We start from the raw sequence: 57671 nt of genomic DNA, 5'->3' as shown, positions 1-57671 counted from the left end.
ATCAGAAATAATAATAGCTAACGGAAGCTCTTCCGTATCTGTAGGAGTCATTAGAGTTCCATCGATAAGAGATGTAATAGCTACGGGTTTAGAAATAAACTCATGTTCTTGGGCATTGAATGTAAACGTTACAAATAATGTTAAGCTAATAAAAAGTCCTTTCATGTTTTGATATAATCTCATCCTCAAAAATACATAAAGAATTATACGAAAGAATAACGAGCAGCTGTAAAAAATATTGGTTTCAATGTATAAAGTTGAAATACTTTGTTTTGTATTTCATCGATGAAATGCATGTTTTTATCTTTAAATGTTAAAATTTAATGTATTTCATCGATTAATAGTGTATTTAAACTATAAAATTAAAATACTGTTCTATATTTGAAGTGTACTAAAATTTAGTTTTTAGTTCAATGGATTAATTAATTAATATTTGCTTATGTGCTGACTTAGTGACCCTAAATCTACCACATAATAAAAACGCAAATTAGGAAAACCGAGATTGAGGGATCTCGGTTTTTTCTTTTTAGAAGTTTTTGATTTCACGGAACGTCAGATTGATCCGTTCGCCAGTAACTTTCTTTGTTTTAGCAATCTGATGAAGCCAATGATGTTGCATGGTATCTTTCATAATAAGAAGACTGCCGTGCGCTAAAGGTAGCTTATAGCGTTCAGCTTTTAATTCCCTATGTTTAAAATGGAAGTTTCTAGTTGCTCCAAAACTAATAGAGGCGATGACTGGGTTTTGACCCAATTCCTTTTCATTATCAGCATGCCAGCCATTACTATCATTTCCATCTCTGTATAAATTTAACAATACGGTCGTAAAAAAATGTTTCGCTTCATCTTCGACATCCGATTTGATTTTTAATAATGTAGGTGTCAACGGTTTGGGATACATGGTTATGTTAGAGTAGGAGTAGCTTAGTTGGTTTTCGGCATGTAGTGCTGTCAATCTTGGTTGTTTATATGTCTTTCCAAATACTTTAATGTCATCTTGTTGCCATTCGGTTTCAGAGCGTAATTTTTCAAAATAAAAATCAGCTTGATCAGTATTATAGAAATTTGGAATATAAATGAGTTCAGCATCAGGAAGCCGTAAAATTGTTTTTTCATTTGAAAATAAGTCCATCACTTTATTTTTATCTAAATTAGCTTATATCATATGAAACTCAAAATAGCTGTCATATCACTTGTATTGTTCTTTTTTTTGATGCATCAAAATCAAAAAATCGATTTGCCAAAGGGCTTTGTTTATGCTAAAACCATGATGCCAGACCTTGATGTTGAATTACGATATTATTCATCCCATAACTTCGTAGGAGATACCATTGATGGTTATAAGGCAAACAAATTAATCCTTACAGAGGAAACAGTTAATGCTCTTAAGAAAGTCCAGCACGATTTACAGCAACAAAATCTTTGTCTTAAAGTGTACGACGGTTATAGGCCTCAAAGGGCTGTCAATCATTTTATGCGTTGGGCAAAGGATTTAAATGACACGATTAATAAGCAAGAGTTTTATCCTGACGTTGAAAAGCGTTATTTGTTTAGGGAAGAATATATAGCAACACGTTCTGGTCATAGCCGAGGCAGTACTTTAGACTTAACCATTATAGATGGTATTACCAATGAGCCTTTAGATATGGGAAGTCCTTATGATTTTTTCGGAAAGGAATCTTGGGTAAATCATCCTGATCTAACCGATGAGCAAAAAGCTAACCGACAATTATTACAAGGCGTCATGCTGAAACATAATTTCAGGAATTATGCAAAGGAATGGTGGCATTTTACGTTGCGATGGGAACCTTTTCCAAGTACTTATTTTGATTTTGAAATCGAGTGATTCAAAATTATAAATACGACCAAGCCCAATATATTAAAACAAATTGTAGAGGAATTCTAAGTATTAAAATCCATTTTGGGATACCAGCACTTGCTTTATCACCACTCAACATATAGAAGTGAACCAGTAAGAAAACGACGAGCATAGCTATGATACCATAAATAGCCAAAGATCGTAATGCAGGTAAGCATATAGTAATTCCCAAAACAATTTCGGCAATACCACTTAAATAAACCAAAAGCTTGTGATTAGGTAGATATCGAGGCATGATACGCATGTACATTTTAGGCTTTATAAAATGCATTATGCCAGCAGTAATGTACATTACAGCCATAACGTAAAGATGCCAAGGGTTATTCATCTTTATAAACGTTATAAGTCATACCAACGCCATAATTATTTAGATCAGAACGAAGTAAACTGGACTCGATGCCATTTCCTTTTTTAAACTGAACCCATTGGTTTCCATTTATAAAAACCCGCTTTATAAAGGTTCTGTGATCATCAATTTCATTGGTAAATGGCAGTAAGGGTCTGAAATTTGTTGGTATTTTCACGACACCATCCTTGGTTTTTATTTCCTTGTATTTTTTATTTGGAAGAAGTTTACCAGACTTATCTGTATAGCCTAACACTTGAAGTGACACAAAAAAACCATTATCGGGAATTATTAAGTCATATTCGGAAACATCAAGTTGAAACTCGTCACCATTTTTTTCAGTAGCCCTAAACACGATATTCTCATAGGTCAAAGGATAAGAAGGAGTGCCTTTTTCATTAGCGTAGAATTTCACTTTGAATAAGGTTGAAAAAGAACGCTTATCGGCATTGCTGCGTTTGCGTTTATTCCAATCTCTAGATTCTAATGTAATTGGAAACAGGATCGAGGAGATTTTCTTTAGCTTATCATCTTCATTTGGAAAAAACACAGCGATCTCACTCTCGATTGTAGGAAGCCAACACTTGTAATAATCATCATCGAGATAGGCTTTCATGGTTTCTTCCTTGAACTTTCTATTGAGATTCGCTCTAATCACCACTTCATCCAGAGCATCGGTTTCAGTATCCAAATAGATAGTTTCCTTTAAGTTTATTGCAGCAATGGTTTTGTCTTTAAATCCCAAAGCCGAAATGTAAAGTGAGTCAACATCAGGATAGAGTTTTTTAGTAAAATAGAAATACCCTTCATCATCGGCAAAAATCCCTTGTCCGTCACCAAAAGAAATAGTCGCGTAAGACACTGGATAGTTGGTTTCGCTACTGATGACTTTCGTTTGTGAAAAACCAGTAGCAAATACAATACATGCAAAAAGGCTATATAGTTTATTTAACCGAATCAATCCAATTGTCTATTTTATTTTCTAATAAGGCTAACGGAATGCATCCCGATTCTAAGACTTGGTTGTGAAATTGGGCAATATCAAATTTGTCTCCTAATGCTTGCTCTGCTTTTTTACGCAAGTCCATAATTTTCAACTGGCCGATTTTATAAGATAGTGCTTGTCCAGGATTTGCCATATAACGCTCAATTTCTGAAATTATACTAGCTTCACTTTCAGCTTCGTTTTGAAGTGAATATTTGATTGCTTGCTCGCGAGTCCATCCTTTAGTGTGAATTCCTGTGTCAACTACCAAGCGTATGGCACGATGCATTTCCATACCGAGCATTCCAAAATACTGGTAAGGATCTTCATATAAACCTAGTTCTTTTCCGAGTGACTCACAGTATAAAGCCCAACCTTCACCATAAGCACTATACCAAAGGACTCTTCTAAAATTTGGAAGCTCCTTGTTTTCTTGTTGCAATGAAATTTGGAAATGATGACCAGGAATAGCCTCATGTAAGAACAATGCTTCATCAGAGAAGGTATTGTATTTTGTAGCATCAGGAATTGGAACGTAAAATATTCCAGGTCTTGAACCATCTAAAGAACCTTGGTTGTATTCAGCACTGGCTGAGGCTTCCCTAAATGCTTCCGTTCGTCTAACCTCAAATTTGGTGAAAGGTCTTAAGTCGAACAGTTTGTCAATTTGAGGTTTAATTCTATCATGTATTTTGTTGAATTGTCTTATAACTTCTTCAGGAGCTTCGTAAGGCATCAATTCTTTGTTGTTTCGAACGTGATCAAAAAATGAAATCAAACTACCTTCATAACCTACTTGTGTTTTTACTTTTTCCATTTCAGATAAAATACGGGAAACCTCTTTTAATCCTAGTTCATGTATTTCGTCTGCGGTCATATTTGTGGTTGTGTATTCCTTGATTTGGTGTTGATAATAATCATTCCCATTTGGTGTATTTGATATGCCACTTGTCGTACGTCCAGCATCATAATAGGTGGAGCTCATAAACTCATGGAGCCTCGTATAAGCAGGAATGATTTCATTTAAAATTTTTCCCTTATATCGTTTTGTGATTTCTGTTTTATCAGCTTCAGAAAAAGAACTTGGAATTCCAACAATAGGTTGATAAAACAAATGTTCTTCAAGATTGGAGTTGGTTAAGGACTTTAACTGTGGTAGTACTTTTTCGATCAATGCTTTTGGAAGTACGTGTCCCGTTTTTATACCTTCTTTCATTTTTTCTTCAGCAGAAGCCATCCAAGCCATATAGCCATCTAAACGTTTAAGCCAATTCTCATAATCTTCAACTGTATCAAATGGTTGTGCACCAGAACCACTTGCTAATTGTCCAACACTTAATTGTAAGGTCCACATTTGATCTATAGGAGTTAAGTCTTCGTTATAATTATAACTTTCCAAATTGATGTCACATTCCCAATTCAGAATTTCTTTACTCAATTTTTGGCTTGCAGAAAGATCTTCATCCTTAAACGTATTGACTTCAGACTTATAATGCTCATAAAAGTTTTTTACTTTATTTTGATAGTCGTCAGATAAGTAATTAGGGAATTGATCATTGAATCGATTATCTCCAGAGATTGTTGCATTGATAGGATCTAATCTTAGTCCATCTTCATAATAATTTTCCAAAAGGGTTTCAAAAGCTTCGTTTTCCTGAATCACGATATTGGCATCATTCTCTTCTTTATCTTTTTTACAAGAGGTAAAACAAATGATTATAAAACTTAAGACAATTAGTTTTTTCATGTTTGGGTATTGGTTTTCAAATTTAGATTCTAAAGGTACTAATCTAACGGTAAAATAAAGCATAAAAAAACTGCTATCGTTAAATAGCAGTTAAAGTTGAGGTTGGTTTGATTTAGTCTTATTCCTTGTCTAGGTTTTTGGTCAAATTGAATCCGATAAAAAGGCCTAGACCTGCCATTAGAAAAATTGACGCTGGAAAGACGGCCTCTTTGTGTAACGTTGTTAAACTGTCTAACAATGATGCTAAAAATGTGCCAATACCTATTCCCATAAGCAATAGTGCTAAATTTAAAATCAAGACTTTCCAGATTGGTGCCGTTTGTTGTTTTCCTTTGATGAAAATTGAAGCATCAGCTCCTTTTTCGATGAGCGCTAAACGTTCTTTGTTTCGTGTTGAAAAGTAAAGATAAAATACACCGAAGATGGTTCCGAAGATAATTCCGACAATGATTACTTCCATAATGTTGTTTTTTAATTGATTAAATTTAAATGTTTGAGCTTATGACGACAGGTTTCAATTCTTGGTTACATGTTTTATCAAAATAATTTAAAAAACTTATTGTAACCATACGCTTAAGATTGTCGTCTTAACATTAAAATGACCACTAACGACCAAATAATCATCAATCAAGTTATTAATGGTGACACCAATGCTTTTGCGGTATTGGTAGATCGTTATAAGGATTTGGTGTTTACTTTGGCAATGCGTATGTTGAAAAATAGGGAAGAAGCTGAGGAAGTGGCACAAGACACATTCGTTAAAAGCTTTCAGAAATTAGATCGCTTTAAGGGTGATTCAAAGTTTTCAACTTGGTTGTATCGTGTGGCTTACAATACTTGTCTGGATCGAATAAAGAAAAACAAAAAGCATCTCAATGATGTTGAGATCAATGAATTCACGGCTCACCAAGTAAGAGCTTTAGACAACATTCTTGACAGTATTGAAGAAAAGGAAAAATCTGAAATTATAATAGCATGTATCAACAATTTACCAAGTGAGGAAAGCTTTTTATTAACCTTATATTACTTTGATGAGCTGTCGTTGGATGAAATATCGACTATTGTCGGTATCAATTCCAACGCTATTAAAGTGAAGTTATTTAGAACACGGAAAAAATTGGCAAAGTTGCTTAAATTGCAATTGGAACCTGAAATAATCGAACATTATGAAAGAGAACGCAGATAAATATTTAGACGAATTGTCTCGAAAAGTGGCAGGAAAAAAGGCTATTGAAAGTCCGTCAATGGATTTTACCAATAATGTCATGTCTCAAATAAAGGTGTATAGTCATTCAAAGTATACAACTTACAAACCATTGATATCAAAATCTATGTGGTTTTTAATTCTTCTGGTGTCAATGGCATCTTTTGTTTATGTGTATTTTAACAATACAATTTCAGAGTCTTCGTGGTTAGAAAACTTAGGGTTTACTTTTGATATGAATTTTAAATTATCGAATTGGATTCCAAATTTAGAGATGTCACAAACCACTTTTAATGTTATTGTATTGTTTGCGATTATGTTTTGTATACAATTACCAATTTTGAAACATCAATTGAATAAACGCTTCCATTAAAATCAATCCTTAAAGTACCAAAACGGAATATTACAAGCCAAATATTTAGCTGTATCTCCATCTTTGATTCGTTTTTTTAAGACTTTCAGTAAATGCTTGCCTTCGTCAAGGTTTTTAATGTTCACAAATGTTTCAAAACCTAAGTTTTCATGATTGCTTTCTGAGAGAATAAATTCAGAGTCATAATCTGTTGAGTCAATTCTTATAGAAAAGACCTCATTTAAGGTTTTTAAATAAGTTTTACGCTTTTTTGTAATGGTTGACCAGTTATTTTCATTGATCAAAATAATGTCACTTCTTAAACCTCTTTTGTCCTTATCGGGTTTTAAATCTGGATTGAAACTGAACACGTAGTCTTCTACATCATCTGTAAATTCCATAAAGATATTGAGATATGGTGTGGTAACTGCTTTTGAGGAAATAGCAAATTCATCTATTAGTCCGTTATCTTCTTTAATCAGGTCAAGATAATTACTCCTGCTGGCTGAGATTTCTGAAGAATAATCGGCTTTTTCAAAGTAATTTGAAGGTTTGTATTTCATTGAGGTCAAAATCAGAATTACAAAATAAACAGGTAGTAAAACGAAGCTTAGTCGCTTTCCGAATTTATTATCTAAAAAATTATAGACCAAAGGACGATATAAAAAGGAAAGTGTTATGAAACTGAACACCCAATAGATTGGAAAATAAATTTTAGACAACCATTTTTTTCGTTTAAGCCAACCTTGAGTAATAAAATCGATAAAGGTGAAAATCATTCCCAAAATAATGAAAAGAATCAACCCAACTCCAATAACCGTTCTTAGCGTTTCAGGCAAACTGTCATTATCAATTATGAGAGTAGCAATAATAACAATCGTAATAATCGTAAAGGTAATTGCCAAAACATAAAAAATGAGCAAGAATGAGATAGCAAAAATCACACTGCAATAGTTTTCAAGCCTAGCCACATATTTGTCAAAAGAACCCACCCTTTTTTTGAGATACTTTGTGAACTTCTCACTATAATTTAAGGCTTCATAGTCAATTTCACCTGAGACATATCGCAAACCCAGAGCTCCTATCCATAAACCACGAAGCACAACATGAAGCAATAAATTAAATATTAAAATCGCGCAGGATATAACTGCAATCATCAAAATGATTGTAGATGCTAGCTGTTGTTTGTTTTGAGCAGCTTCAGCAGCTTCACTTATTGGTCCGAAAGCTGTAAATAAGCCAAAAATTGCAAAACCGGAAATAATCAACTCCAATTGCCAGCTCTCTTCCTGAAGGCGTTTCAGAAGTTTTTTAAACGCTGGACTGTTGTAATCTGAACTCATTTTGGTTGGGTTTGAGATTAAAGATACAGACTTTTATGAAAAAAATATTGGAATTTTGAAACCCTGGACCTTTTTTTTCGTTTTTAATACTGAATACTAACTAAGATTGAATGTCAATAATCAACTATGATTTAATTTCCAAGTGTAAGGTGCAAGATGAACGCGCCATGATGCAGATTTATGATTTGTATTGCCAAGGGATGTATACGGTAGCTTGTCGTTATTTATCTGAAGAAGATGCTAAGGACGCGATGCAAGATGGATTTCTGAAGGCATTTTCAAATATAGATCGTTACAATTTTGAATTTTCTTTCGGAGCCTGGCTCAAGCGAATCATCATAAATACTTGCTTAGATAGGCTTAAGAAAAAACAAATTGATTTTAAACCTTTGGATGTTGAATCAATTTCAAAGGTTGATGAAACCTCTTGGGAATTTAATTCAGAAATAAAAAAGGAAGCTATTCTTAAGGCTATTGAGCAGTTAAAACCCAAATACAATATTGTGGTGAAACTTTATTTAATTGAAGGTTATGACCATTCCGAAATATCGGAAATCTTAAATATTCCCATTAAAACCTCAAGAACACATTTGAGACGTGGAAAGCAAACATTACAAGAACTTTTAAAAGCATTATACAATGAAGCAAGATATTAGAGAATTATTTAAAACAGAGGATGAACACAAACCGCTTCCAGAATTCCATAGAGATGAGTTTTTACAAAAACTTAAAAAGCAAAATAGAAGTGCACAAAAGCCATCACTACCACTCATGAAGTTTGCAGCTATTTTACTGATTACTTTATCCATCGGGTTTTTAATAACAAAAGTACTGTCTCCATCTGTAAGCGAGCCAACAATTAAAGATCAAATGGCAACGCTGGAAAGTCAATATCTCAAGGATATAGATAATGAATGGCAAAAATTTGTAGCCATTGCCGAAGATGACGCGTTGGTAGAACGATTTAGAAAAAAATTGGAAAGTTTAGATCAAGATTACAAAGAGATCTCAAAACAGTACAAACTCGAATCGAATAACATTTTGATTATTGAAGAGCTTGTCAATAATCTAAAAACACGATTAAGTATTCTCAAGGATATTCAATCACAAATCAAATTAATTCATCAAAAAAACGAACAACATGAAAACACCATTTAAACTATTGGTTTTGATGTTCATCACATCAGTAATTGCCAATGCCCAACATCAAAACATTTTCAGTAAGACATTAGATGTCGATACAAATGCCATTTTTAAAATGGATTTGCGAAACACATCTGTGCAAATTGAGGAGTCTTTTGATCAAAAGATCCATATTGAATACAACATTGCATTTAAAAAACACAATAAGAAGGAAATCGACAAAATCATTTCGGGAATACAAGTCGATGTATTCAAAAAAGATGGTGCTTATACATTAAAAGTCGATAGCGAAGATAAAATGTCAAGTCAAGTATATCACCTTGAAAGTAGTTTCGGAGTTACCTTAGAAAACATCGATGTGTTATTTGATAGTAAGACATCTAAACCAAAAAAGTCGAAAGAGGAATTGATTAAAAAGTTAGAAGAAGAATTGTCTTTTGATAATGGTGAAAACAATAGATTTTTTGAGTCATTATTGAAGTACAAAGAGGATGGTACAACTGAAAAGGTAAACTTGGAAAGCCTTAAGTCTTATAAACTAAATTTTGTAGTTAAAATACCTAAATCTTTAGAATTGAAATTAAACCTAAGACATTCTCAGGTCGAATTCGGATTTTTGGCAACCAACAAAATTGCTTGTGAGTCTGATCATAGTACTATAAGAAGTCACGGATTTCAAAATGACGATTCATGGTTTAAGATAGAACGCGGTTCGTTTAAAGTCAATCAAATTTTAGGTGGTAGATTTGCTTTTAAAGATCTTGATAAGGTGGTAATTGGAACATTAAACGATGCGGTCATTAATTCTGAATTCTCTAAATTCCATATTATTGAAATCGGTAAAAACAATATAATAAATGATTTTAATAGTGAATATTGGTTGTATAATTTCTCAGAGCAAATGGGACGTTTTACCGTTAATGCGGAATACTCTAAAGTCAATGCTTTCTATCCAGAAGACCACTCTAATTTTTTATTGAAAACTTTTGGATATGCAACTGTTCATTATACTGGTAAAGCCAGGATAGAAACACCACCTAGTAAAAAAAAGGAATCTTCAAACATGTTGGTTCTCGGTAATGACTCCGATTCCGTTTCAAATCAAGTCCAAATTAATATTACCAATGGAATTGTAAGGTTAGGAAAGGATTCTATCGAAGCGAAAAGCTGAATAAAAAAAGCGTTATACTTATTAGTGTAACGCTTTTTTTTTATTTGGAACTAATTTTTTCGATGCACTATTAGTACATGCTTTTAACCTTTTTCAATTTGTCTTTCCAAACTTGCAATTCGTCTTTGTGCTTTTTCACGTTTTTGATAACTTCTTTAACCAATGGATTTGATTCGTCAACATTGGTAAAAAACTGCATATTGTTTTCCAATTGGTTGATTTCACCCTTGATATCCTTGATTTTCTTTCGGATAAAGTTTTGCTCATTGTCTAACAGACTTGTATCCTCAGGTTTGGCTAAGGTTTCCAGTTTGTTTTCAAACTTGATCATTTCCAATTTAGCCTTATCCATGTCCAATTTATTGAACAGTTCATCAATGGCAGTATGAAATTTCTTTTCTATGAAGCGTTTGTTTCTCGGAACAGACCCTAAAGCTTTCCAAGAATTGATTTGATCCTTTATGGTTTCAATATCTTCTTTAGGCTTGCCTGATAAACTCAGGGCCTTAACACCATCCAAAAGTTCTGATTTCTTTTGAAACGCTTCCATTTCTTCTTCATTTGCAGCATTACGTTCGGCATGAAGTCTGTCAAAATAATGGTTGCAGGCTTTTTTGAATTGCTTCCAGATCTTGTCACTATCTTTTCGTGGTACATGTCCAATGGTTTTCCAATCAGATTGTATTTTCTTCATTAATGGCGTCGTAGCTTCAAAATCTTCACTGTCTTTGTTGTCTTCAGCAATTTTAATGAGCTCTTGTTTTTTCTTAAGGTTATCGTACTGTGACTTCTTAAGATTTTTGTAGTAAGCATTTTTGTTTCTGTTAAAAGCTCTTACTGTCGTTTTGAATTTAGTCCATGTGGCTTCATTTGCTTTCAACGGAACTTTTCCAGCATTAAAGAAATCCTGTCGTAAACTTTCAACTTCCTTGATCTGCTTTTGCCAACCTTGATGATTTTTCGGCTGGTCTTGGGCTATGGCGTCAATCTTTCCAATAATCTCCTCTTTCTTTTCTAAATTGACCTCATAAGCCTTATCTAAATCTGCATAATAGGCTTGTCGTTTGTCGTGAATGGCTTTTGTTGCAGTGCTAAAACGCTCCCAGATTTCTTCTCTGTGTTCTTTGGCAACTGGACCTAATTCCTCTTTCCAAAGTTTGTGGAGTACTTGTAGTTCTCTAAATGCTCTATTGACATTGTCATCTTTAGCGAGTTCTTCAGCTTGTTCAATAATCTTAGTTTTTTTCTCAAGATTATGCTTGAAATCCATGTCTCTCAAATCACGATTCAAATGAAGGAAATCATAAAAAATCTCTACATGGTGATGGTACGAATTCCAGGCATTGTTGTACTTGTCTCTTGGTATCGGACCAGCATTTCTCCACTGTTCCTGTAGCTCTTTAAAGTGATTGTAGGTCGTGTTGATATTTTCCTCAACATTGATAAGACCCTTGATTTCTTCAATGATAGCAAGTCTTTTTTCAAGATTTTCCTTTAGGCTTGCTTCTCTGTTCTTGTAATAAGAGTTCAGATTGTTTCTATAGGTTTTATAAAGATCGTTGAATTGTTTTCTGGTAGGAGTTGAGAAATGAAAATCAATTTCATTGCCACCATCATTGATAAATTCTTCCTTTTTTTCCTCGAGAAGTTCGTCAAATTTCGATTTGAATTCAGATTTGATATCTGAAACTTGAGATCTGATATTTTGAACTTTATGCTGATTTAATAAGGCATCAAACTCCTTGACCAATGCATCCATACTCATGGCATGGTAATCTTTGCTTTCTAGAGTGTGACGTTCAACATTTGATTCGTCTTCGGCATCTTCAGCGTTGGCTTCATCAATTTCATCAACATGAGCATCTTTCTTTTCCTCAGCTTCAGTAGTGTTTTCTTCAGTGATATCTTCTTTAACCTCATCACTTGTGTTATCAATTTCTTCTGTTTTAGTTTCAGAAGAGGTTACTTCAGTATCAGTTGAATTTTCATTTTCAACAGTGGTTTCGGTAACTTCTGAAGTTGCATTATCTGCGTCTTGGTTATTTTCCGTAGCTGAAACATTTTCAGTTTCCATCTCTTTTTTTCCATCTGCATTTTGCAGGTTATCAAGCTCTGACATTTTTCAATGTGTTAAGGTTAAAGGGCTAAGATAGGAATAGGCGTGCTAATAACAAAAAAGTTAACCAATTTAGACTTTGTTGAAGGTTGATTTCCAGATTTCCCAAGCTTTTTCAGCTTGAAACTCTAGCATTTTAAGTCCGTTGCAAGTTTGTGCACCTTGATGTTTTCCCAATCTCAAAAATTTGGTTTCTTCAGGATTGTAAATCAAATCGTACAATAAGTGCTTTTCTGTAATTCCGTCGTAAGGAATGTTCAGACAAACATTTACTTCAGGATAAGTTCCTAAGGGTGTACAATTAATAATGATTTTATAAGACTCAATGATGTCGACCGTAAGTTCGTCGTAAGTAAATTTGATTTTTTCACCCTTGGTTCGGGATACATAGTCACATTTGATATTGCGCTTTTTCAGTGTGTAAGCGACCGCTTTTGAAGCACCACCTGTACCCAAAATCAAAGCTTTTTTATGCTGTTTTTTTAGAAAGGGTTGAATGGATTTTTTAAAACCATAACAATCGGTATTATAACCTTTAAGCCGTCCTTTTTTATTGAAAGTAATCGTATTTACAGCCCCTATTTTTTTTGCCTTTTTATCAAGCTTGTCTAAATATGGAATGATGTCCTCTTTATAAGGAATGGTAACGTTAAGTCCAGAAATATCAGGATTCTCTTTTAAGAGTTTAGGGAACTCTGAAATGGCGTCAATGTCAAAGTTTTCATAAGTAAAAGGCAACTGTTCGGCTTCAAACTTTTTTGAAAAATAGCCTCTTGAAAATGAATAAGAGATGTTTCTTCCTATTAAACCTAATCTATGCATGTGATTTGTTCGTGCGTTGACCATACCATTCCAAAGCCAACACGATTAAAATTCCAAGAATTATAAAGCCAATGGCAGTGTATGTTTCTGAATTAAACTCAGGAAAGTAGCGTTCGTAATTTTGAATGATTTTTTCACCTCTTGAATCAATCAAGAACGATCCATCCTCCTGTGTTTTGAAAATTGTTTTTTTCCAAGGCCAAACAACACCTAGCGATCCAATAATAAAACCTATGATAGAAGCTGTTGTTATGCTTTTAAAATGTTTCAGTACATAGCTTAAAATATGTGAAAATGTGACCAATCCTGTTACAGAACCAAGAGTAAATACACTAAGTACTTTCAGGAGTCGCATCCTGATAGGGTTATCGACGAAACTAAAGTCACCACTAAAAATATCTGAAATGGTATCGTAAAGTGCATTCACCGAATCGACAAGAAGCAATACGTAATTGCCAAGGAGAATCAGAATAAAAGAACCTGAAAATCCGGGAAGTGTCATTCCTGAAACGCTAATCATACCACAAAAGAAGACAAAGAGGAGATGGTCGTTTTCCTTTGCTGGATCTAAAAAACTGATGCTTATACCTAAAAGTATTCCTATGATTAAGGCCGAAATACTTTTGTAAGACCAATCGTGAAAATCCTTGTTGATATAATAGATGGAACCGATAATCATTCCGAAGAACATACTCCAGACATAGAGTTCATAATGTTGTAAAAAATAATCTAGAATTTTGGAAACGCTAAAGTAACTCACAATCATTCCGAAGAACAAGAGTCCTAAAAACTTACCATTGATGTAGCGATAAAAGCTGTTGAAGCGTCCATTAAAAAGTAACATGAAGGCTTTTTTGTTGACCTTCTGTAAGGAATAAATAAACTCTTCATAAAAGCCAGCCACGAAAGCGACAACACCACCAGAAACACCAGGAACTTTATTGGCTGCTCCCATTCCCAGTCCTTTAACAACCAGAAAAATACGATCTTTAAGACTTCTGGTTGTTGGCATTAGACTTCATTTTTTTTAGATCCCAAACTTTCGAGAATTAGGATAGTGGCAAATCCAACGACCATAAAAATCAGGGCAAGCATGAGTTTTGGATCTTCAGGATAAACATTAGGTAATATGCTTTTGTCCAAAACACTCACTTCAATGCCTTTCGAATTGATTCGGGTTTTAAGTACTTCCTTCCATGGCCATATTTTGTTCAAGGAGCCTATCATGAAACCCGTAAGAATGGCTAAGGTTAGATGTTTGTGGTGCTTGAACATCCAGTTGAGTGCTTTTGAAAACACTTTCAGGCCGATTATAGCACCAATTCCGAGCAGTAATAAGTTCAGGCAAGCGTCTTTTAAAAGCTCAAGATTACCGGTTGAAACAGCTTCAATTAAATTGTTTATCGTATTGATAGCAGTTTCATAAGCGCCTAGAATGAGTAATATAAAAGCTCCGGAAACACCTGGAAGGATCATTGCGATGATAGCAATAAAACCGCAAAACAAAAGATAAATTGAACTATCAGGAGAAGCAAAGGGCTCTGCTAATGTGATATAATAAGATAATATGGAAGTTACTACAATAGCTGCAATAATTTTAACAGACCATGTTTTAACTTGCTTTCCAATGTAGAGGATACTTGCCAATACCAATCCGAAAAAAAAGGACCACAACAAGATGGGTTCGTTGTGCAATAGCCATTTGATTACTTTTGCTAAAGACAAAATACTAATGGCAATTCCAGAGAATAAGGCTAATAAAAAGCTACCGTTAATTGAGTTCCAAGCGGTTATAAAACCTTCGCGTTTCCACACCTTGAAAACATTGAGACTTAAATTATCGATGCTTGAAATCAATTCTTCATAAATACCTGAAATAAAGGCAATGGTTCCACCGGAAACACCAGGAACAACATCAGCTGCACCCATTGCAATACCTTTAAGGGTAAGAATTAAGTAATCGGAAAATCGTCTCAGCATTTTTTGTTGTTAAGAACAGCAAAGGTAAGAAATAGCAATGACTCTTTTAGGTCCAAAAGATAACTGGCTCAAGTTTAATAATAAGTTAAACAAAGGCTTCGAGAATTTACTTTCTGTTATTGGAAATAAATTCCTGGACGGAAGGTTTTTGTAGTACGCTAGGGAAGAGCTCTTCTAAAATAAAATCAAACTCGCTATCTAGTAGTAAGGCATTTTTTAAATGGTACTGACCTTTTCTCGTTTCGTGTAGCATATAATGTAATCCTGCCAATCGAAATTCAATTTCAGCGGTTTCTGGGTAAAATTCTGCTGCCTGAATAAGGTTTAAGGCAGAAGCTTCATATTCTCCTAAAGCAATCAAGATATCTGCCCTTGATAACCATGTTTGAAGTTCGTAATTGCCTAGATCCAAAGTCTTTTTGTAACCGCGTTCTGCTTCTTCCAGAAAATTCAATCGATGGTTGATTTGCGCATATAGTTTCCAATAGATCACATTTTCTCCATCAATATTGATTGCCTTATTGATGTAGAAAAGCGCTTTTTGGTAATTGCGTTGCTTATTGTAAAATTTGGTTATGGCAATCCACCCTTTATCCAATAAAGGATCCTCATGAACGGTTTTATAAAAATACTGAACCGCCAAATCGTTATTTCCTATTTTCTCGTAGCAATGCCCAATGCGAAGTAGGGCAAAAGACGTCGGCTCATCTAAGGCTAAAGTGATTTTGTAGTTTTCAATAGCTTCGGCATAGAGTTTTTTCTTTTCAAGTACCTTTCCCTTTTCAAGATAAGCACCTACAAAACTATCATCGGAAATAATAGCGAATTCAAATGCCGATAAGGCTTTGTCGTAAGCCTTCAATGTAAAATATTGACGTCCTAATTGATGCCAAGCGACTTCACAATACGGATTTCTGTCAAGGTATTTGTTTAGGAAATCAATAGCTTCCTCATTTTGGTCTAAGAAATCATAACAATAAATAACATTGTACAAAGCCGAATAATCTTCCATATCGATCATAAGGCATTTGGTAAAATATTCCCTGGCATCATCAAATTGGTCCAAGAACAAATATTCCATGCCAATCAATGCATATAAATCACTTAAGCTCTCTTCGTCTTGATTAAGACTTAAAGCCGATTTTAGGACATCAATTGCCTTTTCATGCAAATCTTGTTTTGAAAAAACGCTTGCCTTCTGAATGTAAATTTCATCATTGGTAGGTTCTACAATATGAAGTTCATCGAGTAGCTCGTCAGCTTGTTTGAACTTATTTTCAATGATATATATTTCCGTTAGAAATAATTTAAGGTTAACAGAAGATGGGTGTTGTTCGAGGCCGAGTTTTATGGCTTTTTTAGCGAGGGCTATTTTGCCATTTTCAAGATAATGATGAATGATGTTTTCAAATTCATTTGAATCGAAGAATAAAACATTATTGGTTTTAAGCATGGATTCAAATCTTGTAAGCGAAATATTGTTGTTGTCGTCAGGTTGACTGAACTCCATAGGCAAATTAGGATTAATCGATATTTAAAATTACTGTTATCCCATTAAAAACGCGATAATAGCTGTCAATGTTTTCAACAAATTAATTAACAGTTAGAGTTTGTCTTGAAATAATTTGTTTTTTAATTCTGGTAATCAGTCATGTATGTTTGGTAAGTTATAAGGCTTTAGAGTTGGAAATAGAATCCAAAACCTCTTTGATTATAGCACAACCTTTGATGATTTCTTCATTTGAAATGGTCAAAGGAGGTGTTATTCGGATGGCTTTTGGTTCAAAAAGTAGCCAAAAAAGAATCAAACCTTTGTCTTTACACTTTAAGATAACCTCATTGGTTATATCTGCTGAATCAGTGATAGCAGCCAGCATCAATCCACGTCCTCGTATATCTTTGATCAACGGATGTTTTAGGTGTTTTCTGAAAAGTTGTTCCTTTTCAATCGTTTTTGGCATCAAGTCAGACTCTGTGATTTCTTTAACGGTTGCTAAAGCCGCAGCAGCAATAACTGGATGACCACCAAAGGTTGTGATATGACCTAATTTTGGATTGTCTTGTAATAAATCCATGTGCGCTTTCGATGCAGTGAAAGCTCCTATTGGCATGCCGCCTCCAAGTCCTTTACCAGTGACCAAAATATCAGGAACACAATCGTAATGCTCAAAGCCGAATAGTTTGCCTGTTCGACCAAAACCAGGTTGAATTTCATCTAATATCAACAGAGCACCAACCTCATTACAACGCTTCCTAACAGAACTTAAATAGCCATTCTTAGGTTCAATGAATCCGGCACCACCTTGAATGGTTTCCAAAATAACTGCAGCGGTGTTTTCAGTGATTTGAGATATGTCTTCAATGTTATTAAAGTCAATAAATCGAACATCTGGAATGAGCGGTCTAAAAACTGATTTACGAGCTTCATATCCCATCACACTTAATGAACCCATAGTGTTTCCGTGGTAAGCGTGATGTGCCGCAACAATTTCACTTCTACCAGTAACACGACGAGCTAATTTTAGGGCACCTTCAATGGCTTCCGTCCCAGAGTTTGTGAGATAGGTCGTTTCTAGCGGTTTAGGTAAGTGCTGCGATAAAAGCTTTGACAGACCCACTGCTGTTTTTTGAATGTATTCTCCATACACCATAACATGCAAATATTTATCAATTTGCTCTTTTATGGAATTGACAACTTTTGGATGTTTATGACCTAAGCTACATGCGGAAACGCCTGCTACAAAATCTAGATATGCCTTGTTTTTTGTATCGTAAATATAAGATCCTTCAGCATGTGAAACTTCCATGGCCAAAGGGTGAGGTGACGTTTGTGCTTGATATTTAAAAAAATCGTCTCGCATTACCACATCAATTTTCCTTATTAGATTTGTTCACTAAAGGTTTTGGAAGTAGTTGCTGTTTTGAAACGGAGTCACGTTTAACTTTTTTATCCTTTACAGATTTTGGAAGGTTTCGAGACGCCTTATTAATGTCATCACTATCTTTTTCTGCAGCAGAATCCATGCGTTCGAACATTTTTTCATCAAAGAATTCTTCTTCGGGAACAAACTCATCAAGGCCCTTTATTATGGGAAGCTCCAGAGGAGGATCGTCTGAAAATAAATCGTCAATACTTTTGGGGCGTTCTTCTTCACGCCAATTAAAACCTCTAAATTTTCTAGCGTTTTCAGGGAACTGCGATTCTGGATAAATTTCGCCATCAACTTGATTGATTAAGGTCACGATTTTATAACCTTCTTCAAATTTCATATTGATCTTTCCCGATTTGGATTTATTGATACCTATAAGTGAATCTTTGTCGTCTCTAGAATAGAAAATAATTTCAGCATTCTTGATTATGTCTACATTGTAAAGCTCGTTGTTTTCAAACAAACCTATCAATCGCTGACCTTTAATTTGGTTAAACCCGCCATCAATGGTGTCCTTGCTTATCAAAAAGGCATTATTAAAAACTTTTAAAGAGTCTAGTTCTTCTTTTTCAACATTAGAAATCAGGTGAATGGAATCACCTGTCATTTGATTGCCTAAGTTCCACATTACTGGATTTCTTTTTTGTGCAAACGCATCGGTTGAGGAAAATCGAGCTAAGTTGATTAATTGTGTAAGTCCGGTTTTGTGATCTGCATGAATTGAATCTGCTTTTCCGCTCATATCACTTTTATACATTTTGGCATTGTAAAAGGCTCTTGTAATACGATGTTCAGGTTTTCCTGTCACCATAAGAGTATCTGCATGTATGTATATGGAATCGGTTTCCTGAACGGTTATTGCCAGAGCGCGTTTTGTAATGAAAACCGAATCTTTATCTCTGAAAACTTCAGCATAATGACCTTTGATAATACTATTATTAATGGTATCAGTCACTACAATATTATTCGTTGCTGAGGCAAAATTTCGATTTCTGTCAAAGTATAAACTATCTCCTATGACTTCTCTATTATTGTAGTTGATTTTGGAATTTTTAATAAAATGTCCAATGTCATTTTTAGTATCATAAAATCCTCGTTCGCAATATATTTTACTTGAATCACCAACAATTGTTGAAGGACCATACATATAGGAATGACCTGTTTCAGAATAGAAATCCAATTGATTGGTATTAAGTGTATAATCTGGATTCACTAATAAAACATCTTTTAGGAACCGATATTTTTTGTTATTCATGTAATAGCGACCAACTTGACTGGTTATGGTCCCTGAGGAATCACGAACGACTTTTCCTTTCGTTTCGTAATAGGCTTGTTGTTTTGTGCGATCAAAATAAAGCGTATCTGTTGTTAAAACTGATTGAGGTTCAGTGAGCACAACATCACCTGCAGCAAATGCTAACTTTGTGATACCACTATATTCTACATAGTTTGAAGTCATATTAACCGAATCACCTTGTTTCATGACGACATCACTGAAGGCTTCGATAAAATCCTCATTTTGATAATAGATGGCTTTGTCACACCACATGTCTATGCCATCATGAATGACATGAATCTGGGCTTGGTCGCTTCTAACAAATGTGGTTATATTTTCACCTTTGAGGGAATCTTTAACCGCAAATCCAAAATATTCAATATTGATTTTTTTGGGTTGTTGTGAATAGGAAAGAGTTGTTGTAAAACAACAGATAAGAATTAATATATACCTGAATGCTAGATTCAAAATGTTAAGATTTGCTTCAAAAATAACTATTATACCTACGGAAACGTATGCCTTAACAGATTTTTAATAGATACTATCTGTTGATGGTCTGTGTTCTGTCTGGACCAACGGAAACAATTGTAATAGGAATTTCCAATTCAGCCTCAAGGAATGCGATATACTCGTTGAGTTCCTTAGGGAATTCGGAAGCACTTCTCATTTTAGTGAGGTCTTCTTTCCAGCCTTTAAACTCAGTGTAAATTGGAGTGACGTTTTCTTCCTCAATATTAAATGGCAAATGTGAAATGGTTTCTCCTTTATATTTGTAAGCGGTACATACTTTTAGGGTTTCAAAACCAGAGAGCACATCACCTTTCATCATACTAAGTTGAGTCACGCCATTAACTTGACAAGCATATTTCAATGCAACTAAATCTAACCAGCCGCATCGTCTTGGTCGTCCAGTTACAGCACCAAATTCATGTCCGATTTTAGCCATTTTTTCACCTGTTTTGTCAAAGAGTTCCGTTGGGAACGGACCAGAACCTACACGCGTGGTATAAGCTTTGAAAATCCCAAAAACTTCTCCAATTTTATTTGGAGCTACACCTAAACCTGTACAAGCACCGGAAGCAGTTGTATTAGAAGAGGTCACAAAAGGATAAGTTCCAAAGTCGATGTCAAGTAACGAGCCTTGAGCACCTTCGGCTAGGATGCTCTTACCATTTTTTAGGGCAGTATTTAAATACTCTTCGCTATCAATAAACTCAAGTTCTTTCAAACGTTCTACAGCTGCAAAAAACTCGTCTTCCATTTCCTTAAGGTTGTATTGAATGTCTACATTATAGAACCCAATCATAGCCTCGTGTTTGTTTGCTAAAGCTCTGTATTTTTCTTTCCAGTTGTCCATTTCCAAATCACCAACTCGAATGCCATTACGACCTGTTTTATCCATATAGGTAGGACCAATACCTTTTAAGGTGGAACCTATTTTAGCTTTTCCTTTGGCAGTTTCAGAAGCGGCATCCAATAAACGATGTGTTGGTAAGATCACGTGTGCTTTTCTTGAAATAATGAGCTTGGTTGTGTAATCTAGGTCAAATTTATCTAAACCCTCCAACTCTTGCACAAAGACAACAGGATCAATAACCACACCGTTGCCAATTACGTTCATGGACTTTTCATGAAAAATTCCTGAAGGAATGGTTCTCAAAACATGTTTAATGCCATCAAACTCTAAAGTGTGCCCAGCATTTGGTCCACCTTGAAATCTTGCAATGATGTTGTATTTTGAGGTAAGGACATCAACAATTTTCCCTTTGCCTTCGTCTCCCCATTGAAGTCCGAGTAGTAAATCTACTGCCATATTTGTATTAGTTAGTTGGTTTGTTTTTAGTTCCGTAAAAATAGAGTGAGTGGTTGGTAATCGAGATGTCAAAAACTTCTTCTATCGTTTTTTTGATGGATTGTATTCTTGGGTCGCAAAATTCAATTACTTCTCCAGTATCGGTTAGAATAACATGATCATGTTGCTTGTCGAAGTATGACTTTTCGTAATGTGCTTGATTTTGACCAAATTGATGTTTTCTAACCAAATTGCATTCCAGAAGAATTTCAATGGTGTTATAAAGTGTAGCACGACTCACACGATAGTTTTTGTTTTTCATTTTGATGTAAAGAGATTCAATATCAAAATGTTCTTCACTATCATAGATTTCTTGTAATATAGCGTAACGCTCAGGTGTTTTTCTATGACCTTTATCTTCTAGAAATTGTGTAAAAACATTTTTAACAATTTCCTGATTACTCTGTTCCGTATTTGTACTCATAATTCGTGGTGCAAATTTACACAATTTTTAAACTCTTGACACCTTCTCAATTCCATTAATTTTTTTGAGATTTTCCATGAGCTTTTGAAGCATGTTATTGTTGGTTACAACCACGTTGATTTTGCCTGAGAAGATGCCACCATCGGTATCAAAACTAATGCTTTTCATGTTGACATGCATATTTGAGGAAATCTCTTTAGTGATGTTGTTAACCAATCCTAAGTTATCAATTCCTGATAAGGTGATTTGAGCTGCAAATTCTTGCTGAGAGGAATCAATCCACTTCGCCTGTATGATGCGATAAGCATAATTGGATTGCAAACTTAAGGCGTTTGGACAATTCTTCTTATGAACTTTGATGCCATCATTAATGGTTAGAAAACCAAAAACTGGGTCACCAGGAATAGGATTGCAACAAGTAGACAATTTGTAATCTAGCTTTTCTTCTTCCTTTCCAAATACAAGCATATCATATTTGGAAGTGATTTCCTCTTTATCTAAATCTGGAGCAACGGTCGGTTTCCTAATTTTGTTCTTTATATAGGTCATGAACATATTGCTACGGGATGACGCATAATCCTTAAGCATTTTATTGTCTATGGTTCCTATTCCTACACGATAAAATAAATCTAAACTGGTTTTTAGTTTGAAATGATTGACCATCTCGTTAACCGATTTTTCATCTAGAGATATTTTGAGTTGCTTTAGTTTTCGCCTTAAAATTTCCTTGCCATCTTCAGCAATCGATTTTTTCTCATCTTTAAGAGAAGATTTTATCTTGCTTCTGGCTCTAGCCGTAGTGGCATAATCCAACCAGTTGCTATTAGGTTTGGCATTTTCAGAAGTGAGTATTTCTACTTGATCACCACTGCTGAGTTCATAGTTTAAAGGAACCAATTTGCCATTTACTTTTGCACCACGAGTTTTCATGCCAACTTCAGTATGAACACTAAATGCAAAATCTAAAGGTGTGGCCCCTTTTGGGAGCGATTTTAGATCGCCATTAGGTGTAAAGACATAGATCTCCTTTGAATATAGATTCAGCTTGAACTGTTCTACAAAATCAACGGCATTGGTTTCATTGCTTTCCAAGGCTTCTTGAAGTTTATCAATCCAAGTATCTAAGGCGTCTTCAGCATTTCCTTGTTTATATTTGTAATGCGCTGCATATCCTTTTTCGGCAATTTCATTCATGCGTTCACTGCGTATTTGCACTTCCACCCAACGACCTTTTGGTCCCATAACCGTAATGTGTAAAGCTTCGTATCCTGTAGATTTAGGCGAAGAAATCCAGTCACGTAAACGTATTGGGTTAGGTGTGAAATGATCGGTGACTATGGAATAAATTTTCCATGCCAAGAATTTTTCATTGTCTAAGTCGGATTTGTAGATGATTCGAACCGCGAATTTGTCATACACTTCATCAAAGGAAACGCCTTGTTTGACCATTTTCCGGCGAATGGAATAAATGGATTTTGGTCGTCCTTTGATTTCATAATTTAAGCCTTCCTTATCTAAGGAATCTACTATAACCTTTGAAAACTCCTTAATGTAATTGTCTTGCTCTTCCTTACTTTCCTTGATTTTTTCAAGAATGTCATTATACACTTCAGGTTCGGTGTATTTTAATCCTAAATCCTCGAGTTCGGTTTTAATGTTGTAAAGTCCGATACGATGTGCTAAAGGCGCATAAATGTATAAAGTTTCTGAAGCGATTTTTTCTTGTTTGTCAGTCCGCATCGAATCCATGGTTTGCATATTGTGGAGTCGGTCGGCAATTTTAATGATGATGACCCGAACATCATCATTCAAGGTCAGCAGCATTTTACGGAAGTTTTCCGCTTGTGTTGAGACATCTGTATCCTTGTTGAGAGACGAGATTTTGGTAAGTCCATCCACAATTCGAGCAATGGTTTCGCCAAACATTTGTTCAATATCAGCCAAGGTGTAATCTGGATTGTCTTCAACGACATCGTGAAGTAGGGCTGCGGCAATACTAATAGCATCCAGTCCTATTTCGCTGGCAACAATTCGTGCAACAGCAATGGGATGGAAAATATATGCTTCGCCAGATTTGCGACGTTGGTCTTTGTGTGCGTCAACAGCAACTTCAAAAGCCTGACGGATTAACTTTTTGTCATCATCAGTAAGGGTCTGGTAACTTACTTTTAGGAGCTGCTTATACGCTTTTGCAATCTCGGCATTCTCTTTTTCGATATCTACTTCAGCCATAAAACTAAAGTAGCAATTAGAAATGTAATAAGCAATGTGTTTTGGTAATAAGTTATTTGACTTTTAGATTTCGAACACGTTGTAACAATGTAGGATGCGAATAATGCATCCAAACAAAAGCTGGATGAGGTGTTAGGTTGCTCAAGCTGTTTTTTGATAATTTTTTAAGTGAAGTTATCAGTGGTTCAGCCTTAAACGTATTTTTTGCATAATCATCAGCTTGGTATTCGAATTTTCTGGATATGTAATTCATTAGCAGTCCAGTGATCTCCGAAATAGGAGAGTAAAGCAGTCCAAAAGCAATCAATCCTACATGAAAACTAGGGATTTCAACACCAATGGCATTTGAAAGTAATGGATTTGAAATAAAAACCGATAAAATAAAAAGCATCAATCCTGTAATCAAAATAGAGGAAAAAAGATTAAAAATGATATGCTTGCGTTTGTAATGACCAACTTCATGGGCTAGCACTGCTACAATTTCCTCATCTTCCAAGCTATCAATTAAAGTGTCATATAAAGTAATGCGTTTTTCACTTCCAAAACCTGAAAAATAGGCATTGGCTTTTGTGCTTCGCTTTGAGCCATCAATAACAAAAATATTTTTTAGACTAAATCCGACCGACTTGGCATAGTCAGAAATTTTATTGCGAAGGGCACCATCTTCAAGTGGTGTTTGTTTGTTGAAAAGAGGAACGATCAATTTCGCATAAAACATGTTCATGAAAATGGTAAAAACCGTAACGATTCCCCAAGCATAAAGCCAGAACTGTTCTTTGGTCTGCAGGTAAAACCAAATAACCAAAGCTAAGATGCCACCACCTATGATGGCCATCATGAAAAGACCTTTGATTTTATCAAGGATATATGTTTTTAAAGTGGTTTTGTTGAACCCGAATTTTTCCTCAATTACGAAGGTTTTATAGATAGAAAAAGGAAGTGAGATGATATCGCTACCCAACATAATAATTCCAAAGAACAGGAGTGCAATAACAATTGGATGATTTGAATAATCCCTAGCGACATTATCGACAAATTCAAAACCATCAAACCACAGAAACCCTAAGGTCAGGATAAGTGAAAACGTTGAGCTAAAAATGCTGAATTTATAGTTGGTCTTTTTGTAAGCTTGCGATTTTTTGTATTCGACTTCATCATAAACATCACTTAATTCTTCTGGAATAGGATCATTGTAATGCTTAGCGTTTAGAGCAGATAAGGTTTTTTCAATGATGAAATTGATAAGAATGATTCCAATAATTGTGTAAAACAGATGTTCTGAGGTCATACTAACTAGTTAAAATTACGTTGTCTTTTGGCTTCAAAAACAAGGATTCCAGCGGCAACAGAAACATTCATGCTGTCAATCTCACCTTGCATCGGAATAATGACATTTTGATGGGAAGCCTCAAGCCACTCTTCTGTTAATCCATGGGCTTCAGTGCCTACTACAATAGCCGAAGATATCGTAAAATCTTGTTTGTGATAGACTTCTGAGGCTTGTAAAGCCGCACAAAAAATATGAATCCCATTATTCTTTAAAAAAGAAATTATCTCTGAAGTACTCCCAGTAGCTATCTGATTCGTAAACACACACCCAACACTAGATCTAATAATGTTCGGATTGTACAAATCAGTTTTTGGATTGGCGATAATCACAGCATCTACGTTTGCCGCATCAGCAGTTCGTAATAAGGCTCCAATATTTCCCGGTTTTTCAGGGGCTTCAGCAACTAGAATTAACGGGTTCTTATGATGAAATTTAAGTTGGTTAAGGTCATGCCGTTGAGATTTGGCCACAGCAATAATACCTTCCGTAGAACTGCGATGCGCCAATTTTTCAAATACAGGTCTTGAAATTTCAATGATTTTATCTTTGTCTAGTTTCAATTCTGAAAGTTGAGCTTCAGACACATATTCAGGATAGTAGAGTAAAGTTTCAATACTATAATTGCCTTTTAGAGCTAATTGGAGTTCACGTTGTCCTTCAATGATGAATCTTTCGCTTTTTTTGCGTTCACGAGACTTGTCTTTAAGTGATAGCAGCTGTTTTACTAACGTATTTTGAGAGCTTGTTATGACTTTGTGAGGCATTTCAGTAATAATGAAATATCATGTTTTTAACCAAAGCAAATGTACATTATAAAAGTTGATTGAATTTTTATTTCAAGAAATTTATTCTAATGGTAGGTGTTTTCGGACTTTACCTGTTTTAATGGTGTAAAACTTTATAAAGATGTTTATCTTTAAAGACTTTTTGTTTTAACAACTAAACTAATCAGCCGCTCATGAAGAAAATATTACTCTTATTAGTATTTGCCCTTTTCTGTTTTAACTTTTCTTTTGCTCAATTTAACATCAATGAACCCTTAGACTTACAGATTTGTGATGATGGGAATAATGATGGCATAGCAGATTTTGATTTAACGGTCAATGATGCTGTCGTTTTAAATGGTTTAGATCCTCAACAATATGGAATAACTTACCATTTAACTTCGGTTGATGCTTTTAATTCGATTAATCCATTAGCGAGTCCTTTTACAAACTTTATAAACCCTCAAACAATTTTTGTAAGTGTCATTGAATGGTCTACTGGTAACATTGTTGTGAGTCAATTTGATTTGATTGTAAATGAAATTCCGGAGCCAAGTGTATTTAGTGTCTACGAACTATGTGATGGACCTTTGGTGGTCGATTCAGGATTGTCAGAAGCTAATTATGCCTTTAATTGGTATTTGGATGGTTTTGTTTTGGCTAACGAGACCAATTCTACACTTGTGGTTAATCAACCTGGCGTCTATTCGTTGCAAGTCATTTCCTTACTTGGCAATTGTTCTTCTTTTACCGAGTTTTCAGTTCAGGAAGGGACTTTTGATAATATGCCTATTCCATCAGCGCAATTTGTATGCGATGACGATGGTGATGGAATTGCTGTTTTTGATTTACATCCAACCATTGATGAGGTTCAAGATCTTTTGGGAGATTACAATTTAATGGTAACCTTTCATGAAACACAAGCTGATGCCGATTCGGGAGTAAATGCTTTAGATCCTATTTTTACAAATTCACAACCTTTTGGTCAGACCTTGTTTATTAGGGTTTCCTTGTCATCGCAACAATCTAATTGTTATGGAACAACTATTATTGATCTTGTAGTTGATGTTGATTGCGTTAATGCGTTTCCGGTAACCGTTAATTATTGTTCAGCAAATCCAAACGCAGTTATCGAAATTGATTTAACGACAGAAGAATCAACTATCTTAAACGGTCAAGACCCTTCTGGGTTCGCATTATCGTATTACCAATCTGAAGCCGATGCTTTTAACGAAGTCAACGCCATTGCTAATCCGCAACAATATACCATTCCAAGTTTAGATACTACATTGTATGTAAGGGTAGAAGATGTACAATCGGGAAGTTTTACTGTGGTACCATTTTTTGTTGTGTTTGGTTATGAGCCAGTAGCTAGTTTAGATGAGACCTATACCATTTGTGATGGCAATGAGATTGTATTAACACCTACCAATGATAGTACGCAATACTTGTATTCATGGAATACAGGATCTACAGATCCTGAGATCGTTGTCGATGCTCCTGGGATCTATTCCGTAGTTGTCACAGAAGAAGTTTCAGGTTGCTTTGTTGAACTAAGTACAGAAGTCTTTCTTGCTGAAGCACCTGCGTTGGCGACAGCTCCAGACTTAACAAATTGTGAACCAAACGCTGTATTCGATTTAACAACTAATGAAGCTATAATAACTAATGGAATGGCTAATGTAATAGTAACTTATTACAATAATTTGAATTTTGCTACTGCAGGAACCAATCCTATTAGCACTCCAGATAATTATACCGCTGTATCTTCACTTGAAACTATCTATGTTAGAGTTGAAACTGTTGAAACGGATTGTTTTGCAATTTCAGATTTTGATATCATTTCTGATGGGTCTTGTCCGTTGGCATTTGATTGTGCTGAAGGGCCAATAACAAATAGTTTTTGCTATGGTAATAACAACCAAATCCAATATACTTATGAAAGTAACGATGGTATTCCTCTTCAAATAACATTTACTTCTGGAACTGTTGAAAATAACTGGGATGAACTCTATATTTTTGATTCAGATGGTGTTACCAATATTAATCCAGAGTCAACAATTTATGGTAATAATGGAGATTTAACCGGATTAGTTTTTACGTCTACTGGCAATAGTATTACAATTTTTGTAGATTCAGATGGTAGTGTTTCTTGTCAGTCACAGAATTTTATACCTATTGAATATGAAGTGTCTTGTGTAGATCCTAATGCAATACCGAGTTGCTTAACCGATCTTAATGAACCTTTCAATGGTGACTCAGATGTGAATGAAAATACTAGCTTAAGCTGGAATCCTGCTGCTGGTGTTGTTTTAGGTTATACATTGTCTGTCGGACTTACTGCTGGAGGAACTGAGGTTATAGACAACGAGGACATTGGGAATGTATTAGAGTATGAATTGGAAACTCTAGATTACGAAACGACATATTACGTAACAATAGTGCCTTATAATATCAATGGACCAGCAGAGAATTGTCAAGAGTTCAGTTTTATAACTAGGGCCAATCCAAACCAAGTGGTCGTTTGTGAAGATGGTGCTGTGAATACAACCCATTGCTATGGTAACGATGAGACAACAGAGTTTAATTTCCAAAGTTCTGACGGACAAGAACTAACCATAGTTTTTAATGCTGGAGCAACAGAAGTTAATTACGATGAGGTTTATGTCATAGATTCTGATGGAACCATATTAAATCCAGATATGGAATATGGGAATTCAGGTGATTTTACCGGATTAACATATACATCAACAGGAGATAGCATTACCGTAAGATTCGAAACAGATTTCTCTATAAGTTGTGCTAATGGTAGTAGCTGTTGCACAGAATCCTTTGATTTTGATGTGTTCTGTGCTTCTACTGTAGGAATTATTCAAGTGAACGCTTTTGTCGATACAAATGCTAACGGTATCAATGATGTTGATGAACCTGGATTTTCAAATGGGTATTTTACATACGAATTGAATGGTGACGGTATGATCAATACTGTCAATTCTTCGACTGGTAGTTTTCATATTATTAGTTTTGATGAGACCGATAGTTATGATGTAACGTTCAATTTATATGATGAATCTGAAGCCTGCTATGATGTCACAATAGCTAGTTTCTCTAATGTGACTGTAGCAACAGGAAATAACATTACACTTGACTTTCCTGTAGTTGAAGATCAAAGTTGTGAGGATTTAGCAGTTTATCTCATTAATAACTGGATTCCACCAAGACCAGGATTTTCACACGATAACTATTTATATCTTGAAAACTTAGGGTTTACTACCATAGCATCAGGAACAGTAGAGTTTGTTTTAGATTCACAATTAATTTTAGATAACACATTTGGTGTAGATCCAGCTTATACAGTTACAACTACAGCTACAGGCTTTACTGTGGATTTTGTGAATCTCCAACCAGGAGAATTACAATCCATAGGTGTTTCAATCACTTGTCCGCCAAATGTGGCTTTAGGCGATATAGTAACCAATACGGCTAATTATTTAACCGATAGTAATGATATGGTAGCCGATAACAATGACTCTACACTTTCTGAAGTTGTTGTGGGTTCTTGGGATCCTAACGATAAAATGGAAGTGCATGGTCCAAGAGTTAATTACAACGAGTTTTCAAGTTCAGATGAATGGTTGTATTACACCATTCGATTCCAAAATTTAGGTACTGCTGCGGCTGAGTTTGTGCGTATTGAAGATGCCATTGATAACTTGCTTGATGAGTCAACCTTCCAAATGCTTCGCTCAAGTCATGATTATGTTGTGACAAGAACAGAAAATCATCTGGAATGGTATTTTGATGACATCAATTTGCCAGCAGAACAAGATGACGTTGAAGGCAGTAAAGGTTTTGTGTATTTTAGAATACAACCAAAGCCTGGCTATGCTATTGGAGACATCATTCCGAATACTGGAGCTATTTATTTTGATTTTAACGCACCTGTTATCACCAATAGATTCGAAACTGAATTTGTAGATGATGCGCTTTCTATTTCCGAATTTGGCATTAATGACTTTGAAATGTATCCAAATCCAGCAAGAGATTTGGTAAACATCAAGTTTGGAAGTACAACAGATGCCACCGTAAGTATTGTAGATATCAGTGGAAAGGTCATCAGTCAGAAATCATTTTTTAATACTTCACAATTCGAACTCAAGGTGTCTCATTTGCAGTCGGGAGTTTATTTTGTGAAACTACAAACACATTCTAAAACACAGATTAAAAAGCTGATAAAGGAATAGCAAAGTTTTATTTAAAAGCCTCAGAAATTTTCTGAGGCTTTTTTGTAATCAAAAGGTATTGTATTCGTCTAAGACCACAACCAATAAAAACCTTATGAAACTCATTCCATTAACCTTTATTTTAGCTTTGTTCTTCACGTCTTGTAAAGACAAGACGACAGAAACTGTAGCTTCTCCTGTTAATTATTCTGAAACTGAATTGGATATTACTACCAGTATTTATCCTGAATCCATATCAAAAGTCTTTGAGGCTCATGGAGGATTGGATACTTGGAAAAAAATGCGAACCCTAAAATTTACCATGTCTAAGCCATCAGGTGATGAGGTTACTTTAACCGATTTATATGAGCGCTATTCTCTTATTACAATGCCTGAACATACCATAGGATTTGATGGTGAAAAGGTATGGCTGCAGAACAAGGACACTACAAATTATAAAGGCAATGCTAAGTTCTATCATAATCTGATGTTCTATTTTTATGCCATGCCTTTTGTGTTGGCCGATGATGGAATTGTTTATGAAGAAAGTGAACCCTTAAACTTTGATGGAACTAGTTATCCTGGAATTAAAATTTCTTACGAAAGTGGAGTAGGTGAGTCACCTGAAGATGAATATATTATATATTATCATCCTGTAACTCATAAAATGGTTTGGTTAGGTTATACAGTCACGTATTTTACCAATGAGAAGAGCAAAGAGTTTCATTTTATAAATTATAGTGATTGGCAAACTGTAAACAGGTTACAATTACCAAAAACCCTATCGTGGTATAATTATGAAAATAATAAACCCACTACAAAACGAAATGAGGTTGAGTTTGTTGATGTCTTACTTTCTGAAGAGAAACCTGATGCTAAACTATTCCAGAAACCTGATAGTGCTCAAATCGTAGAATAAAAAAAGACCTACTTTAAACAGTAGGTCTTTTTTATAATGGTCTTTAGTTTTTAATCTTCTTGCGATTCATATTTCTCTGAGTAGCGTTTCCAAAGCTTGGTTTGATGTGATTCGAGACTGATTTGTCTTCCATCAATAAAAGCCTCACTTATGATATTTGTTCGCATATCTAAGGCGTCACCTTCACTGATAAACAATGTAGCGCTTTTACCTTCTTCTAATGATCCATATTGGTTATCAATACCTAAAATCTTAGCTGTATTTAAGGTAATGAGTTGTAAAGCCTGTTCTTTTGTTAAACCGTAAGCCACAGTAGTTCCAGCATAAAAAGGCAAGTTTCTGGCGTTCATGCGCTCCATTTGTCCGCTACCTTCAAGGGCGACCATTACGCCTTTATCAACAAGAATCTTAGCCATTTTAAATGGTAAATCGTAGTCATCATCCGTTTGACTAGGTCTAGAATGCACGCGTTGCAATAGCACACTGATATTATTCTGCTTCAAAAAGTCAGCTACTTTGTAGGCATCATATCCACCAACAATCGTCATTGATTTGATACCATTTTCCTTACTGAAATTAACAGCGTCAATAATTCCTTTTTCTCCATCGACATGTATGTAGAGTCTTTTGGAGCCATCAAATAAGCCTTTTGTAGCCTCATAAGGTAAATTGACAGTGGTATTATTTGCTTGTGTGTAAGCTTTTGTAGCATTGAAATAATCTGAAATTTCCTTAATTTGATTTTTATATTCTTTGTTGTCTTTGTAAGCTGGGTCTTCACCAAGCCACCAACGTCCTCTAGTAAAGGTATTAGGCCAATTTAAGTGAATGCCATCATCTTCCTTAACAGCGGCATCTTCCCAATTCCAAGCATCAAATTGTACAATAGACGATGTTCCCGAAATACGACCACCTCTAGGTGTGATTTGACCAAGTAGTACACCATTTGGACGCATAGACTCTACCACTTTCGATTCTGAGTTATAGGCAATCAAACTTCTGATATGTGGATTCCAAGATCCAATTTCAGAATCATCGTCTGTTGCTCTTACGGCATCAATTTCAACTAAACCTAATGTCGTGTTTGGAATGATAAATCCAGGATAAACATGCTTGCCATTCGCATAAATAACATCCATTTTGGAGTCGTCCACTTTGGTTTGGTTATTTTCAACGACGCTTACTAGCTTTCCGTTTTCAATAACAATCAAACTATTTTCGTAAACCTGACCATTTCCAATATGTGCTGTTGCACCAACGATGGCAATGCTTTTGGTTTGTTTTTTTGCAGGTGTTTGCTGTGCATTTGTAAAACCAAATGTCATTAGCAAAACTGTGATATATATAAATGTATTTTTCATATTTCTAATGTTGGTGTTGGTTGTGTTGGTAATCGATATAATCGCAATGCATTTGATCTTTCTCTTTCTTCTTAATTGGCTGGGTTTTTAAACCTTTGTTTTTTGCTTGCATCATTTGGTTGATCAAATCGGCTTTTTCACTTTTAATTTGAGAGCGCATGATCTCATCTCGCTTCATATCAAAATAGGTCACACCTTCAATAATGGTTTTTTCGGCTTTCGCATAAACCGATAATGGATGGTCAGACCATAAAACCAAATCAGCATCTTTTCCAACTTTGACACTTCCGACGCGATCATCAATATGTAATAACTTTGCAGGATTCAAAGTGACAAACTTCCAAGCCTCTTCTTCAGAGATGCCACCATATTTAACCGATTTAGCAGCTTCTTGGTTCAAACGACGTGACATTTCACCATCATCACTATTGATGGCAACTGTTACGCCAGCATTGTGCATAATGGCAGCATTGTATGGAATCGCGTCATTGACTTCATATTTATAAGCCCACCAATCACTGAACGTAGAGCCACCAACACCATGTTCCACCATTTTATCAGCGACTTTATAACCTTCTAAAATATGTGTGAACGTATTGATGTTGAAATCAAATTTTTCGGCAACCTTCATCAACATATTGATTTCACTTTGTACATATGAATGACATGAGATGAAACGCTCTTTGTTTAAAATTTCGGCTAAAACTTCCATCTCAATATCCTTGCGATATGGTTTTCCACTTTTCTTGAGTTGGTCATATGCCTTGGCTCTGGTGAAATAATCAATGTATAATTGTTCAACACCCATTCTTGATTGAGGAAAACGTGAGTAACTCGACCAATTTGATTGTTTTACATTTTCGCCTAGAGCAAACTTTATAAATTTTGGACTATCATCAATAATCAAGTCATTTGCACTGTTTCCCCATTTCAACTTAATGATGGCTGAACGTCCACCAATAGGATTGGCAGAACCATGTAGAATTTGAATTGTGGTTACACCTCCAGCAAGGTTTCTGTAAATATCAATGTCTTCCTCATCAATAACGTCTTCAATACTAACTTCTGCTGAAGAATTTTGTCCGCCTTCATTAATTGAAGCAGCAGCGATATGTGAGTGTTCATCAATAATACCTGAGGTTAGATGTTTTCCAGTAGCATCTATGGTTTTTGCATTGCTATCTGATAAATCCTTTCCGATTTTAGCGATCTTTCCATTCTTGACCAATACATCGGTTTGCTGCAAAACACCTTCAGCTTCGTTTGTCCAAACAGTTGCGTTTTTAAATAAAAGGGTTTCTTGCTTTGGAAGTTCCTTAAAACCGTAAGCATTGTTAGGGTAAGTTACAGGAACGGTTTCCTTTGTTTTGGTTTCCGATTCTTTTTTATCATCAGAACCCTCATCTGTATCAGTTTTTTTGTCTTCGCTTTCTAGTTTTTTAGCGAAAAAGGTCATTTCATTTCCATTAGGAAATAAAGCTTTTCCATTGAGGTTGTCACCTTGGGAAACATTGGCAACCAACCTGATAAATTCTTGAGACGTAGAATCTTTTGAGGTCATACTAATGGAAAGCCAATCATCAGTATAGCTTACTTTAGAACCTCTTTTTTTATCATCACTGGTAATCTCAGATTTCAATTTGCTCAAACTGCCCTTGAGACTCATTTTATAGGCATCTCCTGCTAAAGTAAATTCATAATCTCCTCTTACATCTTTAAGGTTCATATTCTCTAAAACTGTTTGATTTCCTTGAACCCAGTTTTCATAAACAGTAGTTTTCGCTTCAAAAAGATCGCCAGAAGTAATTAAAAAGTTGGCATATGCACCTTCTTTTAAGTGACCTAATTGAGCAGATTTCCCTAGAAGTTTTGCAGGAATGGTTGTGAGAGCTGCTAAAGCTTTTTCTTTTGAAAGTCCATACGAGATGGCCTTCATTAAATTGGATTTGAATTCTTTAGGCGATTTCAACTCGTGTGTTGTAAAAGCAAAGGTTACATTGTTATCAGCTAAAACCTTTGGATTGGAAGGTTCTTGATTCCAGGCTCTCATATCACTAAGTGAGAGCGATTGTGACAAGTATACATTTTCAACATCATAAGCATCTTGAAAATCGATTGGAAGGATAAAAGACGCATTGGTAGCCTTGATTTCATCAATACGCTCATACTCGTCTCCACCACCTAAAATAACATACTGTATTCCAAATTGATCGCCAACTTTGTCAGCTCTCAAAGCATTGGCTCTGCTGCCAGCATCAAAAATTTGAACTAATTTTTTATTCCTGTTTAGGGCTTCAATTGATAGGTCTTTAGTTTTACTATTCCCTTTGGCATACCAATCGGCATCGAGATACAATTGTCTCAATAATGCCATGCTTCCCATAATGGAACCAGGATAGGATTGTCTGGAGGTAACACTTTTACTGAACGACAAGTATTGACCAGAAGTTTGATCAAGAACAGACATATCGTTGCCGTCTTCAGTGTTAAGCGCTACTAAAGTTCCAGTACCTCTTACAATACCATCTTGAATGTGTGTGTTAACCACTCCAAACCCTGCATTTAAAAAGTCTTTTGCTTTTTTTGAATCAAAACTAAATTTCGAAATAGCATTGTTTTCTGGCATAACATGGTCATTCCAATAATAACCTGTTCGGGTTGGTTCGTATTGCGGACTTCTACCACTACCACTAGCACGTTCGGGTTTGTTAACACCAAAATCTGTAAACATATCAATAAAGGATGGGTAAATATATTTACCATCAAGATTGATAACAGTTGTATTTTTAGGAATAGATACTTGTGAGCCTGAAGCTACAACCTTTCCATTCTTAATAAGAAGTGTCCCGTTTTCTATGACTTCTTTTGGACTGAGATAAATCTTTGCGTTTGTAAACGCAGTGTAATTGGTGTTTGTAGTTTTAACACCATCATTTTTTGGAAAATACTCTTGAGCGAACATTGAAATACTACAAAATAGCAGCAAGAGCGTTAGAGGAATTCTTAGCATATAATAGTTGATTAAATTTGCTTCTAAGATAATAATTAAACAAAAGTTAAGTTGCCTTTGAAAGCTTTTTAACGTTCTTATAACGGATTATCTTTATAATAGTTTACCAACAAGGCTACAACATAACTGTAGCTTTCCATACCTGCAGATTGATTGTTTGCTTTTAGGAAATTATTGTAAGTGGTTTTAAAAACAGGTTCAAGTATATTTTGATAGCCATCCCAAAACAATCGTACTTCTTGGTAATTTTTCAAAACGCCTATATGAACATTTGAGAGTAGCATTTCATAAGTTTTAGGGTCTCGTCTATACAGTTCACCTAAACAATGCCTTAAAGCAAAAGCGTGTCCAGAATATTTAAAATATATACTTGGATGATGCATAGCTGCCATGCTACCAATAAAATTAGCTTCATTTTCCGCAGCATAACCTAGTTGATGCGCCACTTCGTGACTTCCAGTAGTGGGAAATTTATAGGAAGGAATTAATCCGTCAACTTGGGCTTCATTGGTGAACGGATTTAAATATCCAGAAAATCCCATATAAGTTAGTGGTAAACTGTAAATGGACGTTTTGATACTACGAGGTTGATATGCTAAATATGGAAACTCTTCAGACAATTGATCGTAGCCTTCAGGAACCATTTTTAATAATTCAGCTTTTGAATAAGGCATTATTACCATAACAGAATCATTATTGGTGATTTCTAAATGGATTTTGTTGACTTTAGTCGTTAGCTTTTCAGTAAGTTCAATGAGTTCTTGCGTTGAATAGTCTTTATCAAGAGATAAGGACTCGTGTAGTGGAAGTCGATAATAATTAAAGGCCCAAAGTAAGTGAAATGCAAAATAGCCAATGGAAACAGCCGAAAGAACATCAAGGAACCATTTTTTGGTATCCTTGATAATACGTTTTCTGTTTAGGAAAACCCATCTGATGACATAAATACTTAGCAAGGTGTAAAGTAGATCTCCTACAGAAAAAGGAATCCAACCAAAAGTATAACGCATCAGTTTTGAAATATAAATGTAAAGTCCATGACTATAAACCGATTCTACAAATGAAGGGTACAATGCTAATAGCTTCAGGAATAGAATCTGAGGTAAAATTGAAAAGGCAATGAGGCTTTTTTTGTATTTTAGCATACACCAAAAATACTAAAAAGAATGTACCTTTGTGGAACTAAAAAAACAATATTATGAGTGCTGAAATAAGACAGTTGGAGCCACAGGGTTTATGGAATAAGTTTGCAGATTTAAACGCTGTTCCAAGACCATCCAAAAAGGAAGAACGCGTGATTGAATTCATGAAAAATTTTGGAAACAGTTTGAATCTGGAGACAATTGAAGATGAAGTGGGTAATGTCATCATAAAAAAACCTGCAACCTCTGGTATGGAAGACCGAAAAACCGTTGTGATGCAATCACATTTGGACATGGTTCACCAAAAAAACAATGATACAGTATTCGATTTTGAGACACAAGGTATCGACATGTTCGTTGAAGGTGATTGGGTTAAGGCCAAGGGTACTACTTTAGGAGCCGATAACGGATTGGGAGTGGCAACCATAATGGCTATTCTTGAGAGCAATACTATAGAACATCCAGCTATTGAGGCCTTATTTACCATAGATGAGGAAACTGGAATGACTGGAGCTATGGGATTGAAAGGTGGTATGTTGGATGGAGATATTTTACTGAATCTAGACACCGAAGAGGATGATGAAATTGGAGTAGGATGTGCAGGTGGCGTTGATGTGACAGCAACAAGATCTTATAAGCAAGAATCTGTTTCAGAGTCGCATTTAGGTTATCAAATAGTTGTAAAAGGTTTGCAAGGTGGACATTCAGGAATGCAAATCCATGAAGGTTTAGGAAATGCCAACAAAATTATGAACCGATTGTTGTTCAACGGATTTGAAAAATATGGTCTACGTATTTCTGAAATTGATGGAGGAAGTTTGCGAAATGCCATTCCAAGGGAAAGTCAAGCGAAAGTTGCTATAGAAAAATCCAATGAAGATAATTTCCTATCGGAAACAAAATCTTTGGCAGCAGCGATTCAACTAGAATATAAAACAATGGAACCTGACTTGAAAGTTGAAATCAACCCGATGGAGTTGCCAAATCAAGTCATGGAATTAGGTGTTCAAGAAAGTTTGATTAAAGCCATTTATGCAGCTCTTAATGGTGTGTATAGAATGAGTCCTGATATTCCAGACTTGGTGGAAACCTCGAATAATATTGCTCGTATATTGGTCAAGGACGGACAAATTAAAATAGGTTGTTTAACTCGAAGTTCGGTGGAAAGTTCGAAATGGGATTTAGCCGACGCTTTGCGTTCTGCATTTGAGCTGGCTGGATGTGATGTGACGTATAGTGGTGATTATCCTGGTTGGAAACCCAATATGGATTCTGATATTCTTAAGGTAATGGTACCGCTTTATAAAGAATTGAACAACGGTGAAGAACCTCATGTAGCAGCATGTCATGCTGGTTTGGAATGTGGTATTTTGGGAACCAATTATCCTGAGATGGACATGATAAGTTTCGGACCAAATATTAGAGGAGCACATTCACCTGACGAACGTGCACAAATATCGTCAGTACAGAAATACTGGAATTATGTACTGGAAATTTTAAAACGCATTCCGAAAAAGTAATGATAAAAAAAGCCTTTCCATTGGAAAGGCTTTTTTATGCTTGTTTGGTATTGAGTTTTATTGAGAAATCTCAGTCATTTCAAGAATAAAAGTCAAATCTGTATTTGGTGGAATCATGCCTCTGCCACGTTCGCCATAGGCCAAATGTGCAGGAATATAGAAAAACGCTTTTTCACCAACTCGCATCGAGGCCAAAGCTTCCTTAAATCCTGAAATCATTTGCGCATCTGGTTGAATAGGCATGCTCGTCGGCCCATAAGCTCCAGCTTCTTGACGTCTCGGATTCACCATGCCATACTTTTCGGCAACTTCCAATGAATTACTATCAAATAAACGACCGTCTGTGAAATAGCCTTCATAAGCTATCATAGCACTTTGGCCAGTTTTTGGTTTCTCACCTGAACCTTGGGTTAGGATATGCTTTTTTAAGCCAGAGGCCAAGGTTTTACTTTTGGCAGTGTAATCATCTAGAATTGGCTTCATTTCCTTTGAAGCTTCAGCGATTTTCTCTTCTCTAATACGTTGTTCTTCTTCAGCCTTTAATCGAGCTTCTTCTTGAATATCTTCAATTCTTTTTTCGACATTTGGTAATTCAGATTCAAAAACCTTAGCAGCATTAAATGATTTTGCAGCAGATCCTTTTCTGATAATATTTACTTCCTTAATAACCACATCTTCCAGAGGTTTGTTCCCTGGGCCTGTTTTGACATTCGAAATGGAATCCTGTACTTCAATTCCTTTAACCAATTCTCCAAAAACGGAATGACAGCTTACACGAGGTTGGTCACAAGGTTTTAGATTGCCATCAGCATCGTAAAAATTTAAGCTCGGATAAGGGACTTCAGTAATAAAGAACTGACTGCCATTAGTGTTAAATCCGCCACTATTCGCCATAGATAAAATACCTGGCCTATCGTGTTTTAAACTCTGATCAAAATCGGCAGTAAATTTATAACCTGGAGAACCAGTTCCAGTGGCAGTTGGATCACCACCTTGAATCATAAAATTATTCATAACTCTATGGAATGTCAATCCGTTATAAAATGGTTTGCCTTTATATTGTTCCTCAGCCATAGGATGATTGCCTTCAGCAAGTGCTACAAAATTAGCAACAGTCACAGGAACCTTATCATAAAATAGCTTAGCTATCATGGTGTCTTTTGAAGTCACAAACTCTGCATAAAGACCATCTTCCAAATCTGGGTATTCTTCTTTACAAGAGAATGCTGTCACTAATACTAACAGCACTAATAATCGGGTTGTTTTACTAATCAATTTCATAAATATTTATTGGTTTTGGGTAATTGTATTAACGGTTACTTCACAGATTAAAGGGACATTGGTGCCAATTCTATTGGTGTCTCCGTAATAGCCATAAGCTTTTTGTGAAGGAAAAAGGAATGTTACGGTCTCACCAGGTTTCATTAGTTTTAGACCTTCTCTCAATCCAGTAAAGATCTCTTCTTTGTCCATAACATAATCTTGAACGCTTAAATCTTCTCTAGAATAGATTGTATTTTGATTGAGGTCTTTTACATCATAGCTGAAATTCACAATATCTCCAAACCCTGGAGTGATGGTATCCTGTTCAACTTTGTTATTGTAATAATACCAGAAACCACTTTCAGAAGCGATATAATCAACATCAGGATTTTTATCCATTATGGTTTGGATAAGCGCATGTTCTTTCTCATTCAATTTGATATTGCGTTCAGCAGAGGCTTGTATAAAAGAACCGGATTGAACAGATTCAGGTCGTCTGGCGTCAGGTGATTTGCAGCCAAATACCAATATAACGGCTAAGATTATGATGCAAATAGGTTTCATTACAGATTCAGGTCTTGTTTATATTCAGGCAAGATACTAATAAATTTATCAATCGTGTCTTTCAGACTTAGATCGCTTCTTCCTCCAGCTGCATTTGTATGTCCACCACCATTAAAATGTGCTCTTGATAGCTCATTTACAGAGAAATCACCTTTGCTTCTTAATGAAATTTTAATGATGTTCTCTTGCTGGTTTTCGATAAATATAGCTGCAAAAATGATGCCTTCAAGAGAGAGTCCATAATTTACAAAGCCTTCGGTATCTCCTTTCTTGAAGTTAAAGGTATTGAGTTCTTCTTGTGACAATGTGATAAATGCGGTTCTATATTCTGGAAGAACTTTCAAGTTGCTCAAAGCTCTTCCCAACAATTGCAACCTGTCATAACTATTGGTATCATAAATCTGATTGTGAATTTCAGCATTATTGGCACCTTTTTCAATTAATTCACCGATGATATGATGTGTGGCACTGGTCGTTAAAGGGAATCGAAATGAGCCCGTGTCAGTCATGATTCCAGCATATAAACATGTTGCAATATCTTTATTGATGAGGTCTTTGTCACCGAGCATTTCGATAAAATTATAAACCATTTCACAAGTCGAGGACATCGTAACATCTGAATAGGTGAAATTAGCATAGTCATCTGGTTGCTGATGATGATCGATCATAATCTTAATGCTATTGGAATTTTCGACCACAGATTCCATACCTCCAATTCTATTCAAGGCATTGAAGTCTAAAGTGAAGATGATATCAGTTTTGTTAATCAATGTATCGCATGATTCCTGTTGTGTATCATATTTCAATATTGTCGTTTCTCCAGGCATCCATTTCAAAAAATCGGGATAGTCATTAGGTGCAATGATCGTACAATTATGATGTGATAACCTTAAGTAATGGTATAAGGCTAAAGTAGAGCCAATGGCATCACCATCGGGATTTTTATGTGGAATTATGACAATTGCTTTTGGGACGTTTAGTAACGTTTTTATTTTACTGATTTCACCTGCATTCATAGACGACGAAGATACAAATTTTTAATCTTGGTTTATACCGAATTTCTAAAGAATTATATTACTTTTGCACCAAATTTTACAAGAATAATTAGTTCAATAATCAAAATACAAATGGCAACAAATAGAACATTTACAATGCTTAAGCCAGATTCTGTTGAAAAAGGGAATATTGGTGCAATTTTAGAAAAAATTACAGCTTCTGGTTTTAGAATCGTAGCAATGAAGTTAACACAAATGACAACTGATGATGCAAAAGAGTTTTATGCAATTCACAAGGAAAGACCTTTCTTTGGAGAGTTGGTAGAATACATGACTCGTGGTCCTATTGTAGCGGCAATTCTTGAAAAGGACAATGCTGTTGAAGACTTCAGAACCTTGATTGGAGCTACAAATCCAGCTGAAGCTGCTGAAGGTACCATCCGTAAATTGTATGCAGCATCTATTGGTGAGAATGCAGTTCATGGAAGTGATAGTGATGAAAATGCTGCTATTGAAGGCGCATTTCATTTTTCGGGACGTGAAATGTTTTAATTGAAACATTACCTTATAAAAAAAAGCGCAACTCATTGAGTTGCGCTTTTTTCGTTCTATTATCTTACGATAAGTTTTTTTATGGCAGAGGTTTTAGTAAGTGTGTTTTGAATTTCTAAAAGATAAATACCAGTGTTTATTGTTGGTAGTTTTGTTTGTGCAACTTGACCATCTGCTTCTAACTCAAAGTTTATTATTTTTTGACCAGTTATCGTATGTACTGAAATGTTATACGAACCGGGTTTAAGATTTCCGAAGTTAAGCATTTGATCTTTGCGTATCGGATTGGGAAATAAACTAATATCACTTTGATCGAACGATTCAACACTCAATAGATCTGAAGTCAATGCTAAATGTGCATTTAATCTACCATAGCCATGGTAATTATCAAATCCAGGTGTATCTTCTATAGGATCTCCAACTTGATCTTCACTGGTTTGAATTAAAATGGCATTAATTTGGTCTACACTTAAATTTGGGTTTACTGATAACATTAAGGAGATGACACCTGCAACATGTGGTGCTGCTTGTGAGGTTCCACCCCAATATCCATTGTAATTGGTATCTGAAGTATGACTTAATCCATAAATGTAATTACCAGGTGCAACCAAATCAATTTCCGGTCCATAGTTACTACCACTTGTAGGGCTCCAGAAAAAAGGACTGGTTCTAGAATCGTCAGGGTTTGTGGAGCCAACTGCAATAGAATTTGCGTATCTCGAAGGATATTGTAATGCTGTATCTCCATTTCCTGTTGACACCACTAATGCAACATCATTTGCATAGGCGTAGTCCACAGCATCTAGAAGAAAACTTGACGGACTATTTCCACCAACAGACATGTTCATGACATCTGCACCATTATCAACCGCATAATAAATACCATCTCCCATCCAAGAATAAAATCCGGAGTTGTTTTCATCTAAAATTTTAATAACCATAATTTGGGAATTCCAATTCACTCCAGCATAGCCAATCCCATTATTTCCAGTGGCAACGGCAATGCCTCCAACATTTGTTCCGTGACCATGATCGTCGGTCGGATTGTTGTCATCATTGGCAAAATCCCAGCCACCATAAATATCATCTACATAGTTATTATTATCACTGTCATTTCCATCAACAATTTCAGAGCTATTTACCCATATTCTGGTTGACACCTCAGGATGACTCATTCGCATTCCTGAGTCAAGAATGGCAACAATAAGATTTGGATCTCCCGTTGTGATGTCCCAAGCCAAATCCATATCAATATCTGCATCAATAGTTGCTGGAGATAATGAAAATGTACCATTGTTAACCATGCTCCATTGTCTGGTCAGCAATAATGGATCATTTGGAATACCACTTCCTGAGCATTTATAATTGGGTTCAACATATTCGAACATATTGGTGTCACGATACATTTCAATCACATTTTCTACACTAATAGAAGCATTGTAGCTTATCAAATAGGTATTTTTTGCCTTTTTGTTTCCAATAACTTTTAAATTGGACACATTAATTTGATTATTTATGCTTTGCAGGTCTGTTGTTTGAAAAAATTCAGAATAGTCAGTATGTGAATTTTGAGTCTGTTTGAATTTGGCGATAATCTGACCTTCAGCATACTCCTGTGATATTTGGATCTGCGCTAAGGCATTAATTCCGATAAAAAAGCATAAAAATTGTAATGTTTTAATCATGGCGTAAAGTTTAGATGGTTAGTATTACTAAAACTAATTTAATGTTTTATATCCTAAAAATATAGGATTAAGATGTTTTAAAGCACATCGGAAAAATCACCATTTGTCATCACTTAAAATGTAAATTGTAATTCGTCTTTTTATAATTTACAGTTCATCTACAGAAAACTACAATTCAGTCATTCAGATTTCTAAAATGAAGGGTTCCTAAGCATCTTTGTACCATCAATCAGAACAAAAATAATTTAAACACAATCATCATGGGTACACTAGCAAAAATCTTGGTCTTCGTTTTAATTAGCCATACAGTGGTTTGGGGACAAGAAAATAATGGTCAAGACATCACTGTAAAAATTGAGAATTTAGATAGCAATAAAGGTCATGTATATGTTTCGTTATACGATTCAGAAAACACTTTCTTGGGAAAAGGTCTTAAAAGCACCTCAAGTACTATCGAGAATAACAGTTGTATGGTGACTTTTGAAAATGTTCCAAAGGGTATTTACGCCATTTCCTTTTTTCATGATGAAAATGAAAACAAAAAAATGGACACCAATTTTATGGGTATTCCTAAAGAAGATTACGGCTGCTCTAATAATGCCAAAGGATTTATGGGACCACCAAAATGGGAGGACGCTAAATTTGAAGTCGGTACAAAACCAATCACACAAACTATAACACTTTAATATCATGAAACATCTAATTACAATCGTACTCATTCTGGTTACTGCAATGGTAACTGCACAAACCAATTATGAAAAGGGCATGCAAAAGGCATTTTCCCTTTGGGAACAAAATAATATGGATGACGCAGAAAACATGTTCGAGCGTATCTCTAATGTAGAAACCGATCAGTGGTTACCACATTATTACATTGCGCAAATCAACAGTTTGAAAAGCTGGAACCTTAAAGATGAAACAAAGCTTAAGGCACAATTGGATAAAGCTCAAGAGCATTTAGATTTGGCTATGGCCATTAGCAAAGAGAACCCTGAATTATTGGTGTTACAAGCACATGTATTGACCAATTGGGTGGCTTTTGATGGAATGACTTATGGAATGAAATACTCTGGAAAAATCAACGAGTTGTACAACAAAGCGTTTCAGCTTGCACCAGAAAATCCTAGAGTTGTTTTCAGTAAAGCAGAATGGGATATGGGAAGTGCTCGATATTTTGGTCAAGACACAGCGCCATTTTGTGCAGACATAGAAAAATCCATTGAACTTTTTGTTAACTTTAAACCAGAAAGTCAGTTTCATCCAGCTTGGGGAAAGCAACGTGCAGAACAAGTTTTAGCTTCGTGTAAAGAATAATTAAAGCCTTATGTCAAAGTTAGTTAAGAATATCATTGTTACCTTCCTTTTAGGATGTGTCGTATTTGTCATTGGAACCTTGTTTGAAGGCGGATTTCACTATAAGAATGTGAACGAGTTCTTAATTTACTTTGCCATATACCAACTTTATACTTTTGCCATCAATTATGTCAATACGCTGTACTTTAACTATATGGAAAAGCGCAAGTTCAAAGCGTATGAGATTATTCAACGAATCGTCTTCGGAATTTTGGGTAGTACTGTAATTACATTGATTACTATCTTTTTCTTGAGGGTTTTAGTTGAGGTCATAATTTTTAAAGAGCCATTTGAAACCTTTATTGCAAATGAATCTTGGCGAGGCTATTCTTTCGGTTTATGGATTACACTAACGATCGTCTCTATTTTTTATGTGATTTATTTTTACAATCGCTATCAAAAAAATAAGATCAAAGAGCAAAAAGTAATTGCAGGAGCAGCAAGTGCCAGATTCGATGCTCTTAAGAATCAGTTGGATCCTCATTTTCTGTTCAATAGTTTAAATGTATTGACAAGCTTAATAGAGGAAAATCCGAAAAATGCCCAAAAGTTCACAACGTCTTTATCTAAAGTCTATCGCTACGTTTTGGAGCAAAAGAACAAAGAATTGGTGACTGTCGATGAAGAACTGGATTTTGCAAGAACCTATATGTCCTTATTGAAAATGCGATTTGAGGATAGTATCGTTTTTGAAATTCCAGATAAGGCTCAAAACCCTGAAAGTAAAGTTGTGCCTTTATCATTGCAACTGTTATTGGAAAATGCTGTAAAACACAATATGGTAACGAGCAGTAAACCGTTACACATCAAAATATATGAAGCAGGAAGTATGCTTGTTGTGGAGAACAACCTTCAGCCAAAGCAAATTGTAAAGAAGAGCAGTGGTGTTGGTCTTGAAAATATCAAGCAACGCTACAAATTATTGTCAAATAAGAAAGTATCAATCAATCAAGAAGCAAAAAGTTTTGCAGTGGCAATTCCTATGCTTACAAAACAAGTATCAATTATGAGAGCTATAGAACCAAAATCAAAATTTGACGACAGATATGTCAGAGCACGTAAACGTGTTGAAGAACTAAAGGAGTTTTATTACAGTTTAATATCCTACTGTTTAGTGATACCATTCCTGTTTTTTATTTGGTATCGTTATACACCTCACACCATTCAATGGTTTTGGTTTCCAATGTTAGGTTGGGGATTAGGATTGGCATTTCACGCTTATAAAGTGTATGTCAACGATGGTATGTTAGGGTCTAACTGGGAGAAAAGACAAATAGAAAAATACATGCGTGAAGAGGAAAATGAAAACGGTAGATGGAGTTAATATAATGACCATGAAAGAGTTTTCAAAAGAATATAATTACATAAGAGCCAAATCTAAGGTCGATAAATTAAAGCGTTTGTATTTGCATATTGCAGCCTACCTTATCATAAATACGATTATTAGTATTGCAAAAGTATGGCGCAACATACATAACGGAGAATCCTTTAATGAAGCTGTTATGGATTATGGAACATTTGCTTTATGGATCCTTTGGGGAATCGCAGTGGCAATTCACCTGTTTTCAGTATTTGGCTTAGACTATATCCTCGGAAAAGACTGGGAAGCTAAACGTTTAAAGAAATATATGGACGAAGACAATTCGTTTAAATCATAAAAAATAAACATCATGGAAAATCAAATAGAACCTTATAAAAGTGATCAACAACGTGCCTTTGAAAGAGAAGAAGCCTATTTAAGAGCTCAAAAAAAGGTAAAAAACCTTATCGGATTTTATTGGCATTTGGCATCATATGTCATCATTAATATCTTCATCATTTGTCTCATCGTTTTTAATGGAGGACGTTTTTGGAGCTTTGGAACTTTTGCTACAGCTATTTTTTGGGGCATCGGTTTACTATTTCACTTCTTGGGCGTTTTTGGACCAGACTTTATGTTTGGTAAAAACTGGGAAGAGCGAAAAATAAGGGAATACATGGATAAAGATCAAAAACATTGGGAGTAAACCTTTTAAGTTTCAAGTATTATGGAATTTAATGAATCTGAAAAACAAAAGTATTTAGCGGCTAAGAAAAAAGTCAAACGCCTTCAGACCTTTTACTTGCATTTGATGCTTTACGTAATTGCGATGGCTCTTCTAGCTTATAATTTTTATATCATGACTGGACCTTATCAAAGTGAAATCACAGCATTGAATATTGCAATCATGGTATTGTGGACACTTTTTATTATCATACATGCTTGGTCTGTCTATAAAGGGAAATTGTTTTTCAGTAAACGTTGGGAGGATAAAAAAATAGAATCCATCTTAAAAGAGAAAAACGAAGAGACAACATTTTGGGAATAATATTTAACATTATAAAAAATTAAGTAATGAATATCATCATCATAGAAGACGAAAAACCATCAGCAAGACGACTACAGCGTATGCTTTCTGAATTGGATATGGAAGCACAAACCTTGCTGCATTCAGTTGAAGAATCGTTGGAATGGTTTCAAAACAATGAACATCCTGATTTGATCTTTTTAGATATTCAGTTAAGTGACGGACTTTCATTCGAAATTTTTGAAGCTATGGAAATTAATTCGGCTGTGATATTTACAACTGCTTATGATGAATATGCTTTGCAAGCATTCAAGTTGAATAGTATTGACTATTTATTGAAGCCTATTGATGAAATGGATCTAGAAAAAGCAGTTTCAAAATATAAACACATGGCACCTCAACAGAAGTCGGTTACGCTCGATTTTGATGATATAAAAAAGTTACTTGTAAATCCGATAGAACGTGAATACAAGAAGCGGTTTTCGGTAAAGGTTGGTCAGCATTTGAAACTCATAAACATTGACGAAATTGAATGTTTTTATAGCGAAAACAAAGGTACTTATGCCTATACAACCGAAGGTAGAAACTATTTGCTAGATACCACTTTAGAGCAGCTAGAGGATGAATTGGAACCGCATAAATTTTTTAGGATCAGTAGAAAGTTCTTTGTCAATATCAATGCTATAGATGATATGATTAGCTATACCAATTCCAGATTGCAAATCAAGCTTAACACATTTAAAGAACAGGAGGTTATAGTGGCTCGTGAACGTGTAAAGGATTTTAAGGATTGGTTGTCTTAAAAGATATCAAATATATCGCCAAGGGAATCTCCAATACCATCTAAAAGTCCGTCAGCTCCAGAAAACAAACTGCTTAATCCTGCATCAAGAAATAAATCCAATACCAAAAGATCGGCAAGGTCAGAATTCCAAAACGTATCCGATTTTTTCTTCGCTTCTTTTTTCCAATCTTGATACTGCGATTCCTGTTTTTGTGCAATAACGACAGGTTTGTTGTTTGCTTGTTGCTTTAACCAATCATCATAGGCGCGTCGTTTGTCTGGATGTGATAAGATATCAAAAGCTTCAACAAGTTTTTCAAAATGCTGTCTGGCATTTTCTGACGAATTTTTTTCAGGATGGTATAGCGCAATTTCTCTTCTGAAGGCTTTTTTAATAGTGTCCAAATCAGCACCATCTTCAACCTTTAGTAGTTCGTAATATTGTGGTAATTCCATAAGGTTTGATATAGAATTGGTTAGAATTGTTTATTGGACGGTATTCTATTGAAATTGTTACGAACTAAAATTAGAGATTGATAACTTCTAGTCCTCTATACGATTGTCATCAAAAGCAGAAGGCAGTAAATTTGGAATCAGTTTGGCGAATATTGGTAACAAAATAGCACCACCTGGTAACATGAATATCGCCAAACTAGGAACAGTTTTGAGCACATCAATCAATTGCGACTGTAGTTTTTTCTGCTCTTCTTTGGTTAAATCAGAATGAGTGGATTTGGTAATGAGAAGCATCAGTTCCTTGCTTTGTTGCAACTCTTTCACAAGACGTTTGCTATTTCTCCTTATGAGTTTTGTGACTAATTGCGTGGAATTATCATAAAAATTAGCAATAGGATTTGTTTGCTGAAACAAGAGTACCTCTTTTTTATGCTTGATGTGAAATTCAGATACAGACAATATAGAATCTTGTATCACTTTGTTACCTATATCTAAACGTTGTGCTAATTGTACCAAAAAATGATATTCAGATTTTTCCAAAATCTCATCATCCCAAATAGATAGGCACATTAAATCAATGAGATAGTGCTTTTCATTGAGATTGATATCATAATCAATATCAAAAATTAAATCCTCTACATCAATATCAATCTTAGGCAAACTGGTTGAAGCTTCAATGACTTCTATAATTTGTTTGTCGTAATCGGTGATTTTGCTTTTCGAATTCAACGATTGGTAAAGTGTACCAACAATAATGCTTTCAAGATTTGCTGAATAGGTTTTAGGATCTGTATTGTGGGTAATAAATTGATGAAAAGCCAAAACATCTACAAACAATAAGGAGTTGGTGATGGACTTGTTGAAATTTCTACTTATGTTATTGTCTTCAATCTTAATTCTATCGTGAATTAATCGTTCCAAAAGAGAACTGTTGCTTTTTCCTATAACCAATTTATCCCAAAGCGATAAATCGGAAACCTCAAGTGATTTATAAAACTTAAGCAACTCCTCTATGAAATTGGTAGCGTTGAATGTTGAATTCTGAAATCGGTAGATATGGTATAGACCAGTAATTAAATTGATTTTTGCCAATTCATCTTCAGAGTAGGTAAGGGTTTGTTCAATAGCTTTCGTGATGCCAACATTTACGCCATAAATAAAGCCAAAGGATTTCAATTCAGTGTAGAGGCTATCATAGTCCTTATAGGGCAAACCGTTTCTTTCAATCTGAGAACAAAACTTTTCAATCCAACCTTGGGCTGACGGATTCATGATTTAGTAATTAAAGACTCTGCAAAGTTAAATTTTTATCTGAACCATGTTCAATTTTATTTCATTAACAAAATTTTAACAAAACCCAAGACGACTGTTTTTCGTATGTGTATTTGAAACATGAATAATTAGATATAACATATTGAAACGATCTCATTTAAAATCAATTATACATGAAAAAGAAAAATTGCAAATAATTTGTTTTAGGGTTGATTGAAAGCTAACAACCAAACCTTTATAAGGGTTACCATAATTATGTTATGGTATTTTAGAGTTTTTTTGTTAGTTGAAAGCACTTGTTGGATTCCCAACAGGTGCTTTCTTTTTACAAATATTATTTTAGCCCTAACTAAGGGGAAGAGTCAAAACCATATATTGTTTGAAATTTAAGGTGTAACGACACCTAAAGTATACAATTGCTCCATAGTAGGAGATTCACTACCACCAGCAGGTTCTAAAGTAATTCCAAAAGCCTCGCTTTCGTTGGCATTAGCAATTTCAAAGATTTTGTTTTCATCGTCATTGAAATCATCAATGGTTCCTAAACTTGTAGGTGTCAATGGATTTAAGGTCAACGACCATACTTGCCAAACTTTACCTTCAGGAGCATTAGGAAGTCCTTGAGCATCTAAATAGATACTATTGTCGGCCTTGTTCCAATATACCTTAGCATACGAATCTGCAAAATTCCCTTGACCACCTAGTGGTACAGAAATTATATTGCGATCACGTAGTACATTGAATAGTTGTTCTTTGGAAGCTAAATCGGTTTTAGCTTGCTCTATTTGTTGCTCTAAATATCTGTTTTCAATATCAGCATCAGATAGTTGTACTTCCAATTGTTTGTTTTGAGTGATTGTCCATAACAAACCTGCGCCAAAAATAAGGGCTGCAGCCCAACCTGTATAAGTAAACCATTTGGTTCTAGATCTAGGCATAGGAATTACTTTTGCATCATCAGGGTTAAATTCAAGTTGTTCCTTGATTAATGCCATGGTACGTTCACTTACTCCAGGAGAAACCGCTTCACCAAGTTTTATGTAGGCGGTTTCAATTTCAAGTACTTCCTGTAAAATTTCAGGATGTTGTCGCATCAGGTCATAGACGTCCTGATTTTCCTTTTCAGAAAGTTGGCCTGTGACGTACAACTCTAATATTCCAGTTTCTATATAAGCTTTAATATCCATTTTAATTCACTAACATTTGTCGCAATTCCTTGATACAATTTCTATTTCTAGTTTTGATTGTTCCAATAGGCATATCTAAACTTTCAGAGGCTTCTTTTTGGGTGAATCCTTTAAAATAAAGGAGCTCAATCACCTCTTTACATTTTTTCGCCAACTTGCCAACAAATTTCTTGATGCCAATCGCATCGGTTTTATTGTCTAAGTTTTCATTGCTGTGTATGATATCTACGAAAAAATCCGCATTGAGGTTCTTGTTACTATTCTTAAACGCTTTAGATCTTGTTTTATCTATAGCTGCATTTCTGGCAATATTTAAGATCCAGGTGAAAAAGCGTCCTTTAGATGTGTTATAGGTTGAGGCATTATGCCAAGCTTTAATAAAGACATCTTGAAGGACCTCTTGAGCAATATCGTGATCTCGAACAATATTGAATATAACTCCATGCATACTATCCTTGTACATATGGTATAGGCTTTCAAAAGCCTTTTCATCCTTATTTTGGAATTGAATAACTAATTGGTCTAGTTGCATAAAGTGTCAGTGTTCGTTGTAGTAAATATATAAAGAAAAGAGCCACAAATAAAGTTGTGACTCTATTTTAACTTGAAATGTAATGGTGGTATATTATTCGATAATTCCTCCGCAGCTAACTCTAGCACTAGCAGCGCCAGAAGGTTGTGATGTAAAATCGTCAGTACCTTGATGAACAATAATGGCCTTTCCTGTAATATCTTTAGTATCATCTCCACAGCCAATGCACCATTGATCAGTAACCATTGTGATAGTGGCATGCCCATTTTCATTAGCGGTTAAATTACCAATGTCGCCTTTGTGATACCCTTTGTCATCACCCCATTTCCCATGTGGCTGACCTGTTGGATTCCAATGGCCTCCAGAAGAAGAACCATCATTAGCAGAACAATCTGCCTTTTCATGTATATGGATAGCATGTTCACCTGGCGATAAACCATCCACTACGGCTATCATGGTGACAACACCATCTTCTTGAGTAAATACAACATTACCAGTTACATTACTGTCACTTTTGGACTCGAGAGTCATGACCAGTTTACGCTTTTCTGAATAGTAAGCTGGTGTTTCTTTGTTCTCCATTTTTTTAGTGTCTGAAGTCGTTTCCACTGTTTCCTCTTTAGTGTCTTCTATAATAGTTTCTGACGCTTTCTTATCATTTTTACAGGATACAATTAAGCAGGATGCTACAATCGCTAATCCTAAAAATCGTTGTTTTATCATATTCAAATTATGTGTTTGGTTTCACTAGGAAATATAATGAATATTTAATTGGTGTTAAAATTTAAATGATTTAAAATCATTACATGATGAATATCATTTTAATTTTGAGGGAGATACGCTAACTTTACTAAAGAACGTTAGCTTTATAAGTTTTTTGGTAACCTATAAAGCCTTATATTGAAACCGCAACAATTTAAACTTAAATCATGAATAAAATAATAGTACCTCTAGATTTTTCCGAACATTCTGAATATGCCTTGGAAACTGCGGCTGTTCTAGCTAAAAAAAACAACGCAGAAATTTTGGCATTGCATATGTTGGAAATGGCCAATAATGTTCTTATCGATTCAGATGATGAGCAAAATGCACAAACCGTTTTCTTTTATAAAATGGCAGAAAAGAAATTTGAAGAGTTCTTACAAAAAGATTATTTACAAGGAATAAACGTCACACCAATCGTTAAGCATTTTAAAGTATTTAGTGAGGTAAGTGATGTTGCTGATGATCACAGTGCAGATTTAATTGTGATGGGATCTCACGGCGCAAGTGGTCTCACTGAAATTTTTGTAGGATCTAATACTGAAAAAGTCGTAAGACATTCGAATATTCCTGTACTTGTTGTGAAGCAAAAACCAGAAAATGTCACCTTTGACAATGTTGTTTTTGCATGTGACTTTACTGAGGAAATGATCCAGCCGTATCTTAAGGCTTGTCAATTTTTTGATAAATCCGATTCCAAGTTAAAGTTGCTTTATGTCAATTTACCAGGAGAACGCTTCAAGAGTTCTTCCGAAATGGAATCAGCTGTAGCACATTTCTTGGAAAAAGCTGATGGCAACTTGAATAAAATTAATGACATTCATTATATATCAGATTATACTGTAGAAGAAGGTGTAATTAATTTTGCCAATTTAACAGGAGCTGATTTAATAGCAGTACCAACACATGGACGTAAGGGTATTGCACATTTCTTTAGTGGAAGTATTGGTGAGGATATTGCAAACCATGCTATGTTACCAGTAATTACTTTTAAAATTTAAGCAGTTATTGATGTCACAAAACAAAAAAGAGTTAGAAATATTATCTAACTCTTTTTTTATGCATTACAAGTCATATCATAATTGTTTAATTAGGTAGTTAATAAGATCAGTAGTTGTGACGATTCCTACTAGATCTCCATTTTCAACAACTGGTAAGGCATGAAAGTCATTACTTGTAATGATCTTTGCTACTTCTTTTATATCGGTATTTGAAGTCACTGTAACTACATTTTTGGTCATGACTTGATCTATAGTAAACATATTGTAAACTACGGTATCTACTTCAGATTCATCATCACCAACAGCATCTGCAAAACTGATACGTAGCAAATCGGTATAACTTAGCATTCCTATGACGATATCTCCAGAAACAACTGGAATATGTCTAATGTGATGTCGTTTGAACAATCGTTCAGCACTTTCTAAATCGTCACTGCGATTCAAAGCGATAATATTTTTGGTCATAATTTCAGACACAGGTACTATAGTTCTCATGGCGTTAGTTTTTAAATTCATTACTAAAGTTACCGATAACTTATCCTGAATACTATGATAATTATCATAAAAAATGCCACATTAAAAATCTAATTTTGAGAAGATTACAATTGTATTATGGGCTCGCAATCTGTACAACCAATATCAAGTCGATCTCAACGAAGGCAATTCATATATCATCTGTTGAATGATATTGAAGCGCTAGATATGATGATCAAGTCGGATGCTTTTGAAAAAGGGATCCAACGTATTGGTGCCGAACAAGAACTATGTATTGTAAATAAATCCTATAGACCTTCATTTAATGCACTAAAAATTCTTGAGCTCATTAACGATAAACATTTTACCACAGAACTGGGATTGTTCAATCTTGAAGCCAACTTAGATCCGTTAAAATTAAAAGGAAAATGTTTTTCAAAGTTGGAAAAGGACTTAACACAGTTACTAAAAAAAGCCAAAAGTGCAGCTAATGCTATCGAGGAAAATAAAATTATTCTCACCGGAATCTTGCCAACTTTTAAGCGTACCGATTTGGTGTTTGAGAACATGACACCTTATCAGCGCTACAAGGTTCTTAATGATGTCATGCGCAAAGTTAGAGGAGATGATTTTAGAGTTCGCGTAAGAGGTGTTGATGAGTTGATTCTCGACCATGAGTCTATTTTGTTTGAAGCTTGCAATACCAGTTTTCAAGTCCATTTACAAATTGATTTAGAAGATATCATAGATCAATACAATTGGGCTCAAGCCATTGCTGGACCAGTATTGTCCTTAATGACTAACTCACCATTGTTATTGGGAAGGGAACTGTGGAGCGAAACCCGAATTGCGCTCTTTCAACAAAGTATTGACCTGAGAAATAAATCACATTTGTTACGAGAACAAAAGGCTCGAGTGAGCTTTGGAAATGACTGGGCAAGAGATTCTATATTAGAGGTCTTTACAGATGATGTCGCTCGATACGCACCTTTGGTAACGTCAGATTTTGAAGATAACGATCCTATTTCAGATTTAAAGAAAGGAATTAAGCCTGATTTAAAAGCTATTGGTTTACATAACGGTACGCTTTATAAATGGAATCGTGTGTGCTATGGTGTGCACAACAATATTGCCCACTTAAGAATTGAGAATAGATATATTCCTGCTGGTCCTAGTATTAAGGATGAGGTGGCGAATGCCATGTTTTGGGTCGGACTCATGCTAGGCATGCCAGACGATTGTAAATCTATTTGGAAACGCATGGCCTTCAAAGATGCTAAAGGCAATTTTATTAAAGCCGCAAGAACAGGACTAGATACATACTTCAATTGGTTTGGAAAAGGAATATCGGCAAAAAAGTTGGTCCGAAAAATACTTCTCCCAATGGCGCGTGAAGGTTTGCTTAAGGCAAATGTTGATCGTAATGATGTCGACCAATACTTAGGAATTATTACTGAGCGTATAGACAGAAATACCACAGGTAGCAAATGGTTGGTAAGAAGTAGTCGATTTTTACAGGAAACCGTATCTCGAGCTGAAGCCAATATTTTACTAACCCATTATATGTATAAAAACCAGCAGGCCAATATCCCTGTTCATGAGTGGGAGCTAGCACAACCTTTAGAACGATTGGATGCGAGCTCAAACGATAAGGTGCATAAAATTATGTCAACCCAAATTTTTACAGTTGATGAAAATGATTCTATCAGACTTATAAGAAATGTGATGGAGTGGAAGCATATTCATCATATTCCGGTTATCAACGACCATAACAAAATCGTTGGAATCATTTCAGCAAAAGATATCAAAGGTATCGACAAGTTTGATGACTATTCTGCAGAAGATCTTATGAGTAAAGACATCAAGATTGGACATCCAGATATGACCATTGATGAGGCTGAAACCTTAATGAACAGTCATGCCATTCGATGTCTGCCAATTGTTGACCATGATGAACTTGTTGGGATTTTAACCGCAACAGATTTAGAAAAAATAAATATCGAATAATGATTAGCGAAGTTACTAAACCAAAAACTGAAATTATCAATAAGCGCATTTTTTACAATCAAAGCAATAGTAAGGAAGGAATTACCTTGATATGTATTGGTGGTATCCATGGTAATGAACCTGCAGGTATTTATGGTATGCAAAAAGTCATTTCTGATATGATCGTTAATGATATCACATGTAAAGGTAATTTCTACGCTTTGATTGGTAATATGAATGCTCTTAAACATCATGTGCGCTATCAGGATTTTGATTTGAATCGATTATGGACCAAAGAGGAAATTTTGTCTTTAAGCGATGATGATTATTATGAATTTGAGGAACAACGAGAACAAAAGGAGCTTTACACAACTATAAAATCCATTTGCGAAAACCATACAGGTAATTTTGTTTTTGTCGATTTGCATACGACCTCTTCACCAACCGTTCCTTTCATGACCATCAGTGATTCGCTCAATAATAGAAACATAGCCAAAAAATTTAATGTACCAATTGTCTTGGGGATTGAAGAGTATCTTGACGGACCATTGCTATCATATATCAATGAGTTTGGTCATGTGTCTATTGGTTTTGAAGCTGGTCAGCACGATGATGAGAAATCTGTGCATTATTGTGAGGCTTTTATTTGGTTGATGATGGAAAAAATCGGATTGGTATCTAAGTCTGATTTTGATTACAAGGAACTCAACAAGCGGTTACAGATTGAGCGTGGATTCTATGAAATCATTTACAGGCACTCACTTTCAGATTCCAATCAGTTTAAGATGAAACCTGGCTATGAAAATTTTAATCACGTTTTTAAACATCAGCTTTTAGCTAATGATGGCATCAGTAAAGTGACGAGTCCGTTTAATGGTTTGATTTTTATGCCATTGTATCAAAAACAAGGTGAGGATGGATTTTTTATTGTGAAGCGGTTGTCTAAATTTTGGTTGGTCTTGTCTTCTGTGCTTCGAAGCCTGAAATTCCATCAGTTTCTTAGATTGTTACCAGGAATATCAAAGCATCCAGACAATCCTTACGGATTAATTGCTAATAGAAAGATTGCTCTGTTCTTAACTACTAAGATTTTCCATTTGTTCGGTTACAGAAAGAAAGTGATTGTTGGTGATAAAGTACATTTTATAAAACGCGATAGGAAAGTATCTCCTTTTTTATAGTTGTTATTTTCGACGCATTTTCCCTGTCATTTCTTCAATATTGATAACAAATACAATTGGAATATCATTCTTTTCAATTTTAGCTGAAAATTCGCTGATAAAGCTAAGGTCACGATGTTCTTTGTTCAATATAACTTCCTTAACACCTAATGAAAATTCATGGAGCAATGCCTTTGCATTACTGCCTTCAAATTCCTCATAACTGCCATGAACAGCAATCGATTGCCAATGGTTAATGGTGGTGATGTCTGAAACTTCTAAAGCGACAGGTGCATGTTTTCGCATAGCATCAATTTTATGTCCTTCACCTGAATAACAAATAATCCTGTTATCACTGAAATAATAGGTAATTGGGATTACAAATGGTCTATCGCGATAAATGTAGGCCAAATGACCAATGTAATTTTGCTTTAAAATAAGCTCGCAATCCTGTCTGTCTAAACTTTTAATCATGATACTATACTTTAGTTGTTTAGGCTATGGAAGATCATTAGCGGCAATATAATGACCTTGCTCAGTTCTACTGCTGGCGATTCGGTAAGCAAGCGTTTAATAAATCCTTTATCGTGTACAATTAAGCCAGTCATATCAATGGTATTCGCTTCAATATAATGAATGACGGCGTCATAAAACGATTTGTGTTTTTCTACTGAGTATGTACAGTTGTAGTTTTCCAAATGTGTCAAATCAAACTTTGTATGCTTCTCAGCTTCAGCTGAATTGCAAACACGAAGAATATGGAAATTCAAATCATAATTCTCAACAAAATCATGTACGGTTTTAAGCTGGTTTTCATGAAAATCATCATCTACTTGGAGCGGTAACAAAAAGTTGGAAATAGCTTTGTATGTATAACCGTTTGGAACTACCAATGTTTTGCATAGTACATTTCTGATCACATTAAGCGTATTGCTTCCAAATATAATTTCCTTGGCACCAGTAGCTCCATTGGAACCGATTACCACCAAATCTATATCGTTTACTTTAATGGCTTGATTCACGGCATCTGTAAAGACATCAAAATCGATGATAGTCTCAAAATGATGTTTCTTGTTTTGATAACGGTTAGTAATTTCAGAAACAATCAATTCAAGGTTTTCTTTGGGCTTTTTAGTTAAGGAATCATAAATACTTTGATTGGATGCCATTACCAAATCATCAGAGATAAAAGTACCAGCCTTATGAACATTCATTAAGTAGAATGTACATTCCTGTGTCTCAAAAAA

The 57671-nt window shown here is 35.2% G+C and carries 54 protein-coding genes (2 of these 54 only partly in view); 20 read left to right on the top strand and 34 right to left on the bottom strand.

Going from position 1 to position 57671, the window contains the following annotated elements:
- Together AB9K26_RS08835 and AB9K26_RS08830 are read right to left on the bottom strand one after the other, a co-directional pair.
- Nucleotides 1–165, bottom strand: the beginning of a protein-coding gene (locus AB9K26_RS08835) for an alpha/beta hydrolase (protein WP_369972195.1). Its footprint begins 762 nt before the window's first position; only the first 165 of its 927 coding nucleotides appear in the window; its start codon is at nucleotides 163–165; its stop codon lies off the left edge, out of view.
- A 361-nt stretch (nucleotides 166–526) separates the two neighbouring features.
- Nucleotides 527–1132, bottom strand: a complete 606-nt coding sequence (locus tag AB9K26_RS08830) for an alpha-ketoglutarate-dependent dioxygenase AlkB (protein ID WP_369972194.1) — start codon at nucleotides 1130–1132, stop codon at nucleotides 527–529.
- Nucleotides 1133–1165: 33 nt separating this feature from the next.
- Between AB9K26_RS08830 and AB9K26_RS08825 the strand changes: the two genes are divergently transcribed.
- Complete coding sequence (locus AB9K26_RS08825; RefSeq protein ID WP_369972193.1) at nucleotides 1166–1846, top strand: M15 family metallopeptidase; 681 nt, start codon at nucleotides 1166–1168, stop codon at nucleotides 1844–1846.
- 7 nt (nucleotides 1847–1853) lie between these two features.
- Here AB9K26_RS08825 and AB9K26_RS08820 read toward each other — a convergent pair whose 3' ends face one another.
- The 4 genes from AB9K26_RS08820 to AB9K26_RS08805 form a co-directional block, all read right to left on the bottom strand.
- Complete coding sequence (locus AB9K26_RS08820) at nucleotides 1854–2207, bottom strand: MauE/DoxX family redox-associated membrane protein (protein ID WP_369972192.1); 354 nt, start codon at nucleotides 2205–2207, stop codon at nucleotides 1854–1856.
- Complete coding sequence (locus AB9K26_RS08815; RefSeq protein ID WP_369972191.1) at nucleotides 2200–3186, bottom strand: hypothetical protein; 987 nt, start codon at nucleotides 3184–3186, stop codon at nucleotides 2200–2202. The genes AB9K26_RS08820 and AB9K26_RS08815 overlap by 8 nt, the downstream gene beginning before the upstream one ends.
- The gene (locus AB9K26_RS08810; RefSeq protein WP_369972190.1) at nucleotides 3170–4957 is read right to left on the bottom strand and encodes a DUF885 family protein; all 1788 of its coding nucleotides are present in this window, start codon (nucleotides 4955–4957) and stop codon (nucleotides 3170–3172) included. Before AB9K26_RS08810 ends, AB9K26_RS08815 begins: the two co-directional genes overlap by 17 nt.
- Nucleotides 4958–5075: 118 nt before the next feature.
- A complete protein-coding gene (locus tag AB9K26_RS08805) occupies nucleotides 5076–5417 on the bottom strand; it encodes a DUF6249 domain-containing protein (RefSeq protein ID WP_369972189.1) in 342 nt (113 codons plus the stop codon).
- A gap of 138 nt (nucleotides 5418–5555) precedes the next feature.
- On the opposite strand from AB9K26_RS08805, the gene AB9K26_RS08800 reads away from it, so the two are divergent.
- Nucleotides 5556–6143 carry an RNA polymerase sigma factor gene (locus AB9K26_RS08800; protein ID WP_369972188.1) on the top strand — a complete coding sequence of 196 codons (588 nt, stop codon included), beginning with the start codon at nucleotides 5556–5558 and terminating at the stop codon, nucleotides 6141–6143.
- On the top strand, nucleotides 6124–6534 hold the full coding sequence (locus AB9K26_RS08795) for a hypothetical protein (protein ID WP_369972187.1): 411 nt from the start codon (nucleotides 6124–6126) through the stop codon (nucleotides 6532–6534). The genes AB9K26_RS08800 and AB9K26_RS08795 overlap by 20 nt, the downstream gene beginning before the upstream one ends.
- 2 nt (nucleotides 6535–6536) lie before the next feature.
- On the opposite strand, the gene AB9K26_RS08790 is transcribed toward AB9K26_RS08795, so the two are convergent.
- Complete coding sequence (locus tag AB9K26_RS08790; protein WP_369972186.1) at nucleotides 6537–7856, bottom strand: hypothetical protein; 1320 nt, start codon at nucleotides 7854–7856, stop codon at nucleotides 6537–6539.
- 110 nt (nucleotides 7857–7966) lie between these two features.
- Between AB9K26_RS08790 and AB9K26_RS08785 the strand changes: the two genes are divergently transcribed.
- Genes AB9K26_RS08785 through AB9K26_RS08775 form a run of 3 tightly spaced genes read left to right on the top strand, consistent with a single transcriptional unit; the run spans nucleotide 7967 to nucleotide 10170 of the window.
- Nucleotides 7967–8512 carry an RNA polymerase sigma factor gene (locus AB9K26_RS08785; protein ID WP_369972185.1) on the top strand — a complete coding sequence of 182 codons (546 nt, stop codon included), beginning with the start codon at nucleotides 7967–7969 and terminating at the stop codon, nucleotides 8510–8512.
- On the top strand, nucleotides 8496–9014 hold the full coding sequence (locus tag AB9K26_RS08780) for a hypothetical protein (protein WP_369972184.1): 519 nt from the start codon (nucleotides 8496–8498) through the stop codon (nucleotides 9012–9014). Before AB9K26_RS08785 ends, AB9K26_RS08780 begins: the two co-directional genes overlap by 17 nt.
- On the top strand, nucleotides 8998–10170 hold the full coding sequence (locus AB9K26_RS08775) for a hypothetical protein (protein WP_369972183.1): 1173 nt from the start codon (nucleotides 8998–9000) through the stop codon (nucleotides 10168–10170). The genes AB9K26_RS08780 and AB9K26_RS08775 overlap by 17 nt, the downstream gene beginning before the upstream one ends.
- 70 nt (nucleotides 10171–10240) lie before the next feature.
- On the opposite strand, the gene AB9K26_RS08770 is transcribed toward AB9K26_RS08775, so the two are convergent.
- The 12 genes from AB9K26_RS08770 to AB9K26_RS08715 all read right to left on the bottom strand — a co-directional run bounded on the left by AB9K26_RS08770 (nucleotide 10241) and on the right by AB9K26_RS08715 (nucleotide 25896).
- Nucleotides 10241–12289, bottom strand: a complete 2049-nt coding sequence (locus tag AB9K26_RS08770) for a DUF349 domain-containing protein (RefSeq protein WP_369972182.1) — start codon at nucleotides 12287–12289, stop codon at nucleotides 10241–10243.
- Nucleotides 12290–12358: 69 nt separating this feature from the next.
- Nucleotides 12359–13108 (bottom strand): shikimate dehydrogenase, encoded by a 750-nt coding sequence (locus AB9K26_RS08765; RefSeq protein ID WP_369972181.1) that lies wholly within the window; start codon nucleotides 13106–13108, stop codon nucleotides 12359–12361.
- Nucleotides 13101–14120 (bottom strand): DUF368 domain-containing protein, encoded by a 1020-nt coding sequence (locus AB9K26_RS08760; protein WP_369972180.1) that lies wholly within the window; start codon nucleotides 14118–14120, stop codon nucleotides 13101–13103. The genes AB9K26_RS08765 and AB9K26_RS08760 overlap by 8 nt, the downstream gene beginning before the upstream one ends.
- Entirely contained in the window at nucleotides 14120–15088 is a 969-nt protein-coding gene (locus AB9K26_RS08755) for a DUF368 domain-containing protein (RefSeq protein WP_369972179.1), read from the bottom strand. Before AB9K26_RS08755 ends, AB9K26_RS08760 begins: the two co-directional genes overlap by 1 nt.
- Nucleotides 15089–15194: 106 nt before the next feature.
- Nucleotides 15195–16598 (bottom strand): tetratricopeptide repeat protein, encoded by a 1404-nt coding sequence (locus AB9K26_RS08750; RefSeq protein ID WP_369972178.1) that lies wholly within the window; start codon nucleotides 16596–16598, stop codon nucleotides 15195–15197.
- 157 nt (nucleotides 16599–16755) lie between these two features.
- Nucleotides 16756–17949: an aspartate aminotransferase family protein gene (locus tag AB9K26_RS08745; RefSeq protein ID WP_369972177.1), complete on the bottom strand. Its 1194-nt coding sequence runs from the start codon at nucleotides 17947–17949 to the stop codon at nucleotides 16756–16758.
- 7 nt (nucleotides 17950–17956) lie between these two features.
- Complete coding sequence (locus tag AB9K26_RS08740) at nucleotides 17957–19762, bottom strand: OstA-like protein (RefSeq protein WP_369972176.1); 1806 nt, start codon at nucleotides 19760–19762, stop codon at nucleotides 17957–17959.
- A 73-nt stretch (nucleotides 19763–19835) separates the two neighbouring features.
- The gene (locus AB9K26_RS08735) at nucleotides 19836–21107 is read right to left on the bottom strand and encodes an adenylosuccinate synthase (RefSeq protein ID WP_369972175.1); all 1272 of its coding nucleotides are present in this window, start codon (nucleotides 21105–21107) and stop codon (nucleotides 19836–19838) included.
- Nucleotides 21108–21114: 7 nt separating this feature from the next.
- Nucleotides 21115–21570 (bottom strand): Fur family transcriptional regulator, encoded by a 456-nt coding sequence (locus AB9K26_RS08730; protein WP_369972174.1) that lies wholly within the window; start codon nucleotides 21568–21570, stop codon nucleotides 21115–21117.
- Between the two features lie 27 nt (nucleotides 21571–21597).
- Nucleotides 21598–23802 (bottom strand): bifunctional (p)ppGpp synthetase/guanosine-3',5'-bis(diphosphate) 3'-pyrophosphohydrolase, encoded by a 2205-nt coding sequence (locus AB9K26_RS08725; RefSeq protein ID WP_369972173.1) that lies wholly within the window; start codon nucleotides 23800–23802, stop codon nucleotides 21598–21600.
- A 52-nt stretch (nucleotides 23803–23854) separates the two neighbouring features.
- Complete coding sequence (locus AB9K26_RS08720) at nucleotides 23855–25090, bottom strand: M48 family metallopeptidase (protein WP_369972172.1); 1236 nt, start codon at nucleotides 25088–25090, stop codon at nucleotides 23855–23857.
- A 5-nt stretch (nucleotides 25091–25095) separates the two neighbouring features.
- On the bottom strand, nucleotides 25096–25896 hold the full coding sequence (locus AB9K26_RS08715; RefSeq protein ID WP_369972171.1) for a TrmH family RNA methyltransferase: 801 nt from the start codon (nucleotides 25894–25896) through the stop codon (nucleotides 25096–25098).
- A 194-nt stretch (nucleotides 25897–26090) separates the two neighbouring features.
- Here AB9K26_RS08715 and AB9K26_RS08710 point away from each other — a divergent pair, with 194 nt between their 5' ends.
- On the top strand, nucleotides 26091–30140 hold the full coding sequence (locus AB9K26_RS08710; protein WP_369972170.1) for a T9SS type A sorting domain-containing protein: 4050 nt from the start codon (nucleotides 26091–26093) through the stop codon (nucleotides 30138–30140).
- A 94-nt stretch (nucleotides 30141–30234) separates the two neighbouring features.
- Nucleotides 30235–31038, top strand: coding sequence for a hypothetical protein (locus AB9K26_RS08705; RefSeq protein ID WP_369972169.1), 804 nt, complete (start codon nucleotides 30235–30237; stop codon nucleotides 31036–31038).
- Nucleotides 31039–31088: 50 nt separating this feature from the next.
- Here AB9K26_RS08705 and AB9K26_RS08700 read toward each other — a convergent pair whose 3' ends face one another.
- The 3 genes from AB9K26_RS08700 to AB9K26_RS08690 all read right to left on the bottom strand — a co-directional run bounded on the left by AB9K26_RS08700 (nucleotide 31089) and on the right by AB9K26_RS08690 (nucleotide 36554).
- Nucleotides 31089–32399, bottom strand: coding sequence for an amidohydrolase family protein (locus AB9K26_RS08700; protein ID WP_369972168.1), 1311 nt, complete (start codon nucleotides 32397–32399; stop codon nucleotides 31089–31091).
- 4 nt (nucleotides 32400–32403) lie between these two features.
- Nucleotides 32404–35409 carry an amidohydrolase family protein gene (locus tag AB9K26_RS08695; RefSeq protein WP_369972167.1) on the bottom strand — a complete coding sequence of 1002 codons (3006 nt, stop codon included), beginning with the start codon at nucleotides 35407–35409 and terminating at the stop codon, nucleotides 32404–32406.
- Between the two features lie 77 nt (nucleotides 35410–35486).
- Nucleotides 35487–36554, bottom strand: a complete 1068-nt coding sequence (locus tag AB9K26_RS08690; protein ID WP_369972166.1) for a DUF3810 domain-containing protein — start codon at nucleotides 36552–36554, stop codon at nucleotides 35487–35489.
- Between the two features lie 53 nt (nucleotides 36555–36607).
- Here AB9K26_RS08690 and AB9K26_RS08685 point away from each other — a divergent pair, with 53 nt between their 5' ends.
- Nucleotides 36608–38071, top strand: coding sequence for an aminoacyl-histidine dipeptidase (locus AB9K26_RS08685; protein ID WP_369972165.1), 1464 nt, complete (start codon nucleotides 36608–36610; stop codon nucleotides 38069–38071).
- A gap of 57 nt (nucleotides 38072–38128) precedes the next feature.
- Here AB9K26_RS08685 and AB9K26_RS08680 read toward each other — a convergent pair whose 3' ends face one another.
- From AB9K26_RS08680 to AB9K26_RS08670, 3 genes are read right to left on the bottom strand one after another with little or no spacing between them, the layout of a single operon-like run.
- Entirely contained in the window at nucleotides 38129–39352 is a 1224-nt protein-coding gene (locus tag AB9K26_RS08680) for a peptidylprolyl isomerase (RefSeq protein WP_369972164.1), read from the bottom strand.
- A gap of 6 nt (nucleotides 39353–39358) precedes the next feature.
- Nucleotides 39359–39898: a gliding motility-associated peptidyl-prolyl isomerase GldI gene (gene gldI / locus AB9K26_RS08675; protein WP_369972163.1), complete on the bottom strand. Its 540-nt coding sequence runs from the start codon at nucleotides 39896–39898 to the stop codon at nucleotides 39359–39361.
- Entirely contained in the window at nucleotides 39898–40914 is a 1017-nt protein-coding gene (locus AB9K26_RS08670) for a bifunctional oligoribonuclease/PAP phosphatase NrnA (RefSeq protein ID WP_369972162.1), read from the bottom strand. Before AB9K26_RS08670 ends, gldI begins: the two co-directional genes overlap by 1 nt.
- A gap of 111 nt (nucleotides 40915–41025) precedes the next feature.
- Between AB9K26_RS08670 and AB9K26_RS08665 the strand changes: the two genes are divergently transcribed.
- Nucleotides 41026–41445 carry a nucleoside-diphosphate kinase gene (locus tag AB9K26_RS08665; protein WP_321250830.1) on the top strand — a complete coding sequence of 140 codons (420 nt, stop codon included), beginning with the start codon at nucleotides 41026–41028 and terminating at the stop codon, nucleotides 41443–41445.
- A 59-nt stretch (nucleotides 41446–41504) separates the two neighbouring features.
- On the opposite strand, the gene AB9K26_RS08660 is transcribed toward AB9K26_RS08665, so the two are convergent.
- Nucleotides 41505–43130: a S8 family serine peptidase gene (locus AB9K26_RS08660; RefSeq protein WP_369972161.1), complete on the bottom strand. Its 1626-nt coding sequence runs from the start codon at nucleotides 43128–43130 to the stop codon at nucleotides 41505–41507.
- Between the two features lie 260 nt (nucleotides 43131–43390).
- Between AB9K26_RS08660 and AB9K26_RS08655 the strand changes: the two genes are divergently transcribed.
- Genes AB9K26_RS08655 through AB9K26_RS08625 form a run of 7 tightly spaced genes read left to right on the top strand, consistent with a single transcriptional unit; the run spans nucleotide 43391 to nucleotide 47613 of the window.
- Nucleotides 43391–43816, top strand: coding sequence for a DUF2141 domain-containing protein (locus AB9K26_RS08655; RefSeq protein WP_369972160.1), 426 nt, complete (start codon nucleotides 43391–43393; stop codon nucleotides 43814–43816).
- Between the two features lie 4 nt (nucleotides 43817–43820).
- Nucleotides 43821–44444 carry a tetratricopeptide repeat protein gene (locus AB9K26_RS08650; protein ID WP_369972159.1) on the top strand — a complete coding sequence of 208 codons (624 nt, stop codon included), beginning with the start codon at nucleotides 43821–43823 and terminating at the stop codon, nucleotides 44442–44444.
- A 10-nt stretch (nucleotides 44445–44454) separates the two neighbouring features.
- On the top strand, nucleotides 44455–45807 hold the full coding sequence (locus tag AB9K26_RS08645; protein WP_369972158.1) for a 2TM domain-containing protein: 1353 nt from the start codon (nucleotides 44455–44457) through the stop codon (nucleotides 45805–45807).
- Complete coding sequence (locus AB9K26_RS08640) at nucleotides 45785–46141, top strand: 2TM domain-containing protein (RefSeq protein ID WP_369972157.1); 357 nt, start codon at nucleotides 45785–45787, stop codon at nucleotides 46139–46141. The genes AB9K26_RS08645 and AB9K26_RS08640 overlap by 23 nt, the downstream gene beginning before the upstream one ends.
- 12 nt (nucleotides 46142–46153) lie before the next feature.
- Complete coding sequence (locus AB9K26_RS08635; RefSeq protein ID WP_369972156.1) at nucleotides 46154–46489, top strand: 2TM domain-containing protein; 336 nt, start codon at nucleotides 46154–46156, stop codon at nucleotides 46487–46489.
- Nucleotides 46490–46510: 21 nt separating this feature from the next.
- Entirely contained in the window at nucleotides 46511–46831 is a 321-nt protein-coding gene (locus tag AB9K26_RS08630) for a 2TM domain-containing protein (RefSeq protein ID WP_369972155.1), read from the top strand.
- Between the two features lie 26 nt (nucleotides 46832–46857).
- A complete protein-coding gene (locus AB9K26_RS08625; protein ID WP_369972154.1) occupies nucleotides 46858–47613 on the top strand; it encodes a LytR/AlgR family response regulator transcription factor in 756 nt (251 codons plus the stop codon).
- Here the strand turns inward: AB9K26_RS08625 and AB9K26_RS08620 are convergent.
- From AB9K26_RS08620 to AB9K26_RS08600, 5 genes are all read right to left on the bottom strand, one after another.
- Nucleotides 47610–48050: a J domain-containing protein gene (locus tag AB9K26_RS08620; RefSeq protein WP_369972153.1), complete on the bottom strand. Its 441-nt coding sequence runs from the start codon at nucleotides 48048–48050 to the stop codon at nucleotides 47610–47612. The two genes, AB9K26_RS08625 and AB9K26_RS08620, sit on opposite strands and share 4 nt — an antisense overlap.
- Before the next feature lie 87 nt (nucleotides 48051–48137).
- Nucleotides 48138–49322 (bottom strand): LETM1-related biofilm-associated protein, encoded by a 1185-nt coding sequence (locus AB9K26_RS08615; protein WP_369972152.1) that lies wholly within the window; start codon nucleotides 49320–49322, stop codon nucleotides 48138–48140.
- A gap of 386 nt (nucleotides 49323–49708) precedes the next feature.
- Nucleotides 49709–50509, bottom strand: a complete 801-nt coding sequence (locus AB9K26_RS08610; protein ID WP_369972151.1) for an anti-sigma factor domain-containing protein — start codon at nucleotides 50507–50509, stop codon at nucleotides 49709–49711.
- A gap of 1 nt (nucleotide 50510) precedes the next feature.
- Nucleotides 50511–51041, bottom strand: a complete 531-nt coding sequence (locus AB9K26_RS08605; protein WP_369972150.1) for an RNA polymerase sigma factor — start codon at nucleotides 51039–51041, stop codon at nucleotides 50511–50513.
- 93 nt (nucleotides 51042–51134) lie between these two features.
- On the bottom strand, nucleotides 51135–51764 hold the full coding sequence (locus tag AB9K26_RS08600; RefSeq protein WP_369972149.1) for a superoxide dismutase family protein: 630 nt from the start codon (nucleotides 51762–51764) through the stop codon (nucleotides 51135–51137).
- A gap of 206 nt (nucleotides 51765–51970) precedes the next feature.
- Between AB9K26_RS08600 and AB9K26_RS08595 the strand changes: the two genes are divergently transcribed.
- Entirely contained in the window at nucleotides 51971–52804 is an 834-nt protein-coding gene (locus AB9K26_RS08595) for a universal stress protein (RefSeq protein ID WP_369972148.1), read from the top strand.
- A gap of 75 nt (nucleotides 52805–52879) precedes the next feature.
- Here AB9K26_RS08595 and AB9K26_RS08590 read toward each other — a convergent pair whose 3' ends face one another.
- Nucleotides 52880–53299 carry a CBS domain-containing protein gene (locus AB9K26_RS08590; protein ID WP_369972147.1) on the bottom strand — a complete coding sequence of 140 codons (420 nt, stop codon included), beginning with the start codon at nucleotides 53297–53299 and terminating at the stop codon, nucleotides 52880–52882.
- A 117-nt stretch (nucleotides 53300–53416) separates the two neighbouring features.
- Between AB9K26_RS08590 and AB9K26_RS08585 the strand changes: the two genes are divergently transcribed.
- Complete coding sequence (locus AB9K26_RS08585; protein ID WP_369972146.1) at nucleotides 53417–55285, top strand: CBS domain-containing protein; 1869 nt, start codon at nucleotides 53417–53419, stop codon at nucleotides 55283–55285.
- Nucleotides 55285–56445 (top strand): succinylglutamate desuccinylase/aspartoacylase family protein, encoded by a 1161-nt coding sequence (locus AB9K26_RS08580; RefSeq protein ID WP_369972145.1) that lies wholly within the window; start codon nucleotides 55285–55287, stop codon nucleotides 56443–56445. The genes AB9K26_RS08585 and AB9K26_RS08580 overlap by 1 nt, the downstream gene beginning before the upstream one ends.
- Before the next feature lie 3 nt (nucleotides 56446–56448).
- Here AB9K26_RS08580 and AB9K26_RS08575 read toward each other — a convergent pair whose 3' ends face one another.
- Complete coding sequence (locus tag AB9K26_RS08575; RefSeq protein WP_369972144.1) at nucleotides 56449–56898, bottom strand: pyridoxamine 5'-phosphate oxidase family protein; 450 nt, start codon at nucleotides 56896–56898, stop codon at nucleotides 56449–56451.
- An 11-nt stretch (nucleotides 56899–56909) separates the two neighbouring features.
- A protein-coding gene (locus AB9K26_RS08570) for a universal stress protein (protein ID WP_369972143.1) crosses the window boundary here: on the bottom strand, nucleotides 56910–57671 show its 3' portion. Its footprint extends 69 nt past the window's final position; 762 of the gene's 831 nt are visible here — the last part of the coding sequence; its start codon lies off the right edge, out of view; its stop codon occupies nucleotides 56910–56912.

It is taken from the genome of Psychroserpens sp. XS_ASV72 (assembly GCF_041224425.1).
Classification (GTDB): domain Bacteria; phylum Bacteroidota; class Bacteroidia; order Flavobacteriales; family Flavobacteriaceae; genus Psychroserpens.
This window is presented reverse-complemented; position numbering and strand designations above follow the sequence as displayed.

Bases quoted from the DNA above. Each gene is read 5' to 3' on its own strand.
- AB9K26_RS08830 (WP_369972194.1), bottom strand. From the start codon at position 1,132: ATGGACTTATTTTCAAATGAAAAAACAATTTTACGGCTTCCTGATGCT.
- AB9K26_RS08825 (WP_369972193.1), top strand. From the start codon at position 1,166: ATGAAACTCAAAATAGCTGTCATATCACTTGTATTGTTCTTTTTTTTG.
- AB9K26_RS08820 (WP_369972192.1), bottom strand. From the start codon at position 2,207: ATGAATAACCCTTGGCATCTTTACGTTATGGCTGTAATGTACATTACT.
- AB9K26_RS08810 (WP_369972190.1), bottom strand. From the start codon at position 4,957: ATGAAAAAACTAATTGTCTTAAGTTTTATAATCATTTGTTTTACCTCT.
- AB9K26_RS08805 (WP_369972189.1), bottom strand. From the start codon at position 5,417: ATGGAAGTAATCATTGTCGGAATTATCTTCGGAACCATCTTCGGTGTA.
- AB9K26_RS08800 (WP_369972188.1), top strand. From the start codon at position 5,556: ATGACCACTAACGACCAAATAATCATCAATCAAGTTATTAATGGTGAC.
- AB9K26_RS08795 (WP_369972187.1), top strand. From the start codon at position 6,124: ATGAAAGAGAACGCAGATAAATATTTAGACGAATTGTCTCGAAAAGTG.
- AB9K26_RS08790 (WP_369972186.1), bottom strand. From the start codon at position 7,856: ATGAGTTCAGATTACAACAGTCCAGCGTTTAAAAAACTTCTGAAACGC.
- AB9K26_RS08785 (WP_369972185.1), top strand. From the start codon at position 7,967: ATGTCAATAATCAACTATGATTTAATTTCCAAGTGTAAGGTGCAAGAT.
- AB9K26_RS08780 (WP_369972184.1), top strand. From the start codon at position 8,496: ATGAAGCAAGATATTAGAGAATTATTTAAAACAGAGGATGAACACAAA.
- AB9K26_RS08775 (WP_369972183.1), top strand. From the start codon at position 8,998: ATGAAAACACCATTTAAACTATTGGTTTTGATGTTCATCACATCAGTA.
- AB9K26_RS08770 (WP_369972182.1), bottom strand. From the start codon at position 12,289: ATGTCAGAGCTTGATAACCTGCAAAATGCAGATGGAAAAAAAGAGATG.
- AB9K26_RS08765 (WP_369972181.1), bottom strand. From the start codon at position 13,108: ATGCATAGATTAGGTTTAATAGGAAGAAACATCTCTTATTCATTTTCA.
- AB9K26_RS08760 (WP_369972180.1), bottom strand. From the start codon at position 14,120: ATGCCAACAACCAGAAGTCTTAAAGATCGTATTTTTCTGGTTGTTAAA.
- AB9K26_RS08755 (WP_369972179.1), bottom strand. From the start codon at position 15,088: ATGCTGAGACGATTTTCCGATTACTTAATTCTTACCCTTAAAGGTATT.
- AB9K26_RS08750 (WP_369972178.1), bottom strand. From the start codon at position 16,598: ATGGAGTTCAGTCAACCTGACGACAACAACAATATTTCGCTTACAAGA.
- AB9K26_RS08745 (WP_369972177.1), bottom strand. From the start codon at position 17,949: ATGCGAGACGATTTTTTTAAATATCAAGCACAAACGTCACCTCACCCT.
- AB9K26_RS08735 (WP_369972175.1), bottom strand. From the start codon at position 21,107: ATGGCAGTAGATTTACTACTCGGACTTCAATGGGGAGACGAAGGCAAA.
- AB9K26_RS08730 (WP_369972174.1), bottom strand. From the start codon at position 21,570: ATGAGTACAAATACGGAACAGAGTAATCAGGAAATTGTTAAAAATGTT.
- AB9K26_RS08725 (WP_369972173.1), bottom strand. From the start codon at position 23,802: ATGGCTGAAGTAGATATCGAAAAAGAGAATGCCGAGATTGCAAAAGCG.
- AB9K26_RS08720 (WP_369972172.1), bottom strand. From the start codon at position 25,090: ATGACCTCAGAACATCTGTTTTACACAATTATTGGAATCATTCTTATC.
- AB9K26_RS08715 (WP_369972171.1), bottom strand. From the start codon at position 25,896: ATGCCTCACAAAGTCATAACAAGCTCTCAAAATACGTTAGTAAAACAG.
- AB9K26_RS08710 (WP_369972170.1), top strand. From the start codon at position 26,091: ATGAAGAAAATATTACTCTTATTAGTATTTGCCCTTTTCTGTTTTAAC.
- AB9K26_RS08705 (WP_369972169.1), top strand. From the start codon at position 30,235: ATGAAACTCATTCCATTAACCTTTATTTTAGCTTTGTTCTTCACGTCT.
- AB9K26_RS08700 (WP_369972168.1), bottom strand. From the start codon at position 32,399: ATGAAAAATACATTTATATATATCACAGTTTTGCTAATGACATTTGGT.
- AB9K26_RS08695 (WP_369972167.1), bottom strand. From the start codon at position 35,409: ATGCTAAGAATTCCTCTAACGCTCTTGCTGCTATTTTGTAGTATTTCA.
- AB9K26_RS08690 (WP_369972166.1), bottom strand. From the start codon at position 36,554: ATGCTAAAATACAAAAAAAGCCTCATTGCCTTTTCAATTTTACCTCAG.
- AB9K26_RS08685 (WP_369972165.1), top strand. From the start codon at position 36,608: ATGAGTGCTGAAATAAGACAGTTGGAGCCACAGGGTTTATGGAATAAG.
- AB9K26_RS08680 (WP_369972164.1), bottom strand. From the start codon at position 39,352: ATGAAATTGATTAGTAAAACAACCCGATTATTAGTGCTGTTAGTATTA.
- gldI (WP_369972163.1), bottom strand. From the start codon at position 39,898: ATGAAACCTATTTGCATCATAATCTTAGCCGTTATATTGGTATTTGGC.
- AB9K26_RS08670 (WP_369972162.1), bottom strand. From the start codon at position 40,914: ATGAATGCAGGTGAAATCAGTAAAATAAAAACGTTACTAAACGTCCCA.
- AB9K26_RS08665 (WP_321250830.1), top strand. From the start codon at position 41,026: ATGGCAACAAATAGAACATTTACAATGCTTAAGCCAGATTCTGTTGAA.
- AB9K26_RS08660 (WP_369972161.1), bottom strand. From the start codon at position 43,130: ATGATTAAAACATTACAATTTTTATGCTTTTTTATCGGAATTAATGCC.
- AB9K26_RS08655 (WP_369972160.1), top strand. From the start codon at position 43,391: ATGGGTACACTAGCAAAAATCTTGGTCTTCGTTTTAATTAGCCATACA.
- AB9K26_RS08650 (WP_369972159.1), top strand. From the start codon at position 43,821: ATGAAACATCTAATTACAATCGTACTCATTCTGGTTACTGCAATGGTA.
- AB9K26_RS08645 (WP_369972158.1), top strand. From the start codon at position 44,455: ATGTCAAAGTTAGTTAAGAATATCATTGTTACCTTCCTTTTAGGATGT.
- AB9K26_RS08640 (WP_369972157.1), top strand. From the start codon at position 45,785: ATGAAAACGGTAGATGGAGTTAATATAATGACCATGAAAGAGTTTTCA.
- AB9K26_RS08635 (WP_369972156.1), top strand. From the start codon at position 46,154: ATGGAAAATCAAATAGAACCTTATAAAAGTGATCAACAACGTGCCTTT.
- AB9K26_RS08630 (WP_369972155.1), top strand. From the start codon at position 46,511: ATGGAATTTAATGAATCTGAAAAACAAAAGTATTTAGCGGCTAAGAAA.
- AB9K26_RS08625 (WP_369972154.1), top strand. From the start codon at position 46,858: ATGAATATCATCATCATAGAAGACGAAAAACCATCAGCAAGACGACTA.
- AB9K26_RS08620 (WP_369972153.1), bottom strand. From the start codon at position 48,050: ATGGAATTACCACAATATTACGAACTACTAAAGGTTGAAGATGGTGCT.
- AB9K26_RS08615 (WP_369972152.1), bottom strand. From the start codon at position 49,322: ATGAATCCGTCAGCCCAAGGTTGGATTGAAAAGTTTTGTTCTCAGATT.
- AB9K26_RS08610 (WP_369972151.1), bottom strand. From the start codon at position 50,509: ATGGATATTAAAGCTTATATAGAAACTGGAATATTAGAGTTGTACGTC.
- AB9K26_RS08605 (WP_369972150.1), bottom strand. From the start codon at position 51,041: ATGCAACTAGACCAATTAGTTATTCAATTCCAAAATAAGGATGAAAAG.
- AB9K26_RS08600 (WP_369972149.1), bottom strand. From the start codon at position 51,764: ATGATAAAACAACGATTTTTAGGATTAGCGATTGTAGCATCCTGCTTA.
- AB9K26_RS08595 (WP_369972148.1), top strand. From the start codon at position 51,971: ATGAATAAAATAATAGTACCTCTAGATTTTTCCGAACATTCTGAATAT.
- AB9K26_RS08590 (WP_369972147.1), bottom strand. From the start codon at position 53,299: ATGAGAACTATAGTACCTGTGTCTGAAATTATGACCAAAAATATTATC.
- AB9K26_RS08585 (WP_369972146.1), top strand. From the start codon at position 53,417: ATGGGCTCGCAATCTGTACAACCAATATCAAGTCGATCTCAACGAAGG.
- AB9K26_RS08580 (WP_369972145.1), top strand. From the start codon at position 55,285: ATGATTAGCGAAGTTACTAAACCAAAAACTGAAATTATCAATAAGCGC.
- AB9K26_RS08575 (WP_369972144.1), bottom strand. From the start codon at position 56,898: ATGATTAAAAGTTTAGACAGACAGGATTGCGAGCTTATTTTAAAGCAA.